General features: G+C 70.5%; 55 protein-coding genes and 2 tRNA genes (1 of these 57 only partly in view). 41 read left to right on the forward strand and 16 right to left on the reverse strand.

Annotated features, from left to right (window positions below; genetic code table 11):
* Positions 1–456, reverse strand: partial view of a 5-formyltetrahydrofolate cyclo-ligase gene (locus KV102_RS10785; protein ID WP_220346174.1) — the 5' portion only. Its footprint begins 114 nt before the window's first position; the window shows 456 of its 570 coding nt (coding positions 1–456); its start codon is at positions 454–456; its stop codon lies off the left edge, out of view.
* A 30-nt stretch (positions 457–486) separates the two neighbouring features.
* Between KV102_RS10785 and KV102_RS10790 the strand changes: the two genes are divergently transcribed.
* The 7 genes from KV102_RS10790 (at position 487) to KV102_RS10820 (ending at position 5,775) form a co-directional block, all read left to right on the forward strand.
* Positions 487–1,872, forward strand: coding sequence for a UTP--glucose-1-phosphate uridylyltransferase (locus tag KV102_RS10790; RefSeq protein ID WP_220346175.1), 1,386 nt, complete (start codon positions 487–489; stop codon positions 1,870–1,872).
* 10 nt (positions 1,873–1,882) lie between these two features.
* Positions 1,883–3,103: a gephyrin-like molybdotransferase Glp gene (glp, locus tag KV102_RS10795; RefSeq protein ID WP_220343582.1), complete on the forward strand. Its 1,221-nt coding sequence runs from the start codon at positions 1,883–1,885 to the stop codon at positions 3,101–3,103.
* A complete protein-coding gene (moaC, locus tag KV102_RS10800; protein ID WP_220346176.1) occupies positions 3,103–3,576 on the forward strand; it encodes a cyclic pyranopterin monophosphate synthase MoaC in 474 nt (157 codons plus the stop codon). The genes glp and moaC overlap by 1 nt, the downstream gene beginning before the upstream one ends.
* Positions 3,573–4,067 (forward strand): molybdenum cofactor biosynthesis protein B, encoded by a 495-nt coding sequence (locus KV102_RS10805; RefSeq protein ID WP_220343584.1) that lies wholly within the window; start codon positions 3,573–3,575, stop codon positions 4,065–4,067. The genes moaC and KV102_RS10805 overlap by 4 nt, the downstream gene beginning before the upstream one ends.
* A 41-nt stretch (positions 4,068–4,108) precedes the next feature.
* Positions 4,109–4,675: a GNAT family N-acetyltransferase gene (locus KV102_RS10810; protein ID WP_255560885.1), complete on the forward strand. Its 567-nt coding sequence runs from the start codon at positions 4,109–4,111 to the stop codon at positions 4,673–4,675.
* A 75-nt stretch (positions 4,676–4,750) separates the two neighbouring features.
* A complete protein-coding gene (locus tag KV102_RS10815) occupies positions 4,751–5,638 on the forward strand; it encodes a hypothetical protein (protein WP_220346177.1) in 888 nt (295 codons plus the stop codon).
* 61 nt (positions 5,639–5,699) lie between these two features.
* A tRNA-Ala gene (locus tag KV102_RS10820) sits at positions 5,700–5,775 on the forward strand.
* A 52-nt stretch (positions 5,776–5,827) separates the two neighbouring features.
* On the opposite strand, the gene KV102_RS10825 is transcribed toward KV102_RS10820, so the two are convergent.
* The gene (locus KV102_RS10825) at positions 5,828–6,268 is read right to left on the reverse strand and encodes a DUF2867 domain-containing protein (RefSeq protein WP_220343586.1); all 441 of its coding nucleotides are present in this window, start codon (positions 6,266–6,268) and stop codon (positions 5,828–5,830) included.
* A gap of 92 nt (positions 6,269–6,360) precedes the next feature.
* Here KV102_RS10825 and KV102_RS10830 point away from each other — a divergent pair, with 92 nt between their 5' ends.
* Positions 6,361–6,990, forward strand: a complete 630-nt coding sequence (locus KV102_RS10830) for a TetR/AcrR family transcriptional regulator (protein WP_220346178.1) — start codon at positions 6,361–6,363, stop codon at positions 6,988–6,990.
* Between the two features lie 39 nt (positions 6,991–7,029).
* On the opposite strand, the gene KV102_RS10835 is transcribed toward KV102_RS10830, so the two are convergent.
* Positions 7,030–7,461 (reverse strand): VOC family protein, encoded by a 432-nt coding sequence (locus KV102_RS10835; RefSeq protein WP_220346179.1) that lies wholly within the window; start codon positions 7,459–7,461, stop codon positions 7,030–7,032.
* 75 nt (positions 7,462–7,536) lie between these two features.
* Between KV102_RS10835 and KV102_RS10840 the strand changes: the two genes are divergently transcribed.
* The 4 genes from KV102_RS10840 (at position 7,537) to KV102_RS10855 (ending at position 10,701) form a co-directional block, all read left to right on the forward strand.
* Positions 7,537–8,121: a TetR/AcrR family transcriptional regulator gene (locus KV102_RS10840; protein ID WP_220343589.1), complete on the forward strand. Its 585-nt coding sequence runs from the start codon at positions 7,537–7,539 to the stop codon at positions 8,119–8,121.
* A 46-nt stretch (positions 8,122–8,167) separates the two neighbouring features.
* Entirely contained in the window at positions 8,168–8,995 is an 828-nt protein-coding gene (locus KV102_RS10845) for an aldo/keto reductase (RefSeq protein WP_220346180.1), read from the forward strand.
* 87 nt (positions 8,996–9,082) lie between these two features.
* Complete coding sequence (locus KV102_RS10850) at positions 9,083–9,460, forward strand: YciI family protein (protein ID WP_220346181.1); 378 nt, start codon at positions 9,083–9,085, stop codon at positions 9,458–9,460.
* Complete coding sequence (locus tag KV102_RS10855) at positions 9,445–10,701, forward strand: RNA polymerase sigma factor (RefSeq protein WP_220346182.1); 1,257 nt, start codon at positions 9,445–9,447, stop codon at positions 10,699–10,701. The genes KV102_RS10850 and KV102_RS10855 overlap by 16 nt, the downstream gene beginning before the upstream one ends.
* A gap of 4 nt (positions 10,702–10,705) precedes the next feature.
* On the opposite strand, the gene KV102_RS10860 is transcribed toward KV102_RS10855, so the two are convergent.
* Positions 10,706–12,379 carry a dolichyl-phosphate-mannose--protein mannosyltransferase gene (locus KV102_RS10860; protein ID WP_220343593.1) on the reverse strand — a complete coding sequence of 558 codons (1,674 nt, stop codon included), beginning with the start codon at positions 12,377–12,379 and terminating at the stop codon, positions 10,706–10,708.
* A 67-nt stretch (positions 12,380–12,446) separates the two neighbouring features.
* On the opposite strand from KV102_RS10860, the gene rsmI reads away from it, so the two are divergent.
* The 11 genes from rsmI to KV102_RS10915 all read left to right on the forward strand — a co-directional run bounded on the left by rsmI (position 12,447) and on the right by KV102_RS10915 (position 26,602).
* Complete coding sequence (gene rsmI, locus KV102_RS10865) at positions 12,447–13,274, forward strand: 16S rRNA (cytidine(1402)-2'-O)-methyltransferase (RefSeq protein ID WP_220346183.1); 828 nt, start codon at positions 12,447–12,449, stop codon at positions 13,272–13,274.
* Between the two features lie 65 nt (positions 13,275–13,339).
* On the forward strand, positions 13,340–14,530 hold the full coding sequence (locus KV102_RS10870; RefSeq protein ID WP_220346184.1) for a hypothetical protein: 1,191 nt from the start codon (positions 13,340–13,342) through the stop codon (positions 14,528–14,530).
* A gap of 38 nt (positions 14,531–14,568) precedes the next feature.
* Positions 14,569–15,738, forward strand: coding sequence for a hypothetical protein (locus tag KV102_RS10875; RefSeq protein WP_220346185.1), 1,170 nt, complete (start codon positions 14,569–14,571; stop codon positions 15,736–15,738).
* A 2-nt stretch (positions 15,739–15,740) separates the two neighbouring features.
* Positions 15,741–16,862 (forward strand): hypothetical protein, encoded by a 1,122-nt coding sequence (locus KV102_RS10880; protein ID WP_220343598.1) that lies wholly within the window; start codon positions 15,741–15,743, stop codon positions 16,860–16,862.
* Between the two features lie 29 nt (positions 16,863–16,891).
* Positions 16,892–18,730 (forward strand): methionine--tRNA ligase, encoded by a 1,839-nt coding sequence (gene metG / locus KV102_RS10885; protein ID WP_220346186.1) that lies wholly within the window; start codon positions 16,892–16,894, stop codon positions 18,728–18,730.
* Positions 18,727–19,572 (forward strand): TatD family hydrolase, encoded by an 846-nt coding sequence (locus tag KV102_RS10890; protein ID WP_308290301.1) that lies wholly within the window; start codon positions 18,727–18,729, stop codon positions 19,570–19,572. Before metG ends, KV102_RS10890 begins: the two co-directional genes overlap by 4 nt.
* 162 nt (positions 19,573–19,734) lie before the next feature.
* Positions 19,735–20,814, forward strand: a complete 1,080-nt coding sequence (locus tag KV102_RS10895) for a resuscitation-promoting factor (RefSeq protein WP_220346187.1) — start codon at positions 19,735–19,737, stop codon at positions 20,812–20,814.
* Positions 20,775–21,689 (forward strand): 16S rRNA (adenine(1518)-N(6)/adenine(1519)-N(6))-dimethyltransferase RsmA, encoded by a 915-nt coding sequence (gene rsmA, locus KV102_RS10900; protein WP_255559636.1) that lies wholly within the window; start codon positions 20,775–20,777, stop codon positions 21,687–21,689. Before KV102_RS10895 ends, rsmA begins: the two co-directional genes overlap by 40 nt.
* Before the next feature lie 9 nt (positions 21,690–21,698).
* Positions 21,699–22,616 carry a 4-(cytidine 5'-diphospho)-2-C-methyl-D-erythritol kinase gene (locus KV102_RS10905; protein ID WP_220346188.1) on the forward strand — a complete coding sequence of 306 codons (918 nt, stop codon included), beginning with the start codon at positions 21,699–21,701 and terminating at the stop codon, positions 22,614–22,616.
* Between the two features lie 81 nt (positions 22,617–22,697).
* Positions 22,698–24,461: an ABC-F family ATP-binding cassette domain-containing protein gene (locus KV102_RS10910; protein ID WP_220346189.1), complete on the forward strand. Its 1,764-nt coding sequence runs from the start codon at positions 22,698–22,700 to the stop codon at positions 24,459–24,461.
* 89 nt (positions 24,462–24,550) lie between these two features.
* Positions 24,551–26,602, forward strand: coding sequence for an MMPL family transporter (locus tag KV102_RS10915; protein ID WP_308290303.1), 2,052 nt, complete (start codon positions 24,551–24,553; stop codon positions 26,600–26,602).
* A gap of 43 nt (positions 26,603–26,645) precedes the next feature.
* Here the strand turns inward: KV102_RS10915 and KV102_RS10920 are convergent, their stop codons facing one another.
* Positions 26,646–27,140 (reverse strand): MarR family winged helix-turn-helix transcriptional regulator, encoded by a 495-nt coding sequence (locus KV102_RS10920; RefSeq protein ID WP_220346190.1) that lies wholly within the window; start codon positions 27,138–27,140, stop codon positions 26,646–26,648.
* A gap of 119 nt (positions 27,141–27,259) precedes the next feature.
* On the opposite strand from KV102_RS10920, the gene KV102_RS10925 reads away from it, so the two are divergent.
* From KV102_RS10925 to KV102_RS10935, 3 genes are read left to right on the forward strand one after another with little or no spacing between them, the layout of a single operon-like run.
* Positions 27,260–27,475: a helix-turn-helix domain-containing protein gene (locus tag KV102_RS10925; protein WP_220343604.1), complete on the forward strand. Its 216-nt coding sequence runs from the start codon at positions 27,260–27,262 to the stop codon at positions 27,473–27,475.
* A 1-nt stretch (position 27,476) separates the two neighbouring features.
* Complete coding sequence (locus KV102_RS10930; RefSeq protein WP_220343605.1) at positions 27,477–28,010, forward strand: Clp protease N-terminal domain-containing protein; 534 nt, start codon at positions 27,477–27,479, stop codon at positions 28,008–28,010.
* Position 28,011: 1 nt separating this feature from the next.
* On the forward strand, positions 28,012–28,779 hold the full coding sequence (locus KV102_RS10935; protein ID WP_220346191.1) for a methyltransferase domain-containing protein: 768 nt from the start codon (positions 28,012–28,014) through the stop codon (positions 28,777–28,779).
* Here KV102_RS10935 and KV102_RS10940 read toward each other — a convergent pair.
* Entirely contained in the window at positions 28,776–29,438 is a 663-nt protein-coding gene (locus tag KV102_RS10940) for a TetR/AcrR family transcriptional regulator (RefSeq protein ID WP_220343607.1), read from the reverse strand. The genes KV102_RS10935 and KV102_RS10940 overlap by 4 nt on opposite strands.
* A 270-nt stretch (positions 29,439–29,708) precedes the next feature.
* Between KV102_RS10940 and KV102_RS10945 the strand changes: the two genes are divergently transcribed.
* Both KV102_RS10945 and KV102_RS10950 read left to right on the forward strand, forming a co-directional pair.
* Positions 29,709–30,575 (forward strand): serine aminopeptidase domain-containing protein, encoded by an 867-nt coding sequence (locus tag KV102_RS10945; protein WP_255559635.1) that lies wholly within the window; start codon positions 29,709–29,711, stop codon positions 30,573–30,575.
* 179 nt (positions 30,576–30,754) lie between these two features.
* Positions 30,755–30,979 (forward strand): hypothetical protein, encoded by a 225-nt coding sequence (locus KV102_RS10950; RefSeq protein WP_220343609.1) that lies wholly within the window; start codon positions 30,755–30,757, stop codon positions 30,977–30,979.
* A 37-nt stretch (positions 30,980–31,016) separates the two neighbouring features.
* Here the strand turns inward: KV102_RS10950 and KV102_RS10955 are convergent, their stop codons facing one another.
* Positions 31,017–31,982 carry an acyl-CoA desaturase gene (locus KV102_RS10955; RefSeq protein ID WP_220343610.1) on the reverse strand — a complete coding sequence of 322 codons (966 nt, stop codon included), beginning with the start codon at positions 31,980–31,982 and terminating at the stop codon, positions 31,017–31,019.
* Between the two features lie 67 nt (positions 31,983–32,049).
* A complete protein-coding gene (locus KV102_RS10960) occupies positions 32,050–32,505 on the reverse strand; it encodes a helix-turn-helix domain-containing protein (protein ID WP_220346192.1) in 456 nt (151 codons plus the stop codon).
* 62 nt (positions 32,506–32,567) lie between these two features.
* Here KV102_RS10960 and KV102_RS10965 point away from each other — a divergent pair, with 62 nt between their 5' ends.
* From KV102_RS10965 to pth, 6 genes are all read left to right on the forward strand, one after another.
* Positions 32,568–34,064 carry an MFS transporter gene (locus KV102_RS10965; RefSeq protein WP_255560607.1) on the forward strand — a complete coding sequence of 499 codons (1,497 nt, stop codon included), beginning with the start codon at positions 32,568–32,570 and terminating at the stop codon, positions 34,062–34,064.
* A tRNA-Gln gene (locus KV102_RS10970) sits at positions 34,065–34,144 on the forward strand. It begins immediately after the preceding gene.
* Positions 34,145–34,179: 35 nt separating this feature from the next.
* A complete protein-coding gene (gene glmU / locus KV102_RS10975; RefSeq protein ID WP_220346193.1) occupies positions 34,180–35,643 on the forward strand; it encodes a bifunctional UDP-N-acetylglucosamine diphosphorylase/glucosamine-1-phosphate N-acetyltransferase GlmU in 1,464 nt (487 codons plus the stop codon).
* Positions 35,640–36,620: a ribose-phosphate diphosphokinase gene (locus KV102_RS10980; RefSeq protein ID WP_220343614.1), complete on the forward strand. Its 981-nt coding sequence runs from the start codon at positions 35,640–35,642 to the stop codon at positions 36,618–36,620. Before glmU ends, KV102_RS10980 begins: the two co-directional genes overlap by 4 nt.
* A gap of 208 nt (positions 36,621–36,828) precedes the next feature.
* Entirely contained in the window at positions 36,829–37,500 is a 672-nt protein-coding gene (locus tag KV102_RS10985; protein ID WP_220346194.1) for a 50S ribosomal protein L25/general stress protein Ctc, read from the forward strand.
* A 59-nt stretch (positions 37,501–37,559) separates the two neighbouring features.
* The gene (gene pth / locus KV102_RS10990) at positions 37,560–38,144 is read left to right on the forward strand and encodes an aminoacyl-tRNA hydrolase (protein WP_220343616.1); all 585 of its coding nucleotides are present in this window, start codon (positions 37,560–37,562) and stop codon (positions 38,142–38,144) included.
* On the opposite strand, the gene KV102_RS10995 is transcribed toward pth, so the two are convergent.
* Both KV102_RS10995 and KV102_RS11000 read right to left on the reverse strand, forming a co-directional pair.
* Positions 38,134–39,276: a glycosyltransferase family 4 protein gene (locus tag KV102_RS10995; RefSeq protein WP_220346195.1), complete on the reverse strand. Its 1,143-nt coding sequence runs from the start codon at positions 39,274–39,276 to the stop codon at positions 38,134–38,136. The genes pth and KV102_RS10995 overlap by 11 nt on opposite strands.
* A gap of 77 nt (positions 39,277–39,353) precedes the next feature.
* The gene (locus KV102_RS11000) at positions 39,354–39,851 is read right to left on the reverse strand and encodes a GtrA family protein (protein ID WP_220346196.1); all 498 of its coding nucleotides are present in this window, start codon (positions 39,849–39,851) and stop codon (positions 39,354–39,356) included.
* 163 nt (positions 39,852–40,014) lie between these two features.
* Here KV102_RS11000 and KV102_RS11005 point away from each other — a divergent pair, with 163 nt between their 5' ends.
* Genes KV102_RS11005 through KV102_RS11015 form a run of 3 tightly spaced genes read left to right on the forward strand, consistent with a single transcriptional unit; the run spans position 40,015 to position 42,697 of the window.
* Complete coding sequence (locus KV102_RS11005) at positions 40,015–40,812, forward strand: polyprenol monophosphomannose synthase (RefSeq protein ID WP_220346197.1); 798 nt, start codon at positions 40,015–40,017, stop codon at positions 40,810–40,812.
* Complete coding sequence (locus tag KV102_RS11010; RefSeq protein WP_220346198.1) at positions 40,809–41,561, forward strand: CDP-alcohol phosphatidyltransferase family protein; 753 nt, start codon at positions 40,809–40,811, stop codon at positions 41,559–41,561. Before KV102_RS11005 ends, KV102_RS11010 begins: the two co-directional genes overlap by 4 nt.
* Positions 41,558–42,697 carry a DUF1972 domain-containing protein gene (locus KV102_RS11015; protein WP_220346199.1) on the forward strand — a complete coding sequence of 380 codons (1,140 nt, stop codon included), beginning with the start codon at positions 41,558–41,560 and terminating at the stop codon, positions 42,695–42,697. Before KV102_RS11010 ends, KV102_RS11015 begins: the two co-directional genes overlap by 4 nt.
* 13 nt (positions 42,698–42,710) lie before the next feature.
* Here KV102_RS11015 and KV102_RS11020 read toward each other — a convergent pair whose 3' ends face one another.
* The gene (locus KV102_RS11020) at positions 42,711–43,598 is read right to left on the reverse strand and encodes a glycosyltransferase family 2 protein (protein ID WP_220346200.1); all 888 of its coding nucleotides are present in this window, start codon (positions 43,596–43,598) and stop codon (positions 42,711–42,713) included.
* Positions 43,599–43,749: 151 nt separating this feature from the next.
* On the opposite strand from KV102_RS11020, the gene KV102_RS11025 reads away from it, so the two are divergent.
* The 3 genes from KV102_RS11025 to KV102_RS11035 all read left to right on the forward strand — a co-directional run bounded on the left by KV102_RS11025 (position 43,750) and on the right by KV102_RS11035 (position 50,118).
* On the forward strand, positions 43,750–44,451 hold the full coding sequence (locus tag KV102_RS11025; RefSeq protein ID WP_220346201.1) for a hypothetical protein: 702 nt from the start codon (positions 43,750–43,752) through the stop codon (positions 44,449–44,451).
* Positions 44,452–44,558: 107 nt separating this feature from the next.
* Positions 44,559–48,062 carry a PKD domain-containing protein gene (locus KV102_RS11030; RefSeq protein WP_220346202.1) on the forward strand — a complete coding sequence of 1,168 codons (3,504 nt, stop codon included), beginning with the start codon at positions 44,559–44,561 and terminating at the stop codon, positions 48,060–48,062.
* Between the two features lies 1 nt (position 48,063).
* Complete coding sequence (locus tag KV102_RS11035) at positions 48,064–50,118, forward strand: glycosyltransferase (protein ID WP_220346203.1); 2,055 nt, start codon at positions 48,064–48,066, stop codon at positions 50,116–50,118.
* A gap of 20 nt (positions 50,119–50,138) precedes the next feature.
* Here the strand turns inward: KV102_RS11035 and KV102_RS11040 are convergent, their stop codons facing one another.
* The 4 genes from KV102_RS11040 to KV102_RS11055 are packed head-to-tail and all read right to left on the reverse strand — an operon-like array spanning position 50,139 to position 55,240.
* Positions 50,139–51,446, reverse strand: coding sequence for a hypothetical protein (locus tag KV102_RS11040; protein WP_220346204.1), 1,308 nt, complete (start codon positions 51,444–51,446; stop codon positions 50,139–50,141).
* Positions 51,443–52,486, reverse strand: a complete 1,044-nt coding sequence (locus KV102_RS11045; protein ID WP_220346205.1) for a glycosyl transferase — start codon at positions 52,484–52,486, stop codon at positions 51,443–51,445. Before KV102_RS11045 ends, KV102_RS11040 begins: the two co-directional genes overlap by 4 nt.
* Positions 52,464–53,816, reverse strand: coding sequence for a hypothetical protein (locus KV102_RS11050; RefSeq protein WP_220346206.1), 1,353 nt, complete (start codon positions 53,814–53,816; stop codon positions 52,464–52,466). Before KV102_RS11050 ends, KV102_RS11045 begins: the two co-directional genes overlap by 23 nt.
* A gap of 5 nt (positions 53,817–53,821) precedes the next feature.
* The gene (locus tag KV102_RS11055; RefSeq protein WP_220346207.1) at positions 53,822–55,240 is read right to left on the reverse strand and encodes a polysaccharide biosynthesis tyrosine autokinase; all 1,419 of its coding nucleotides are present in this window, start codon (positions 55,238–55,240) and stop codon (positions 53,822–53,824) included.
* Between the two features lie 136 nt (positions 55,241–55,376).
* Here KV102_RS11055 and KV102_RS11060 point away from each other — a divergent pair, with 136 nt between their 5' ends.
* Positions 55,377–55,955 (forward strand): hypothetical protein, encoded by a 579-nt coding sequence (locus KV102_RS11060; protein ID WP_220346208.1) that lies wholly within the window; start codon positions 55,377–55,379, stop codon positions 55,953–55,955.
* A gap of 13 nt (positions 55,956–55,968) precedes the next feature.
* Here KV102_RS11060 and KV102_RS11065 read toward each other — a convergent pair.
* Positions 55,969–56,277: hypothetical protein (locus KV102_RS11065; RefSeq protein WP_220346209.1), on the reverse strand; the 309-nt coding region annotated here is incomplete at its 5' end.

The raw sequence follows: 56,277 nt of genomic DNA on the forward strand, positions 1-56,277 counted from the left end.
CCGCAGGGGACGCTCGCACGACGCGAGCGCCTCGTCGTAGTAGCCGCCGCCGCGGCCGAGACGGAACCCGGCGGCGTCGACCGCGAGCGCGGGCACGATCGCGACGTCGGTGCCCGCCAGGGCGTCGGGGACTGCCTCGCCACGAGGCTCGGGGATGCCGAACCGACCGATGACCAGCGCGTCCCGGCCGGCGTACCGGACCCAGCTCAGCTGCCTGCGGGGGAGCGCCCGGGGGACGACGACCTCGACGTCCTCGGCGAGCAGCGCGTCGAGCAGCGGCCAGGTGGGCGGCTCCCGACCGACCGACAGGTACGCCGCCACCGAACGTCCGGCGTGCTCGCGGACGAGAGCGTGGGCGCGACGGCCCAGGGCCGTGCCGGCGGCTGCGACCGCGGCCTCGTCGAGGTCGGCGCGGGCCTCGAGCAGCTGCTCGCGCAGCAGTCTCTTGTCCGTCACACGACGACGGTAGTGCCTACGATGAGCGGCATGAGTGAACAGGGACTGACCGCGGCTCGGGAGACGATGGTGGCGGCGGGAGTCCCTCCTCGGGCGATCGAGGTCTTCGCCCACCACTACGCCGAGCTTGAGGCCGGCGCGACCGGCATGATCCACGAGTCCGACATCGACCCGCTCGACCCGCCGCCGAGGCTGGCCGACGCCCAGGTGGACGAGAGCCAGATGCGCGACGCTCTGGCGCGCACGGTCGTCATCAAGCTCAACGGCGGGCTCGGGACCTCGATGGGCATGGACAAGGCCAAGTCGCTGCTGCCGGTCCGTGGCGAGCGGACGTTCCTCGACATCGTGGTGGAGCAGGTACGGCGCGTGCGCAGCGTCTACGACACCGACCTCCCGCTGATCCTGATGGACAGCTTCCGGACCCGCGAGGACACGCTGGACGCGCTGACCCAGCACCCGGACGTCCCGGTCGAGGGCCTTCCGTTGGACTTCCTCCAGAACAAGGAGCCCAAGCTGCGTGCCGACGACCTCACGCCGGTGTCGTGGCCGAAGGACCCGACCCTGGAGTGGACTCCGCCCGGCCACGGAGACCTCTACACCGCGCTCGACGCGTCCGGCACGCTCGCGGCTCTGATCGAGGCCGGGTACCGCTACGCCTCCGTCTCGAACTCCGACAACCTCGGCAGCTATCCCAGCCCGCGGATGGCCGGGTGGTTCGCGCAGTCCTCCGCGCCGTACGCCGCCGAGGTGTGCCGCCGCACTCCGGCCGACGTCAAGGGCGGCTACCTCGTCCGTCGCAAGTCCGACGGTCGGCTCGTGCTGCGCGAGACGGCACAGACGCCGAAGGAGGACCAGGAGCTCGCCGACGACACCACCCGCCACCGCTGGTTCCACACCAACAACCTCTGGTTCGACCTCGAGGCGCTCGCGGCCGTCATCGAGGCGCGCGACGGCGTCCTGGGGCTCCCGCTGATCAAGAACGTCAAGACCGTCGACCCGACGGACCCGACCTCGCCGGAGGTGATCCAGGTCGAGTCCGCGATGGGTGCGGCGGTCGAGGTCTTCGACGGTGCCGTCGCCATCGAGGTGGAGCGCGAACGCTTCCTGCCGGTCAAGACGACCGACGACCTGTTGCTGGTCCGGTCGGACTTCTACGACCTCGACGAGGACTTCCACCTCGTCGCGCGCCGCGAGGACGCGCCGCTGGTGAGGCTCGACAAGGAGCACTACAAGCTGGTCCGCGACTTCGACGCGCGGTTCCCCCGTGGACCTGTCTCGCTGGCCGACGCCACGGGGTTCACGGTGCAGGGGGACTGGACCTTCGGGGCCGGTGTCCGTGTCGTCGGCGAGGTCACGGTGCCCGCCGAGGGCTCACCGGGGACGATCGACGACGGAACGGTGCTCGAAGGGTCTTAGGCTGTCGCTCATGCGTACCGTCGACGAGCACCTCGCGAAGCTGCTCGACCTGATCGGCCCGCTCCAGCCGTACGAGCAGCCGCTGCTGGAGTCCATGGGCCTGCCGCTCGTGGACGACGTCGTGAGCCCGATCGACCTCCCGCGGTTCACGAACTCCGCGATGGACGGCTACGCCGTCCGTGCGGTCGACGTGCACGGTGCCAACCGGGAGTTCCCGGTGCGGCTGCCCGTCGTGGGCGAGCAGGCCGCCGGCTCCAGCACGCCGATGGCGCTGACCTCCAAGACCGCGGTCAAGATCATGACCGGTGCACCGCTGCCGTCCGGGGCCGACACGGTGGTGCCGATCGAGCTGACCGACGGCGGCGACGCCGAGGTGCAGGTCTACCAGGCCCGTCGGGCCGGCGAGAACGTCCGCCCCTCCGGCGAGGACGTGGCCGCGGGTGAGCTGGTCGCGGAGGCCGGCACCGTGCTCGGCCCGCGCGAGGTGGGGCTCCTCGCCTCGCTCGGTTTCGCCCGGCTCAAGGCGCGTCCGCGCCCGCGCGTCGTGGTCCTGTCGACCGGGACCGAGCTGCGTGAGCCTGGTGCCCGCCTGGACTACGACTCCATCTACGACGGCAACTCCTACATGCTCGCCGCGTGCGCGAGGGCGGCCGGTGCGATCGCCTACCGGGTCGGCATCACCTCCGACGACCCCCGTGAGTTCGCCGACGTGCTCTCCGACCAGCTCGTCCGCGCCGACCTTGTCATCACCAGCGGCGGGATCAGCAAGGGTTCGTACGACGTCGTGAAGGCCGCGTTGTCCGACCTCGGGACCGTCGAGTTCTGCGAGGTCGCGATGCAGCCCGGCAAGCCACAGGGCTTCGGGACCGTCGGTGACGACCGGACGCCGATCGTCACGCTGCCGGGCAACCCGGTGTCGTCGTACGTGTCGTTCGAGGTCTTCGTCCTCCCGATGCTCCGGCGGATGATGGGCAGGCTCCCGTACCGCCGGCCGCTCATCCAGGCGACCATGACCGAGGAGATCCGCTCGCCTGCCGGTCGCCGCCAGTACCTTCGCGGCTGGTTCGAGGTCTCACCCCGCGGCGCCCGTGTGACGCCCGTGAGCGGCCCCGGATCCCACCTGATCGCCGGCCTGGCGCGGGCCAACTGCCTGATCTCCGTCGACGAGGACGAGACGGCGCTGCACGTCGGCGACACGGCGAAGGTCCTCGTCCTGGACAGGGACTTCTGATGGGCGAGCCGCGTCTGACCCACGTCGACGACCAGGGTGCCGCACGGATGGTGGACGTTTCCGCCAAGGACGAGAGCCGTCGCGAGGCCCGCGCCACCGGGATGGTCCGGACGACCCCCGAGGTCGTGGCGCTCCTGCGGTCCGGTGACGTGCCGAAGGGCGACGCGCTCGGGGTCGCGCGGGTCGCCGGCATCATGGCGGCCAAGCGCACGCCCGACCTCGTGCCGTTGTGCCACCCGCTCGCCATCACCGGGGTCGAGGTCGACCTGGACGTCGTCGACGACGGTGTCGAGATCGCAGCGACCGTGCGGACGACGGGACGGACGGGTGTCGAGATGGAGGCGTTGACCTCGGTCAGCGTCGCGGCCCTCACCGTCGTCGACATGATCAAGGCGGTCGACAAGCACGCCGTGATCGCCGAGATCCGGGTCCGCGCCAAGTCGGGCGGCAAGAGCGGAGACTGGTCGACGTGAAGGCGCTCGTGATCACCTGCTCCAACCGCGCCGCGGCCGGAGTCTACGAGGACACCACCGGGCCGATGATCGTGCAGGCCCTGCGCGAGTGGGGGTTCGACGTCGACGAGCCGCTCGTCGTGCCCGACGGACCACCTGTCGAGGAGGCGCTCCGGGAAGCGGTCGACCTGCGTCACGCGGCCGTCGTCACCACCGGCGGGACGGGGATCAGTCCCACGGACGCCACGCCCGAGGCGACCGCGAACGTGCTCGACCGCGAGCTTCCGGGCGTGGCCGAGGCGATTCGCGCGTACGGCGTCGCCCACGGGGTGCCGACAGCCATGCTGTCGCGCGGCCGGGCCGGGGTCGCCGACCAGACGGTCGTCGTGAACCTCCCGGGCTCGCGCGGTGGTGTGCGCGACGGGCTGGCCGTGCTGGCCGACGTCCTCGTCCATGCCGTCGAGCAGGTGGCCGGGGTCGACCACGTCCGTGACGCCGGAGGTGCGTCCTGAGCGCGGGCTGGCCGGCGACGCTTCAGCACGGCGACGTCGGCCTGCGCCCCATCCGCCGCGGTGACGCACGGGTGTGGGCGCGGCTGCGGCAGGAGTCGTCCGACTGGCTGGGCCGGTGGGAGGCGACGCTGCCGCGATCGGCGCCGTCCGGGACGCGTTCGTACGGCGCGGCGGTCCGTTCGCTCCGGCAGCAGGCGTCCCAGGGTCGGGCGCTCCCGTTCGTGACGACGTATGGCGGCGGCGACGAGATGATCGGCCAGGTCACGGTGTCCGGGATGACCTGGGGCTCGGCGCGCTGGGCGCAGATCGGCTACTGGATCGCGCGGCCGTACGCCGGTCGCGGCATCACGACCACGGCGGTGGCTCTCGCCACCGACCACTGCTTCGAGGCGCTCGGACTGCACCGCATCGAGATCGCGATCCGTCCGGAGAACCGTTCGAGCCTGCGCATCGTCGACAAGCTCGGTTTCGACCGGGTGGGGCTGGCGCCGCGCTACCTGCACATCGACGGGGCGTGGCGCGACCACCTGCTGTTCGCGATCACCGCCGAGCAGGTTCTGCCCGGCGGGCTCATCGCGAGGGCCGACGCGGCCGGCGTCGATCGCTGACACCGCAAGAACCGCCGCGCGACACACCGGGCGAGGTCCGCAGGGGTGACCGTCCGCAGCACGTACGGTTCATCTGTGGGTACCGGTCTGATCTTCGCAGCCGTGATCGCCATCTGGGTGGCGTACGGCGTTCCTCTGGCGCTCCGGCGCCACGAGGAGGCGACGCGCGCCGGGTCGGTGACCAGCTTCTCCGGGGCGCTGCGGGTGCTCACCCACCGCAAGGACGACACCGACCAGGCGACTCCGGACGCCTCGCCCGCCCCGGCCGACGAGACCGAGGCCGTGCCCGACACGGCGTCTGAGTCTCGTCCCGCACCGCGCCGTCACAACCGTCGGGCCGCTCGTCTCGCGGCCCGCCGCCGTCGTCGGGTGCTGTCGACTCTCCTCACGGCGTGCGCCGTCGTCGGCGGCCTGTCCGTGGCCGGCGTCCTGCTGCCGTGGGCCGCCGCGATCCCCGGTGGTCTGGTCGTCGCGTGGCTGGTGCTGTGCCGTGTCATGGTGCGCCGAGAGATCGGCCGACCGGTGCGGCTGCCGAGGGTGAGTGACCCGGAGGCCCGCGCCGCCCGTGCCCGCCGTCGCGAGGCCCGTCGTGACGAGCGACGCGCTGCGCGTGAGGCGGAGGGCGACGTCGAGCTCCAGGTCGATCCCGACACCGAGATGACCGTGATCCTCTCCGGCCAGATCGAGGACCACGAGCCGGCTCGACGCAACGTGATGGTCCGCGGTCCGCTGCCCGAGGGTGCGCTCGACCAGCAGGTGCACGACGCGATCGCGTCGGCCACCACCTCGGGCACGACGCTCTGGGACCCGGTGCCGGTCACCCTTCCGACCTACGTCACCAAGCCCGCCGTCGCGCGGACGGTCCGGACGATCGACTTCGGTGACGGCCCTGCCGCCGGTGCGGCCGGGACGGGCGTCCCCGAGAGCGACTCCGACGTCGGCCGTCGCGCCGTCGGTGACTGACGGGCCGTCGCGCCCCGGGTTCGGGACCCATCTGATCGCGTGGTAATCTCGATCTCGCTTTGGGGCTATGGCGCAGTTGGTAGCGCGTCTCGTTCGCAATGAGAAGGTCCGGGGTTCGAATCCCCGTAGCTCCACCAGCCGAAGGCCGGGTTCGCAGTCGCGGACCCGGCCTTCGTCGTTCTGCCGCGGTCACCGGTTCTTCTGCGCGATGGCGGTCGCGGCGTCGCGCAGCAGCCCCGGCGCCACGCGGCGGTGGACGACGGCGATCGCCGGCCAGACGATCGCCGCGAGGCGCCGGTCGTAGCGCATGGAGGTCACGAGCGTGACGGAGCCCGCAGCGGCCAGCACGACCAGCTCGCCGGTGAGGAACCATGAGCGGGCCTCCAGGCGGACTGCCTCGTCGGTGCGCGCCGCGACGCGCCAGCCTCCGATGGTGTCGCGCGAGCGGCGGTGGGTGATCCGGAGGCCCAGTAGCCCACGGAAGAGCAGCGTCCCGAGCAGGCCCGGGGTGTTCCCGAACATGACTCGGGCCCAGTGCTCGGCGGTCGTGTCGACGTCGGACCTGTGGGAGAAGACGTCGGCGTAGTCGGGTGCGTCCAGCGCGCTCCAGCTGGTGGTGGGTAGCTGCATGATGCCTCCTGCATCGTTTATACGGCACCGAATAATGTACGGTACCGTATAACGCCGTCCGGCGGAATGGTCCTCGATCCAGGAGTCGTCGCATGCCCGCTTCCCCTCGCGTCACCCGTGAGCGGTGGATCACCGCTGGACTTGAGGCGCTCGTCGACGGTGGGCCCGGTGCTGTCCGTGTCGAGACCCTCGCTGCCAGGCTGGGAGTGACCAAGGGCGGCTTCTACGGATACTTCGCCAATCGCGACGCGCTCCTGGAGCAGATGCTCGCCGAGTGGGAGCGCCGCAGCACCGACGAGGCGATCGCCATCGCCGAGGAGGAGGGACGGAGTGCGCGCGAGACGATGCAGCTCGCCGGTGCGCTGACCTTCTCCGACGCCCTGCTGCCGATCGACCTCGCCGTCCGGTCGTGGGCGCGGCACGACCACGGCGTGGCCGAGCGTCTGCGCCGGGTCGACAACATTCGCATCGAGTTCCTGCGGGCGATGTTCAGGACCTACATCACCGACGAGTCCGAGATCGAGGCCCGCAGCACCCTGGCGTTCGCCACGGCCATCGGGCAGTACTTCATGGCGGCCGACCATGGCGCGTACACCAAGGACGAGGCCGTCGACCTCGCCGCGGCCCTCGTCCTGCGACCGGCGGCGATGGCGTCACGTCCGACGAGGAGCAGCCCCGACGGCAGACACCACCCGCCACGACGGCCTCGACGCCATCCGTGAGGTCGAAGCGTGGTGATCGTCATGACCCGACCCTCGAGCTCAACTCGACGTGAGCTCAGCGCGCTGCTCGGAGTCGAACGCCTCGGCGTACGCGGAGCTCGGTGGGATCGGCGTGATGACGTCGACGAGGATGCCGCCGGGTGCGTCCAGGATGAAGTGGCGCTGCCCGAACGGTTCCGACCGGAGCTCCAGCACGGGGGTGAGTCCTCCGTCGGTGACCAGTCGTGCGTACTCGGTGTCGACGTCGTCGACCTCCACGTTCAGGATCGTGCCGCGTGCCGGGACCCCGTACCCGCCCGGGACTGTGGGGTGGTCGGGATCGAGCAGCGCAAGCTCGTAGCCGTCGCGTTCGAGGCTGACGTACCAGTCGGACGTGAAGGTGCGGCGGAAGCCGAACCACTGCTCGTAGTACGTCGCCGCCTCGGCGACGTCGTGCGTCCCGAGCACGGGGTAGAAGCTCGTGAGAGTCATGGCTCCTCCAAATACGTGCGAAGTGTAGGTATCAGGTAACATACACTGCGCATGTATCTGTGGAAAGGGTTCCCGATGGGTCGCTCGTCGAAGGCGCAGAGCGAGGTGAACCGCGCCCACCTCGTGCATCTCGCCTGCGCACTGTTCGCCGAGCACGGGTACGACGCGGTCGGGCTGGAAGAGGTCGCTGTCGCGGCTGGCCAGACGCGCGGTGCCGTCTACCACCACTTCGGGAGCAAGCGTGGGCTGTTCTCCGCGGCGCTGGCGAAGGTGCAGGCGTCGGTCGGCGACGCCGTCCAGGCGGCGGCCCTCGCGGAGTCCGATCCGTGGGAAGGCCTGGTCGCGGGCTGCCATGCCTTCCTCGACGCTGCTGCCTCCGACGGTGCGCGCCGTGTGATGCTGGTCGACGGTCCCGCCGTCCTCGGATGGCAGGAGTGGCGTGACGGGGACGCGGCCAGCTCGCGCCGCCTCCTCGAGGAAGGGCTGCACCAGCTCGGGACGCGCGGTGACGTCGCGCCCGACGAGGTCGCCGCACTCGCGACCTTGCTGTCGGGGGCGATGAACGAGACCGCGCTGTGGCTCGCTCAGGAGGGCGAGCCCGTCCGCGACGCGGCCCACGCCGGGCTCGACCGGGTGTTGACCGGTCTTCGTCGGCGGTAGCCGCTTCCGCTCTGCGTCCGTGCCGGGGCAGTGCCAGGCTCGGGTCATGAAGGCACCCACGACGACCATGGCCGACGGGCTCGAGCTGCCGACGATCGGCCTCGGAACCTATCCGATGGACGACGCCGAAGCCGCCGACGCCGTCCGCAGCGCCCTCGACATCGGCTACCGCCTGGTCGACACCGCCGCCTCGTACGGCAACGAGGCGGGAGTGGGGCAGGGCGTCGTGATGAGCGAGGTGCCTCGTGACGAGGTGGTCGTCACCACCAAGCTGCGTGGAGAGGATCAGGGCTACGAGCCCACGCTGCGCGCGTTCGGTGAGTCGCGCGAACGGCTCGGGCTCGACTACGTCGATCTCTATCTCATCCACTGGCCTCTCCCGCGGCTCGACCGGTACGTCGACTCGTGGCGGGCGATGATCCGGCTGCGCGACGACGGGCTCGTCAACAGCCTCGGCGTCTCCAACTTCACGCCCGACCAGATCGACCGCCTCGTCGCCGAGACCGGCGTCGCTCCCGTCGTGAACCAGATCGAGCTCCACCCCTACTTCGTGCAGGACGAGCTGCGGGCGTACGACGCCGACCACGGGATCGTCACCGAGGCGTGGCAGCCGCTCGCCCGCAAGACCGACCTTCTCACCGAGGCGACGATCGTCGAGATCGCGGAGCGGCACGGGGTCACCCCGGCCCAGGTCACGCTGCGCTGGCACGTCCAGCGTGGCGTGGTGCCGATCCCGAAGTCGAGCGACCCGCGACGGCAGCGGGACAACCTCGACGTCTTCGGGTTCTCACTGAGCGAGGAGGAGATGGTGGCGATCGGCGACCGTCCGCAGACGCGCAGCGGCGGGGATCCGGACACGCACGAGGAGCTCTGAGCTCCGGCAACCTGCACCAGGTGTCGATCGACCGGTGGCTCGTCCGTCATCACGGTGTCAGGATCGACACCGACGGAAGGACCTCCGATGTTGTACACGCTCTTCATCCACAACGCCGACCCGCGTGACGCGGGCATCAGCGAGGACGACATGGCGCCTGTCAAGGCCGCGTTCGAGACGTACGTGAAGGACCTCGACGAGGCGGGCGCCTTCGTCACGACCCAGATCCTCGGCATGCCGGAGGTGGCGACGACCGTGACCGCGGTCGACGGTGAGCCGAAGATCCAGGACGGGCCGTTCGCCGACACGAAGGAGTACGTCGGCGGGATCGTCGTCATCGACGTGCCCGACCTCGACGCTGCGCTCGCCTGGGCGCAGAAGTGCCCCGGGGCGACCTACGGGACCGTCGAGGTCCGGCCGACGGCGCTCACGTGGAGTCGTGAGCGGCAGTGGTACCAGCCCTGAGGGCGTACGGGGAGGCGGAGCGGGCGGCCCGTGCCTCGTACGGCCGCCTGCTCGCGCTCCTCGCGGCCGCTGACGGAGACATCGCCACCGCGGAGGACGCTCTGGCCGACGCGTTCGAGAGGGCGCTCGTGACCTGGCCCGACCGTGGCGTGCCGGACAACCCGGACGCATGGCTGCTCACCGCAGGGCGCAACCGGCTCCGCGACCTCTTTCGCTCGGCGGCACGTCGGACGTCCTCGCCGATGCCTGACGAGGCGATCGCGGTCGTGGACGCAGACCAGTCGGCCGCCGGCCGCATCCCCGACGAGCGGCTCGCGCTCCTCTTCGTGTGCGCCCACCCGGCGATCGATGCGTCGGTCCGCACGCCGTTGATGCTCCAGACCGTCCTCGGGCTGGACTCCCAACGGATCGCGGAGGCCTACGTCGTGCCGACCACCGCGATGGCGCAGCGTCTCGTGCGTGCGAAGCGCCGGATCCGTGAAGCCCGGATCCCCTTCGTCGTCCCCGACCGTGACGTCATGCCGCAGCGGCTTCCTGCCGTGCTCGAGGCGGTCTACGGCGCGTACGCGATCGACTGGTCCGCGGTTCCGAGCACCGCCCTTAGGACCTCGACAGCCGGGGAGGCCCACTACCTCGCGGTGCTCCTCGCCGCCCTCCTGCCTGACGAGCCCGAGGCGCTCGGCCTCGCGGCGCTGGTCTCCCTCTCGCTGGCACGCGCAGGAGCACGCACGGACGAGGTCGGCGCGTACGTGCCGCTCGACGTCCAGGACCCGGCTCGATGGGACGACGAGCTCATCGCGCACGGAGAGCGCCTCCTGCACGCGGCAGCCCACCGTGGCAGACCTGGGCGGTTCCAGCTCGAGGCAGCGATCCAGTCGGCGCACTGCGACCGCGCTCGCACCGGCCGTACGGACCACGCCGCCCTGTTGCGGCTGCACCGGGCCCTCGTCGCGACCGCGCCGACCCTGGGAGCGCAGGTCGCACTCGCCGCGGCGACAGCGCGTGTGGAGGGGGCACGAGCCGGGCTCGCCGTCCTCGACGGTGTCACGGCGGAGGGAGACTCCGACGCCGCACGCCGGTTCCAGCCGGCGTGGGCGCTGCGCGCCCACCTGCTCGCCGAGCTGGGGGAGCAGTGCGAGGACGAGGCGAGGGCGGCGTACGCCAAGGCGATCTCGCTGACCACCGATCCCAGGAGTCGCGCGTTCCTGCAGGAGAGCCACGACCGACTCGGTCGGCGCTAGGGGATCAGACCCAGCGGGAGAACCACATCCGCTGGAGCCACTCCTCGTGGGTGATCAGGATGTCGGTCCAGATCGGGAAGAAGAACGCGGCGAGTGCCAGGGCCACGGCCACGTAGGTGCCGAGGGCCGCGGGCGCCCACCACCGCAGACGGCTTCCGCGGGACCCTCGGAGCAGCCGACCGGCGACGAGCGCGATCGCGGCGCACGTGAACGGGACGAAGGCGGTCGCGTAGAAGAGGAAGATCGGCCGGTCGTCGTAGGCGAACCACGGCAACCAGGACGACACGACCACGAGCACGACGAGACCGAACCGCCAGTCGCGGTCGCGCAGCCAGAACCAGACGGACGCGACGAGTGCCGCCAGCCCGCCCCACCAGACGGCGGGGTTGCCGAGGATGAGCACCTGACGGATGCACGTCTCGGTCCCGCTCGCCGCACATCCCGGCGTCGAGGCGGCGAGGTCGGTCTGGGCGTCGACGCCGACCGGGCGGTTGAGGACCAGCCACCCCCACGGGTCCGACTGGTACGGGTGAGACTTGCCGGCGAGGTAGTCGCCGGTGTGGAACGAGTAGACCATCTGGTGGTAGTGCCACAGCGACTCCAGCGGTCGCAGCAGCTCTCCGATCAGCCCTCTGTCGGTCTTGTCGATGGCTGACCCCCACGGTTGCGCGTCCCCGTAGCCGAGCCCGAACCGGCCCTCGAAGACCTCGTGGTTCACCAGGAACCCCGTCCAGGTCACGACGTACACGACGAGGGCCACGATCACCAGCGACACGAACGCGGGAAGTCCGTCGACGATCATCGAGCGCCACCACGCACCGCGTACGCCGATCGCCCGACGGTCGATCACGTCGAGCACCCAGACGAAGACGCCGACGGCGGCGAGGACGTACAGGGCGCTCCACTTGGTGCCGACGGCCAGCCCGAAGCACACCCCGGCGGCGAGGCGCCACGGGCGCAGCAGGAGCATCCGGACCGGACCGAAGCCCGAAACGGTCTCGGTGGTGGCGTAGCGCCGGGCGATCCGGGTGCGACCCCACTCTCGGTCGGCGACGACGCACGCGACCGCGCACACCAGCCAGAACGCGAGGAACACGTCGAGGAGCGCGAGCCGGGACATCACCAGGTGCACGCCGTCGACGGCGAGGAGCAGGCCCGCGAGGCAGCCGAGCACCGTGGAGCCGCTGAGGCGGCGGACCATCCGGGCGAGGACCAGCACGGTCAACGCACCGACGACGGCCGCCGAGATGCGCCAGCCGAACGCGTTCATCCCGAACAGCTGCTCGCCGATCGCGATCATCCACTTGCCGACCTCGGGGTGGACGACCTGTGTCGGCTCTCCGGTCCACAGACCGGTCGTCTGCCCGGCCTCGACCTTCGCGTTGGCGTCCTCGACCCAGTCCTGCGCGTAGCCGAACCGCAGCAGCGACCAGGCGTCCTTGGCGTAGTAGGTCTCGTCGAAGAGGAGGCGCGGTGGATACTCCAGGCGCCAGACACGCGCGGCGAACGCCAGCAGCGTGACGGCGATCGGACCCAGCCAGCCGAGCAGCCGGGGGGAGTCGGCGATCCGCGAGCGGAACCGGTCGCGCAGCGGCGGGAGCGGCGCACCCTCGGGCGTGCGGCCCAGCGGCGCGAACCTCTCGCTGCTCCCGTTGCGCTCGTCGACGGTCACGGACACGCGGCAACCCTAGCGGCCGCCACGTGGCGGCGAAGCCGGTCGCGGACGGCGACCGTAGGCTAGGCCCGTGCTGGTCCTCGCCGCGACACCCATCGGGAACCCCGCCGACGCGTCGCAGCGGCTGCGCGATCTGCTGGGGAGCGCCGATGTCGTGGCGGCCGAGGACACCCGTCGGCTGCACCGCCTCGCCTCCGACCTGGACGTACGGATCAGCGGGCGCATCGTGTCGTACTTCGAGGGCAACGAGTCCCGGCGCACACCGGAGCTGGTTGCCGACCTCGAGGCCGGCCGTACGGTCCTGCTCGTCACCGACGCCGGGATGCCGAGCGTGTCGGATCCCGGCTACCGCCTCGTCGCCGCCGCGGTCGAGGGCGGGCTCGAGGTCACGGTTGCCCCGGGCCCCTCGGCGGCGCTCGCCGCGCTCGCCGTGTCCGGGCTGCCCGTGGACCGCTTCACCTTCGAGGGATTCCTGCCGCGCAAGACCGGTGAGCGTGACCGCGGGCTCGCGGCCCTCGCCGACGAGCCGCGCACGATGGTCTTCTTCGAGTCGCCGCACCGTACGGCCGACACGCTCGACGCGATGGTGGCGGCGTTCGGTGGGCAGAGGCGTGGCGCGGTGTGCCGCGAGCTGACCAAGACCTATGAGGAGGTCCGGCGGGGCACCCTCGAGGAGCTGGCGTCCTGGGCGCGCCCGGACGGGGACGATGCCCGGGTCCGTGGCGAGATCACGATCGTGGTCGACGGTGCGCCGGCGCGCGAGTACGACGAGGCGACCTTGCTCGAGATGGTCGCGGCCGGCGAGCGTGCGGGCATGTCGCGCAAGGACGCCATCGCCGACGTCGCCCGCCAGACCGGCGTGCGTCGGCGTGTAGTGTTTGATCTCGTCCACCGCTAGCAGACGGCGGTTCTGCGTGCCACGGGGCGGTGCGCCCGCCGAGGTGCCACAAGGAGCGCAACACCATGTCCGCGAGTGACCTGCTGGTCCCCGAAGGCGCACGACTGGTCCATATCGGCCCCTACAAGACGGGCAGCACGGCCCTTCAGTCGGCTCTCCACCAGGCCCGTCCCGTGCTCGCCGACCACGGTGTGCGGCGCGCGGGCGACCTGCGGCAGGAGACGCTGGCGGTGCTGCACGCGGTCGACCGCATCCGTCCGTACCACGACGCTGAGCGTGCTCGACGTCGCTGGGAGCGGCTCGCCGACGAGATCCGGACCGCGGACGAGGCGCGGGTGGTGGTCAGCAGCGAGGTGTTCTCGCACGCGCTGCCGACCCACATCGACCGGGTGGTCGACGCCCTCGGCCCCGGTGTCCACGTCGCCGTGACGTTGCGCCCGCTCGTGTCGATCCTCCCGTCCCAGTGGCAGCAGTACGTCCTGCGGACGGCGCGTCTGCCGTACGAGGAGTGGCTGCGCGCCATGTTCGACGCCGACGCTCGCGGTCACTATCCCCGCGGTTCGTTCTGGGTGCCGCACCGCCATGACCACCTGGTCGCGCGGTGGGCTGCCGCCGTCGGGCCGGAGCGGGTGACCGTCGTGGTCCTCGACTCCTCCGACCGGAGGCTGCTGCCGCGGTCCTTCGAGCAGATGCTCGGTCTCCCCGACGGCTCGCTCGTCCCGGAGGAGGACCAGGAGAACCGCTCGCTCACCGCCGCCGAGGCCGACCTCATGCAGGCCTACCACCGGGCACTCGCGCAGATGGGGATCGAGCCTCGCGTCCACTACCGGCTGCTGAACGCCGGCGCCGACGTCTATCTCAAGCAACGCCGGCCGGCGCCGGACGAGCCGAAGCCCTACACCCCGCAGTGGGCGCTCGACGCCGCAGCCACCGTCGGGACCGAGATGGCCCGTTCCATCGCCGGCTCCGGCGTACGGGTGGTGGGTGACCTCGGCATCCTGGGAGAGCGCCGCACGGCGTCTCCGCCACCGGAGGTACGGCTCAGCCCCGAGGCGGGCGCTCAACTCGCTGCCGCGCTCGCCGCGGCGTCGCACAACCTCCTCCAGTCCGCGAACCGACGCAGCTCGGCCGAGATCAAGCTCCTACGCGGCGCTCCGGTGACGACCGCGAGCCTGACCGCGACCACCAGCGGCGTCCTCGTCCGTGAGCTTGCGCGACGCGCTCGCAGGCGTGCGGCGGCCGTCTTCGGGCGGTGACTGACGGCGTCACCGCGCGTGTAGGCTTTCGCTCACCGATGACTGAAAGGCGCGTGATGACCGACCTGCTCCTTCCCGAGGGCACGCGGCTGGTGCATATCGGGCCGCACAAGACGGGCAGCACCGCCTTGCAGGGAGCGTTCGACAACGCGCGCGAGGCCGTGCTCGCGCAGGGCGTCCGCTACGCCGGCCGCACCCGGCACGAGTCCGTGGCGGTGCGCTGGGTGACCGAGCGGGTCCTGCCTCAGCAGGACTCCGTAGCCGCGGAGAAGCGTTGGCGAGCGCTGGTCGAGGAGATGACCACGTCGTCTGAGCCTCGCCTCGTCGTCTCGAGCGAGTTCTTCTCCGACGCCAAGGAGCAGCACGTCGAGGCCATCGCCCGTGACCTGGGCCGCGACAAGCTCACCGTGGCGATCACGCTGCGTCCGCTGGCCAAGATCCTCCCGTCGCAGTGGCAGCAGTATCTCCAGCGCGGTCTGACCCAGTCCTACGACGAGTGGCTCGACAAGACCTTCAACGGGACGTCGCCGACCCCGTCGTTCTGGCAGCGCCACCGTCACGACGCGCTGGTACGCCGCTGGGGTGACGTGGTCGGCTACGACAACGTGGTCGTGATCATGCTCGACGGGTCCGACTACGGCTTCCTGCCGCGCACCTTCGAGCAGCTCCTCGGACTACGGCCCGACACCCTCGAGCTCCTCGACGACCTCCAGAACCGCTCGCTGACCTTCCACGAGGCAGAGATGCTGCGCGCCTTCAACGTGCAGTACAAGTCGGAGAAGCTGGCGATGCCGCTGTACGACCGCCTCGTCAACACGCGCGCCGGCCACTACCTCAAGCACCGACGGCCCGAGCGCGACGAGCGCAAGATCGAGACCCCCGCCTGGGGCGTCGAGGCTGCACAGCGGGTCGGGGCCGAGATGGCCGAGGCCATCGTCGCCTCCGGTGCCCGCGTGATCGGTGACCCGGCCACGCTGGCCCTCGGGGCACGGCCCCGCGCTGAGGACCTGGGGCCTGTCCAGCTCGACCCCGAGCTCAGCGCCCGCCTCGCGGTGGGTCTCGTGCTCGCGGGTCAGGAGGTGCAGGATATCGAGGTCCGAGCCGCCCGACGAGCCGCCGCACGTGGGGTCCGGCCGAGGTCCTCTCGCGAGTTGATCGGCGCCGCGCGACGTCGGCTCCTGCCGGACTGGGTGTCGCGGAGGCGCTGACGTTGAGCTCTCTGCTGCTGCCCGAGGATGCCCTTCTGCTTCACGTGGGGCCGCACAAGACGGGCACCACAGCGGTGCAGAGCGCATTCTTCGCGGCATCCTCCACCCTTCGTGAGCACGGCGTCCGCTACCCCGGCCGCAGTCGTACGCCGATCCAGGCGGTCGTCGCCGTCACCGGTCACGGGCCGATGCTCGGGGAGCCGCCGCTCGACATCAGCGACTGGGAGCGCTTCGTCGCGTCGATCCCGGGGCGGGGCCGCGTGGTGGTCTCGAGCGAGTTCTTCGCCGACGCCGTGGGTGACGCCGTCGACCGCGTCGTGACCGACCTGGGTCGAGATCGCGTCCACGTGGTGGTGACGCTGCGACCACTCGACAAGATCGCGCCGTCGCAGTGGCAGCAGTACGTCCAGAACGGTTCGGTGTCGTCCTTGCGCCGGTGGCTGAAGAAGACGCTGCGCGAGGACGACCCGAACGGGTCGGGCTTCTGGCGACGGCACCGGCACGACGTCCTGGTCCAGCGCTGGGTCGACGTCGTCGGCCCGGACCGCGTGCGGGTGGTCGTCGTCGACGACGACCGCCGCTCGACACTGCTCCGGACGTTCGAGGCCATGGTCGGGCTCCCCGAGGGTGTCCTCGAGCCCGAGCCCGACCGGCTCAACCGCTCGTTGACCCTGCCGGAGGTGGAGCTCGTGCGCTCCCTCAACCGGGAGTTCCGCTCGAGGAGCTGGAGCCCTCGCGACTACCGGCACTTCGTCCGTGTCGGTGTCGCACGTGCGCTCAAGGCTCAGCCCCCCGATCCAGGCGCGCCCGGTCTCGTCCTGCCGCGGTGGGCGGTCGAGCGGCTGCGAGCGATCAGCACCGACGTCGTCGCCAACATCCGGGCGAGCGGCGTCGAGGTCGTCGGCGACCTCGACGCCCTGCGCGTGCCGCGCCCCGGCCGGGACAGTCCCGACCGGATCCCCAAGACCGTCCCGGTCCCGAGCGACGTGGCCGCTCGGGCGGTCGCCGGTGCCGTCGAGGCCGCGATGCAGGAGCGCTCCGGGGTCGGACTCCTGCGGCGCGCAGGGGTGCCGTCGCCCGCCGAGGTCGTCGACCGCGTCCTGCCCCGCGGGCTCCGCCGCTGAGCCCGAGCCGGGCTCCGTAGGATGAGGGCATGTCGAAGACGGTCCTCACCGCGGTCGCCTGGCCCTACGCCAACGGTCCGCGCCACATCGGTCACGTGTCGGGGTTCGGAGTTCCTTCCGACATCTTCTCGCGCTACCACCGGATGATGGGTGACCGGGTCTTGATGGTCTCGGGCACCGACGAGCACGGGACCCCGATCCTCGTCCAGGCCGACGCCGAGGGTGTCACCGCACGCGAGCTGGCCGACCGCTACAACCGCGTGATCGTCGACGACCTCGTCGGGCTGGGGGTCTCGTACGACCTGTTCACCCGCACGACGACCCGCAACCACTACGCGATCGCGCAGGAGGTCTTCGCCGGCCTCTACCGCAACGGCTACGTCGTTTCCCGGCTGACGACCGGGGCGATCTCCCCGTCGACCGGCCGGACGCTCCCCGACCGCTACATCGAGGGCACGTGCCCGATCTGCGGGTACGACAGTGCGCGCGGCGACCAGTGCGACAACTGCGGCAACCAGCTCGATGCCGCCGACCTCATCGACCCGCGCAGCCGGGTCAACGGCGAGACGCCGGAGTTCGTCGAGACCGAGCACTTCTTCCTGGACCTGCCCGCGCTCGCCTCCGCGCTCGCCGACTGGTTGAAGTCGCGCTCCGACTGGCGCCCCAACGTCCTGCGGTTCAGCCTGAACCTCGTCGACGACCTGCGTCCGCGGGCCGTCACGCGAGACATCGACTGGGGCGTGCCTGTCCCGCTGGAAGGCTGGTCGGACCGCAACGACAAAAAGCTGTACGTCTGGTTCGACGCGGTCATCGGCTACCTGTCGGCCTCGGTCGAGTGGGCGGTGCGCTCCGGTGACCCGGAGGCGTGGCGCGAGTGGTGGACGAACCCAGACGCCGAGTCGGCGTACTTCATGGGCAAGGACAACATCACGTTCCACGCCCAGATCTGGCCGGCGCTGCTGCTGGGCTACCGCGGTCTCGGCGACAAGGGTGGGGAGGCTGGTCCGCTCGGCGAGCTCCAGCTGCCGAGCGAGGTCGTCTCCTCGGAGTACCTGACGATGAGCGGCTCCAAGTTCTCGACGAGCCGCGGCACAGTCATCTATGTCCGCGACTTCCTTCGCGACTTCGGCCCCGACGCGCTGCGCTACTTCATCGCCGTCGCCGGGCCGGAGAACCAGGACGCCGACTTCACGTGGGAGGAGTTCGTCCGACGGACCAACTTCGAGCTCGCCAACGAATGGGGCAACCTCGTCAACCGCTCGGTCTCGATGGCCCACAAGAACTTCGGAGAGATCCCGACGCCAGGCGCACTGACCGACGTCGACCAGGCTCTCCTCGACGCGGCCGCGGCCGCCTTCGACACCGTCGGTGACCACCTGGCGCGGAGCCGCTTCAAGCAGGCCGTCGCCGAGGCGATGCGCGTGGTGACCCTCGCCAACCGCTATCTCTCGGACATGGAGCCGTGGAAGCTCAAGCAGGACCGTGAGCGTCAGGCGACCGTGCTGCACACCGCCCTCCAGATCGTGGCCGACGCCAACACGCTGCTGACCCCGTTCCTCCCGCACGCGGCGCAGCGGGTGTTCGAGACGCTGGGCGGCACCGGAGTGTGGGCGGCACAGCCCGAGGTCCGCGAGGTGCGAGACGACCTGCCTGCCGACCCGATCGGGGTGGGCGTGCCCGAGATGGGCGTCAGCTATCCCGTCATCACCGGTGACTACACCGCCGAGCAGGCGGTGTGGCGCCGGACCGAGATCGTCGCGGGGACGCCCTTGGTCAAGCCGACGCCGCTGTTCGCCAAGCTCGACCCCTCGCTGGCGGAGACCGGCCCGGAGTGGGCGCCCATCGTCCGAGAGGAAGCACCCGCGTGAGCCGTGACGGAGAGCGGCCGCCGCTGCCGGAGCCGCTCCCGCGCCCGGTGGCCGACAGCCACTGCCACCTCGACATGGACGACTCCGCCGAGCAGCTCGCGGTCGTCGACGCGGTCGACCGTGCCCGCCAGGTGAATGTGACACGGATCGTCCAGATCGGGTGCGACCTGCCCGGTGCTCGGTGGGCGGTGAAGGCAGCCGAGTCCCACGACTCCGTCGTCGCGGGTGTCGCGCTCCACCCCAACGAAGCGCCTCGGCTGGCGGCCGAAGGGCGGCTCGACGACGCCCTCGCCGAGATCGAGTCGCTGGTCGTCTCGAGTCCGCGGGTGCGCGCCGTGGGGGAGACCGGGCTGGACTACTACCGGACCGGTGAGGACGGCCGTACGGCGCAGCACGCGTCGTTCCGGGCTCACATCGCGATGGCCAAGGAGCACGACAGAACCCTCGTCATCCACGACCGCGACGCCCATGCCGACGTGCTCGCGGTGCTCGACGAGGTGGGGGCTCCCGAGCGGACCGTCATGCACTGCTTCTCGGGGCACGCCGACTTCGCTCGGGCGTGCGTCGAGCGGGGCTACTGGCTGTCGTACTCCGGGACGCTCACGTTCAAGAACGCGCAGCCGGTCCGCGACGCGCTCGCCGTCACCCCGATGGACCGCGTCCTGGTCGAGACCGACGCTCCGTTCCTCACTCCGACGCCCTACCGGGGCCGTCCGAACGCCTCCTATCTGGTGCCGACGACGGTGCGCGCGATGGCCGCCGTCCTCGGAGCCGAGCTCGAGGAGCTGTGTGAGGCGATCGACACCAACACCGATGCTGCGTTCGGCGGCACCTGGGGCTGAGGCGCTCTCGCGAGACGAAACCACAACAAGGTAAGTTCCCTGGTGGACTGTGACTCAGGCCACGGGGGGTTGGGTTTCACGTCACGATCTGGTTACTCTGCCGAGAGTTTGTGTCCCGACCCCCGAGGGAGCTTCGTGCGTACCCGCCTTGCACTCACCACCGTGAGCGCTGTCGTCGTCGCCGCTATCGTGGCCGGCGTTCTCGCCTTCACCGTGCTCAACAAGACCGTCACGCTCAGCGTGGACGGCAAGGAGACCACGGTCCGCACCTTCGGTGGCACCGTCGCCGACGTCCTGGACGCCGAGGGCATCGACCTCGGAGAGCGTGACGTGGTCCTCCCCGCGGCCGACGCCGACATCGAGGACGGCACCAAGGTCGCCGTCCGCTACGCGCGCAAGCTCGTGCTCACCGTCGACGGAGCGGCCAAGACCTACTGGACGACCGCTCTCCGCGTCGACGAGGCGCTCGACCAGCTCGGCATCCGGCCGCACGCGGCCGCGGAGCTGTCGACCAGCCGCTCGGCCGTGGTGCCCCGCGACGGTCTCGCGCTGACGATCACCAGCCCCACCAAGATCCGGCTCGTCGCCGACGGCACCCGCCGCGCGGCCTTCACGAGCGGCGCGACCGTCAAGGACGCCCTCGCCGGACTCGGCATCACGCTCGGCGAGCTCGACGAGGTGACCCCGCGTCTCGCGGCGAAGGTCACCGACAGCATGCGGGTGCGTGTCGTGCGTGTCGCGAAGGTCGTCCGCACCAAGACCGAGAAGGTCGCGTTCACCACCAAGGTCCGCGAGGACGACTCGATGGCCGCCGGCAAGACCAAGGTCGTCCGCGAGGGCAAGCCCGGCACCGCCAAGGTGACGTACGAGATCGTCCGCGCCGACGGCAAGGTCCGCAGTCGCAAGGAGGTCAAGCGGGTCGTCGTGACTGCGGCCCGTGCACAGGTCGAGCGCCACGGCACCAAGCCGTCGACGCCGTCCATCGACCCCGGCAGCGGCTCGGTCTGGGACCGTCTGGCCAAGTGCGAGTCGGGCGGCAACTGGAGCATCAACACCGGCAACGGCTACTACGGCGGCCTCCAGTTCAACCTCGGCACCTGGCGTGCGTACGGCGGCCAGGGCTACCCGCACGAGAACTCGCGCGAGCAGCAGATCGCCGTCGCTACCAAGCTGCGCGACGCCAACGGCGGCAGCTACGGCAGTTGGCCGCACTGCGCGGCGCAGCTCGGGCTCCCGACCTGAGCGGCGACGTACGCCTCCTCGGCCAGGGTGACGTCCGCGCCCTCGCCGAGGAGCTCGACGTCGTGCCGACGAAGCGTCGAGGCCAGAACTTCGTCATCGACGCCAATACGGTCCGCCGGATCGTGCGGGTCGCGGGCGTGGGGCCCGACGACGTGGTGCTCGAGGTGGGGCCTGGTCTGGGATCGCTGACGCTGGCGCTCCTCGAGGCGGCGCGGCGCGTCGTCGCGGTCGAGATCGACGAGCGCCTGGCTGAGGCGTTGCCGTCGACGATCGCCACCTACGCGCCGAGCCGCTCGGCCGACGTCGACGTGGTGCACGCCGACGCCCTTCGGGTGCACGAGCTCCCTGGTCCCGCGCCGACGGCGCTGGTCGCGAACCTGCCCTACAACGTCTCCGTCCCGGTGCTGCTGCACTTCTTCGAGCACGTGCCGTCGATCGAGCGCGGTCTGGTGATGGTCCAGGCCGAGGTGGCCGACCGGCTGACCGCCGGCCCCGGCTCCAAGACGTACGGCGTGCCGAGCCTCAAGGCGTCGTGGTACGCCGACGTCCGCCCTGCGGGTCGGGTCGGTCGCACGGTGTTCTGGCCGGCGCCCAACGTCGACTCGGGTCTCGTCGCGTGGACCCGCCGCGAGCCGCCCCGAGACGCCGACCGACGGCAGGTGTTTGCCGTGGTCGACGCCGCCTTCGCCCAGCGCCGCAAGACGTTGCGGGCCGCGCTCGCGGGGATCGCCGGCGGTGCCGACCGCGCCGAGGCTGCGCTGCTGGCCGCCGGAGTGCCGCCGCAGGAGCGGGGAGAGCAGCTCGACCTCGCGGCGTTCGTCCGCATCGCGGCCGCCCTGGAAGCAGCCCCCGAGGCCCCGGCAGCCGGACGGTAGGTTGATCCGGTGCGAACGACGACCGTCCGGGTTCCGGCGAAGATCAACCTGTGCCTCGGCGTGGGACCGCGGCGTGATGACGGCTACCACCCGCTCGCGACGGTCTACCAGGCCGTGGACCTGTGCGACGAGGTGCGGGCCACGGAGGTCGAGGACGGCGCGGTGACCGTGAGCGTGCAGTTCGCCGGCGACGAGCGTCGCGAGCAGGCCCCCGTGCCGACGGGACCCGACAACCTCGCGGTGAAGGCCGCCTGCGCCCTGCGTGACGCCTTCGGCGTCGAGGCCGGGGCCGGTCTCGCCATCCGCAAGGCCATCCCGGTCATGGGAGGAATGGCAGGCGGGTCGGCGGACGCGGCGGCCGCCCTGGTCGCGTGTGACGCGTTGTGGGGTACGAAGGCGACCCGTGGCGAGCTCGAGGAGATCGCGGCGACGCTCGGCTCGGACGTCCCCTTCCTGCTGCACGGTGGGACCGCGCTCGGCGCAGGGCGCGGCGAGGAGGTCAGCCCAGTCCTCGCGCGCGGCCGCTTCCACTGGGTCTTCGCGATCGCCGACCGGGGCCTCTCCACGGCCGAGGTCTATGCCCGGTACGACGAGATGCACGCCGAGTCCCCGCCGCCGGCGCCTCACGTTCCGCAGGCCCTGCTCACCGCGCTGGCAGCCGGTGATGCGGCCGCGCTCGGCAACGCTCTCTCGAACGATCTCCAGAAGGCCTCCCTCGACCTGCGACCTGAGCTGTCGCGTGTGCTCGAGGTCGCCGGGGAGGCCGACGCTCTCGGCGCGCTGGTGTCCGGGTCGGGCCCGACCGTGATGGTCCTGGCCGAGGACCCCTCCCACTCGGAGGAGCTCGCGGGCCTGCTGCTCCGCAGCGGTGCCTGCGCCGACGCGGTCCAGGCGAGCGGCCCCGAGCCGGGCGCCCACCTGATTTGACCGCGCGACGAGGGCGACCGCCGTGCCCGGAGACTCCGCGCGGTTCTCGGAGCCCGAGAGCCGCCCCGTAGTCTTGCTCGAGTGACGCCGCCGCCAAATCTCGTGAATCTCGACGGGGTCGACAAGTCCCACGGCACCCGCACCCTGCTGGACTCGGTCAGCCTCGGGATCGCCGCCACCGACCGGATCGGTGTGGTCGGCCGCAACGGTGGCGGCAAGACGACCCTGCTCCGTGTCCTCTCTCGGATCGAGCCGCCCGATGCAGGCCGGGTCACCCATACGCGCGGGCTCGAGGTCGGCTTCCTCAACCAGCGTGACGACCTCCACGAGGCGCACACGCTCCGGGAGGCCGTGCTCGGGGGCAAGGCCGACCACGAGTGGGCCGCCGACGCGACGACGCGAGAGATCGTGACGGTGCTGCTGGCCGGGATCCCGCTGGACCGCATCGTCGAGGGCATGTCCGGCGGCGAGCGACGCCGCGCCTCCCTGGCCCGGCTCCTGCTCGGTCAGCACGATCTCCTCGTCCTCGACGAGCCCACCAACCACCTGGACATCGACGCCATCGCCTGGCTGGCCCGTCACGTGCGCCGGCGCGAGTGCGCCCTCGTGGTCGTCACCCACGACCGCTGGTTCCTCGACGAGGTCGCCACCCGCACGTGGGAGGTGCACGACGGCGTCGTCGACCAGTACGACGGCGGCTACGCGGCGTACGTCCTCGCGCGGGCCGAGCGTGACCGCCAGGCGGCGGCGACCGAGTCCCGCCGGCGCAACCTCGTCCGCAAGGAGCTCGCGTGGCTCCGGCGAGGTCCGCCAGCCCGCACGTCGAAGCCGAAGTTCCGCATCGAGGCCGCCAACACCCTGATCGCGGACGAGCCGCCGCCACGTGACCGCCTCGAGCTCGAGCGGTTCGCGACCCAGCGTCTCGGCAAGGACGTGTTTGATCTCGAGGACGTCTCGCTGGTGCGCGGAGACGCGCTGATCCTCGACCGTGCGACCTGGCGGCTCGGTCCCGGTGACCGGGTGGGGCTGGTCGGGCCGAACGGCACCGGCAAGACCTCGATCATGCGGCTCCTCACCGGCGAGGTCGCGCCTGACTCCGGCCGCGTGAAGCGCGGCAAGACCGTCACCGTGGCCTATCTCTCGCAGGCTCTCGACGAGATGGACCCCACTCAGCGCGTGCTCGACGCGGTGAAGGGACCGGAGCTCCAGTCCAGCACCCTCCTCGAGGGGTTCGGGTTCACCGGGGACCTCCTCACGGCGCGCATCGGCGACCTGTCGGGTGGCGAGCGACGGCGGCTCCAGGTGATGCGGATCCTCCAGGCTGAGCCCAACGTCCTGCTTCTCGACGAGCCGACCAACGACCTGGACATCGACACCTTGACCGTGATCGAGGACTACCTCGACCGGTGGCCGGGCACGCTGGTGGCCGTCTCGCACGACCGCTACTTCCTCGAGCGCGTCACCGACACGGTGTTCGAGCTGCCGGGTGACGGATCGATCCGCATGCTGGTGGGAGGAGTGGAGGAGTACCACCCGGGAGCGCCGGGGGCTCGGCGTACGTCGGGCGCCGACGCTGCGGCGTCGGTCTCCGCGGGCGCACCGTCTACCTCCCCACAGGCGGGCATGTCGGGAGCCGAGGAGCGCGCGGCGCACAAGGAGATGGCACGCATCGACCGCCGGTTGGCCCGGCTGAGCGAGCAGGCGTCAGCGATTGAGAACGAGATGGCGGCGAACGCGACGGATGTCGGAAGGCTGACCGAGCTCCAGAAGCGGCTGTCGGAGATCGCTGGCGAGCGCGAGGAGCTGGAGTCGATCTGGCTTCAGCTCGCGGAGATGTTAGATTGAGGACTCCTTGAAAGATAGATTATCTACCTAATGGAGTGACAGTGTCTCAGCGCGAATCCGGCGAACGGTCGCATTCTCGGATCCGGTGGGTGCTGCCGATCGCGCTCGTGCTCCTGTGGCTGGTTCTCGGAGGGCTCGCCGGGCCCTTCGCCGGAAAGCTGTCGGAGGTCTCGGAGAACGACAACGCCGCCTTCCTGCCCGAGAGTGCGGAGTCGACCGAGGTCGCGGCGATCGAGGAGAAGTTCGCTCCCGAGTCCGTGCCGATCGTCATCATCTGGGAGTCGGACGGCCCGATCTCCGCCGAGGGTCGAGCGGCCGCCGCGCAGCAGCTCGACGCCGTGTCGAAGGTCGAGGGCATCGAGGGGCAGATCAGTCCACCGGTTCCCTCGGAGGACGGTGATGCCCTGTCGGGGTTCGTGCAGGTGGGTGCGTCGTACGAGGGTGACATCGAGACCGTCGTCGACGACATCCGCGGCGTTGTCGAAGAGGTGGACGGAGCCACGCCGTACGTGACCGGGCCCGGCGGGTTCGCCGCCGATCTCGGAGCGGCGTTCGGCGGCATCGACGGGATCCTGCTCGGAGTCGCGCTCGCCGTCGTCCTCGTCATCCTGCTGATCGTCTACCGAAGTCCGCTGCTGCCCTTCGCCGTGCTCCTCACGTCCGTCCTGGGGCTCGGTCTCGCCGCCTTCGTGGTCTACCAGCTCGCCGACGGCGGCGTGCTCGACCTCAACGGCCAGAGCCAGGGGATCATGTCGATCCTGGTAGTGGGTGCGGCGACCGACTACGCCCTGCTGCTCGTCGCGCGATATCGAGAGGAGCTGCGCGTCCACGACGACCGGTTCTCCGCGATGCTCGTCGCGTGGCGCCGTGCGCTGCGTCCGATCATCGCCTCCGGGAGCACGGTCATCCTGGGCTTGCTCTGCCTCCTGCTGTCCGACCTCACCTCCAACCGGAGTCTGGGGCCGGTGGCTGCCCTCGGCATCGCCGCGGCGATGCTGTCGGCGCTCACCTTCCTGCCTGCCGCCCTCGTCCTCCTGGGCAGGGTCGCGTTCTGGCCGTTCAAGCCGCACGTGGGCACGGCCAAGCCGGAGGAATCAGGCGTCTGGGGCAAGGTCGCGGGCCAGGTCGAGCGACGGCCGCGCCGCCTCTGGGTCGGTGCGACCCTCGCACTCGTGGCCGCGGCGGCGTTCGTCCCGACCTTCAACGCGTCGGGCGTCTCGCAGAGCGACCTGTTCCTCGGTGAGGTCGAGGCGGTGCAGGGCCAGGAGGCGCTGGCGCGTCACTTCCCGGGCGGTTCGGGTTCGCCGGCTGTCGTGGTGGCTCCGGAGGACGACCTCGAGGAGGTCGTCAAGGTCGTCGAGGGCACCGACGGCGTGGCTTCCGCCATGCCGATGGCCGAGCGTACGAGCGGACCGCCGACGGGCGACGCCCCGCCTCCCATGGTGGTCGACGGGCGTGTCGTCGTCGAGGTCACGCTCGAGGACGCGGCGGACAGCCACGCCGCCGAGGAGACGGTCCGGACCTTGCGCGACGAGCTTCACGAGCTGGGCGACGACGTCCTGGTCGGCGGCTCCACGGCACAGCAGGTCGACGGCAACGACGTCGCGGAGCGCGACCGGACGGTCATCATCCCGGTCGTCCTCGCGGTCATCCTGCTGGTCCTGATCGTGCTGCTGCGGTCGGTGCTCGCCCCCGTGCTGCTGGTCGCGACGACGGTTCTCAGCTTCTTCTCGACGCTGGGAGTGGCCGGACTCGTGTTCACCCACGTGTTCGGGTGGGAGGGCGCCGACCCGTCCGTCCCTCTCTACGCGTTCGTGTTCCTCGTCGCGCTCGGGATCGACTACAACATCTTCCTCATGACACGAGTGCGGGAGGAGTCTGCCCGACGGGGCACGCGCCAGGGGATCCTCCATGGGTTGGTGGTCACCGGTGGCGTGATCACGTCGGCCGGGATCGTGCTTGCCGCGACGTTCTCCGCACTGGCGGTGATCCCGATCCTGTTCCTCGCGCAGCTGGCGTTCCTGGTCGCCTTCGGGGTCCTGCTCGATGCGCTCGTCGTACGTTCGCTGCTCGTTCCGGCGCTGTCGTACGACATCGGCTCGCGGATCTGGTGGCCGAGCGCGCTGCAGCGCCGCCGGTGACGCCGTCGGCCGGGGTGCGCGGGCAGCGCCCCGGCCGACGGGCTCACCTGCTGACGTCGAAGGGAAGCAGCAGTCCCCTCAGCAGGGCCACCAGGTGTCCCGTGTCATCGCCTCCGAGAGACGCGAGCAGCTGACGCTCGCGCTCCAGCAGTGCCTCCAGCGCCGCGTCGACGGCGGCTCTGCCCGTGCTGGTCAACCTGACCTGCACCCCGCGGCGGTCGACGGGGTCGGGGAGGCGCTCGACGAAGCCACGAGCCGCCAGCCGGTCGATACGGTTGGTCATGGTGCCGCTGGTCACGAGGGTCTCGCGCAGGAGCTGACCGGGAGACAGCTGGTACGGCTCGCCGGAGCGTCGCAGTGCAGACAGCACGTCGAACTCCCACGTCTCGAGGTCGTGGTCCGCGAAGGCCTCACGCCGGGCGAGATCGAGGTGCCGGGAGAGCCGGGACACCCGGCTCAGCACCTCCATGGGGTCGACGTCGAGGTCGGGGCGCTCGCGTCGCCACGCAGCGACCAGCCGATCCACCTCATCGTCCACCTCTCCAGCGTACCGTCGAGATTCTCGACATCGAGAGTTCGCGCACGCCGACGCGCCGGGGTGACCCACATGTCAATAAGGGTTGACGCCTGCCAACTGCGTCAATTACGGTTGACAGCATGTTCGACGCCGACCCGCTGACCGACTCTGATCCCGCCGTGGGCCTCCGTGCGGTCCGTGCGCTCCGCGAGCTCGCCGACCGTCTCGAGCGCCTCCAGGTGGAGCGCGCGCGAGCCCTCGGGTGGTCGTGGCAGCAGATCGCCGACGCCCTGGGTGTCTCGAGGCAGGCGGCGCACAAGAAGCACGGCGGCGAGGACCGAGAGGGGAAGGGCTGACATGTTCGAAAGATTCGCGGCAGAGGCGCGCTCGGCGGTGGTCGATGCGCAGGAGGAGGCACGCGAGGCAGGGGACCGCCGCATCGAGCCGGTCCACATCCTCGGGGCGCTGGTGAGGCGGGGTGCGGACGACGGGCTGCTGGCACGCCACGGGGTGACCCACGAGGCAGTGCGCCGAGAGATCGTGCGAGGGGGTGGCGGTGCGCTCGACGCGGAGGCGCTGGCGGCCGTGGGTGTCGATCTCGACGCCGTCCGCGCCCAGGCCGACACGACGTTCGGTGAGGGTGCGCTCGAGCGTGCCGGAGGGCGGAGCCGAGGACATCTCCGGTTCACCCGTGCCGGCAAGAAGGTGCTCGAGCGTGCGCTGAGAGCGACGGTCGCGGGCCCCGGACGTGAGATCGGGACCGTGCAGCTGCTGGCGGGTGTCCTCTCGGTCGACGACGCGCGGCTCGCGGCGGTGGTCTCGGCGGTGTGCGACGATCCTGACGCCCTCCGGGCCGACGTCGACCGCGCCGTGGCGGGCTGGGCGGCCTGACGTGGCGCAGTGGGACCCCGCGCTGTACCTCGCGTACGAGTCCGAGCGCGCGCGGCCGTTCGTCGACCTGGTCTCCCGGATCCCGACCGAGCCCCGCGCGATCGTCGACCTCGGGTGCGGACCAGGCCACCTGACCGCCGTGCTGAGGGGCCGGTGGCCGGCCGCGACCATCCTGGGGGTCGACTCCTCTCCCGAGATGGTCGAACAGGCGCGGCATGAGAACGCCGATCCCGCAGTGGGCTACGAGCTGGGCGACATCGCGGCATGGTCTCCCGCGGACCCCGTCGACCTGGTCGTCTCCAACGCCGCGTTTCAGTGGGTGCCTGACCAGCTCGAGGTCGTGCCACGACTGCGTGAGCACGTCGCCCCCGGTGGGGTGCTGGCCTTCCAGGTCCCCGACAACCACCAGGAGCCGAGCCACGTCCTGCTTCGAGAGCTCGCCTCGCAGGACCCCTACGCGGAGCATGCCGCTGGGCTGGCGGAGGCGCGCGGTGTCTCACCCCGCACCTACCTCGAGCTGCTCGTCGACGACGCCTGGGAGCTCGACGTCTGGGGCACCACCTACCTCCACCTGCTCCCGGGGGAGGACCCGGTGTTCCGGTGGATCTCCGGGACCGGCGCGCGTCCGGTGCTCGAGGCGCTCCCGGAGGGCCTGCGCGGTCGCTTCGTGGAGGACTACAAGGCGGCGTTGCGCTCGGCGTACCCGAGGGAGGGGTACGGGACGGTGCTTCCGTTCCCGAGGACCTTCGTCGTCGCGAAGCGGCGCTAGGGCTTCGGTGCGTCGCGGAAGAGGGTCGGCTCGGCCTCGAGGTTGGAGAGCCCGTTCCAGGCGAGGTTGACGACGTGGGCGGCGACGATGTCCTTCGTCGGCCGGCGCGCATGGAGCCACCACTGGCCTGTCGTGGAGACCATGCCGACGAGCATCTGGGCGTACATCGGCGCCAGCCTGGCCTCGTACCCGCGTCGTTTGAACTCTCCGACGAGGATGTCCTCGACGCGGCTGGCGACGTCACCGATGATGCTCACGTAGGACCCGGTCGGCGAGCCGACCGGCGCGTCTCGCACCAGGATCCGAAACCCGTCCGAGCTGGTCTCGATGTAGGTGAGCAGGGCGACCGCCGCCGCCTGGAGGAGCTCGCGGGGCCCGCCTGTGGTGAGAGCGGCGCGCATCATGTCGAGGAGCGTGCGGACCTCGCGGTCGACGACCACCGCGTACAGCCCTTCCTTGCCGCCGAAGTGCTCGTACACGACCGGCTTGGACACCGACGCCCGTGAGGCGATCTCCTCGACCGTCGTCCCGTCGACCCCACGGTCGGCGAAGAGCGTCCGAGCGATCGCGATCAGCTGCTCGCGCCGCTCGGCAGCCGTCATCCGTCTGCTGCCCTTGCGCTTGGCGTCCGGGGCGGGGTTCTTGGCCACTCTCGGCATTGTGCCCTACGTGACGTCAGCGCAACCTCGGCGCGCTCCTCGAGGGCGATGCCCGGAATCTCAACGTCCGGTGCATCTCCCGAATGGCGCGAGATTCTCCACTATCCAGGGCCTAAGCAAGCGCTTAGTCACCACCGACATAGCACGTCACAGAACTTCTTCTAGTGCTCTTGTCCAGGTTGTGATCGGGCGTTAACGTCCCGTTCACCTCGCGGTCTCCCCGGTCGTTCCGGGGCATCCCTGGGCCGCGGAACCGATGGGAGACCGATGATGTTCAGACCACTTGTGCTCCGGCTCGTGACCTTGTTCGCGGCCGTGGCCCTGCCCTTGGTGGGCGCGACGGCTCCGACCGCGACCGCCGCCGACAACCCGTACGAGCGGGGCCCTGCCCCGACGGCTTCGAGCGTGCTCGGCAACGGGTCGTTCGCGGTCAGCACCACCTCGGTGTCGCGGCTGAGTGCCTCCGGTTTCGGGGGCGGCACGATCTACTACCCCACGTCCACCAGCGCCGGGACGTTCGGCGGAGTGGTTCTCGCTCCGGGCTTCACGGCGACGTCCGGGTCGTACGCCGGGCTCGCGCGCAGGGTCGCGTCGCACGGCTTCGTCGTGTTCGCGATCGACACGAGCTCGACGCTCGACCAGCCCGCCAGCCGGGGGCGCCAGATCCTCACGGCACTCGACTACCTCACCGAGCGCAGCTCGGTGAGGTCGCGCGTCGACGCCACCCGGCTCGCGGCCTCCGGCCACTCCATGGGCGGCGGCGGCACGTTGGAGGCAGCGAACTCGCGGCCCACCCTCAAGGCGGCCGTCGCGCTCCAGCCGTGGAACACCGACAAGACCTGGCAGGGGATCCGGGTCCCGACGATGATCATCGGTGCCCAGAACGACTCGATCGCCGCCAACAGCTCCCACTCGATCCCGTTCTACAACAGCCTGACCGGGGCACCTGAGCGGGCGTACGGCGAGCTGCGCGGGGAGAGCCACCTCGCCGCCAACACCAACCCCGACTGGCAGGGCCGCCTGATGGTGACCTGGCTCAAGCGCTACGTCGACTCCGACACGCGGTACTCGCAGTTCCTGTGCCCCGCGCCTACCTCGACGGCGCTGTCGGACTATCGGAACTCCTGCCCCGACTGACCTCACGGCGGATCGCAGGAGGAGGCGGCCGGGCATGGTGGACGAAGCACCGTGCCCGGCCGCCTCACATCATGCCCGGGTCGGCGTCACGACCTCGGCCGCGCGGGCTCTGCTTGCGGCATCGCCGCGGCAGGTCGACTCTGGAGGAGACATCCAATCCTCTGAGGAGGTCGCGTCGCATGCATCTCAGCACCCTGGCCAAGTGGAGTCTCGTGGTCGCCGTGGTGGCGGCGTTCGTGATCACCGGGGCCACCATCCTGCTGCTCGTCCGGGGCGGCACCCTCAACAGCAACCCGTGGGAGCCGATCGGGACGGCTCTCGCCATCTTCGGCGCCATCTCGGCACTCGTGATCGGGATCGCCGAGGCCGACATCGGCACCCACCAGACCAAGCGGGACAGCTAACCGCGGACGCGGCGACGCGTCCGCGGCGCTCGAGAGGTCAGGCCGCGGCTCTCGCGGTGGCCTCGACGCGCTTGGCCTCGATCCGGGACGGGACGGGCCACCGCACGTCGCGCACCCAGCCCGCCTTCTCGAGGAGCCAGATGACGCGGGCCGAGATGTCGATCTGACCGGGCAGCACGCCGTGGCGCGCGCAGGTCGGGTCGGCGTGGTGCAGGTTGTGCCAGCTCTCGCCCATCGACGGGATCGCCAGCCACCACACGTTGCCGGAGTGGTCGCGTGACTTGAACGGCGACTCGCCGACCGTGTGGCAGATGGAGTTGATGGACCACGTCACGTGGTGGACGAGGAAGAGCCGGACGAGGGAGCCCCAGAAGAACGCGGTCGCCGCGCCCTGCCAGGACCATGTCGCCAGGCCACCGATCACGGGCGGCAGGGCGAGGGAGATCAGCACCCACATCGGAAAGAGCTTCGACAGCCGGACGATGTCGCGGTCCTTCAGGAGGTCGGGCGCGTACTGGCGCTGAGGAGTCTGCTCGGCGTTGAACATCCATCCCAGGTGCGCGTAGGCCAAGCCCTTGGTGAGCGCGGGCACCGTCTCGCCGTAGCGCCACGGGGAGTGCGGGTCGCCCTCACGGTCGGAGAACTTGTGGTGCTTGCGGTGGTCGGCGACCCAGCGCGTGATCGGTCCCTGGATCGCCAGGCTGGCGGCCACGCCCAGCGCGATCTTGACCCCGCGATTGGGCTTGAACGCCTTGTGGGTGAAGAGGCGGTGCATGCCGACGGTGACGCCGAGGGTGGAGATCACGTAGAAGACCGCCAGCAGGACGAGGTCGAGCGGTCCGAGCCAGCCGCCCCAGGCGACAGGCACCGCGGCCAGGATGGCGAGGATCGGGAGCACGACGAAGATCCCGAGCATGATCTGCTCAGGCTTGCCGGGGGGTGCGCCCTCGGCGCCGAAGCCGGCCTCGTTGTGTAGCGGGGGGGTCTCGGTGCGTACTGACATGTGGAGGTCCTCGTGTTCGACGGCAGTCTCGCGCGAGCGCGGGCGTTTCAACCTACGCGCGCGTAGGTTAAGTCTTGCTGGCGGTACCCGCCTGAGCAACTTTTACGCCCGCTCGGGCGCGGTCGTACGACATTCGAGCCCTCGCCACCTCGCTCTGGTGCTCCTCGGTCCACCGGACCAGCGACTGGATCGTCTCGAGCAGGGTGCACCCCAGCGGCGTCAGCGTGTAGTCCACGCGCGGTGGCACCACCGGGTGGACCGTCCGCTCGACCAGCCCGTCGCGCTCGAGGTGCCGGAGCGTCACCGTGAGCATCCGCTGGCTGATGCCGTCGATGGCCCGCCGGAGCTCGGTGAACCGCATGGTCTGGTTGCCGACCAGGGAGATCACGAGAAGAGACCACTTGTCGGCCACCCGGTCCAGGATCTGGCGGACCTCGCAGTCCTCGCGCGAGTCCCACTGGAAGGCGTCGTACGGGACGGTGTCGTCGCAGTGCGTCGGTTCTTCTGAAGTGCCTTCTTCCATAAGTCCTCATGGTTCCTCACGATGGGCTCAGTGACAAGAAGTAACCACACGAGGAGCACGTCATGCACGAACGCGTCCCCACCGAGCACACCGCCGCGCAACCCTCTCGATCGCGGGCGCGCGCCCGCGACGCGCCGATGCTGGCCGTCCTGTGCGGCGCCATCTTCCTCGAGGGGATCGACCTGTCGATGACGGCTGTCGCCCTGCCGTCCATCCGGGCAGACCTCGACATGTCGACCACCGGGCTGCAGTGGGTCGTCAGCGCGTACGCCCTCGGCTACGGCGGTTTCGTCCTGCTCGGGGGGCGCGCGAGCGACGTCCTCGGGCGCCGGCGGACCTTCCTCACCTGGTTGGTCGTCTTCCTTCTCTTCTCCGGATTGGGAGGTGTGGCGGTCGACGGGTGGATGCTTGTGGTCTCCCGCTTCGTGACCGGAGTCGCGGCCGGCTTCCTCACCCCGGCCGGTCTGGCGCTCGTGACCACGACCTTCGCTGAGGGGCCGCGTCGTGACCGCGCCCTCTTGATCTACTCCGGGGCCGCCGCCGGCGGCTTCTCCCTCGGGATGATGGTGGGTGGCCTGCTCACCGCGATCGACTGGCGGTGGGTCTTCTTCGCGCCGGTCATCATGTCGGCCGTGCTGTTCGCCGGTGCCGTCGCGCTCGTCCCACGCGACGAGCGCGGCGACGGGTCTGCGCGGGAGCGGTTCGACGTGAGGGGGACTCTCGCCCTCACCTCGGCGATGCTGCTCGTCGTGCTGGCGCTGGTGCAGTCGCCGCAGGCGCCTGCGCTCAGGACGGTGGTGGTCGGCGTGCTGGGCCTCGCGCTGCTCGGTCTCTTCGTCGCCCTCGAACGGCGGGCGCCGGCGCCGGTCGTACGGCTCGGCATCCTCCGGTCCGGGCGCCTGGTCCGCGCCAACCTCGCGGCGCTGCTGCTCGTCGGCGCGTTCGTCGGGTTCCAGTTCGTGATGGTGCTGTACCTGCAGGAGCTGCGGGGATGGTCGGAGGTCAAGACCGGGATGGCGATGGCGGTGCTCGGCCTCGACGCCGTGCTGGCCCCGACCATCACGCCGCTGCTCGTGGCGCGTTGGGGCAACACGGTGGTCTTCCTCAGCGGGTTCGTGGTCGCCGCCGTCGCCTACGCGTCGCTGCTCCGGCTCGGGGCGGACTTGGTCATACGCGGCACTGCTGCCCTCCTTCGTCCTGGTGAGCATCGCGTTCGCGCTGACGTACGGGCCGCTCACGATCGAGGCGACGAACGGGGTCGCTGCGCACGAGCAGGGCCTTGCCGGCGGGTTGCTGTCGACGTCCTTCCAGTTCGGGTCGGCGTTGGGGCTCGCCGCGGTCGCGGTGGTCCTGGCTGCCGTGTCCGGTCCCGCGGCGACGATCGGGCTCGACGGCTTCCGGGCCGCGCTGCTCGTCCCGGTGGTGACCGCGCTCCTCGGGGTCGCGGTGAGCGCGGTGACCCTGCGTCGGGAGTCGGCCCTGCGACGGGACTGAGGAGGTCCGGCGTCCGGCTCGGTGTGTGCAGGGGCCCGTTGGTTCCGTACGCTGGGGGCGGATGATCCCCGGTTGGTCTGTCGGCAGGGCCCGCCGCACTTTGAATGCGGATCAAGCGACGTAGGTTCGACTCCTACCCGGGGAGCTCATCCGCCCGAGTCGTCGGTACGAGAGGAACCCGTGAGCGAGCAGGCTCCGACCATCGTGATGGTGCTGGCCGCCGGTGGCGGCACCCGGATGCGGTCCAAGACCATGAAGGTCCTCCACCCCCTCGCCGGGCGAACGTTGCTCGGTCATGCGCTCCACGCCGCCCGAGGGATCTCCCCGGAGCATGTGGTCGCGGTGATCGGCAACCAGCGTGAACAGGTCGCGGAGCACCTCGCCCAGGTCGATCCCGACGTGATCCAGGCCGTGCAGGAGGAGCAGCTCGGCACGGGCCACGCCGTCGCGGTCGGGCTGGCCTCCCTCGGCGACGAGGCGGTCGGCAGCGTGGTCGTGCTGTACGGCGACGTGCCGTTGCTGGAGCCCGAGACGCTCGAGCGCTTCGTGGAGGACCACCGGCAGCACGGCCGTACCCTCAGCGTCCTCACGGCGAAGGTCGCGAACCCCCACGGCTACGGTCGCGTCGTCCGCGGCGCCGACGGCGGCGTCGTCGAGATCGTCGAGGAGCGCGACGCCACCGACGAGCAGCGCAGGATCGACGAGATCAACTCCGGCATCCTCGCCTTCGATCTCGCATGGGCGCGCGAGGCGCTGCGGACGCTCGGCAACGACAACGCCCAGGGCGAGTACTACCTCACCGACCTCATCGGTCTCGCCGTCGCCGAAGGCCGCGAGGTCGGCGCGTACGAGATCGCCGACGCCGTGCAGACCGAGGGTGTGAACACCCGCGTCCAGCTCGCCCGTCTCGCCGCCGAGGCCAACCGCCGCATCGTCGAGCGCCACATGCTCGCCGGGGTGAGCGTGGTCGACCCGGCGACGACTTGGATCGACGTCGACGTCTCGATCGGGCCCGACACCACGATCCTGCCCGGCACCCAGATCCTCGGCGCGACGAGCATCGGCGAAGACGCCCTGATCGGCCCCGACTGCACGCTTCAGGACATGGAGATCGGTGACGGCGCCAGCGTGGTCCGCACCCACGCCTCGCTGTCGGTGATCGAGGCCGAGGCGACCGTGGGTCCGTTCAGCTACCTCCGCCCGGGCACGACGGTGGGCGCCGGCGGCAAGCTCGGTGCGTTCGTCGAGGCCAAGAACACCCGACTGGCTCCCGGCGCGAAGGTCCCTCACCTCTCGTACGTCGGTGACGGCGACATCGGAGAGGGCGCGAACATCGGCGCGGGCTCGATCTTTGCCAACTACGACGGCGTCAAGAAGAACCGCACGACCATCGGCGCTCACGCCCGCATCTCGTGCAACAACACGTTCGTCGCCCCGGTGAGCGTCGGTGAGGGCGCCTTCACCGGTGCGGGAGCGACGATCCGCGAGGACGTTCCGCCAGGGGCACTTGCGGTGTCGGCTGGATCACAGAGGACGATAGAAGGGTGGGTCGCGAGGAAACGCCCCGGGACCCCAGCCGCCGAGGCGGCCGCCCGTGCGGCCGCCGGCGACCAGAGCGACGACGCCCAGGAGAGTCCCACGTGACCGGCATCAAGCGCACCACCGAGAAGAACCTCATGCTCTTCTCGGGTCGAGCCCACCCCGCTCTCGCCGAGGAGGTCGCCAAGGAGGTCGGCACCTCGCTCGTCCCGACGTCGGTGTACGACTTCGCCAACGGCGAGATCTACGTGCGATACCAGGAATCCGTACGCGGCTCGGACGCGTTCGTGATCCAGAGCCACTCCGCGCCGATCAACGAGGCGATCATGGAGCAGCTCATCATGGTCGACGCCCTGAAGCGGGCCTCGGCCAAGCGGATCACGGTCATCCAGCCGTTCTACGGATACGCCCGACAGGACAAGAAGCACCGCGGTCGCGAGCCCATCTCCGCGCGCCTCATGGCCGACCTGTTCCTCACCGCCGGCGCCGACCGTCTGATGGTCGTCGACCTCCACACCGCTCAGATCCAGGGCTTCTTCGACGGCCCGGTCGACCACCTGATGGCGATGCCGATCCTCACCGAGTACGTCCTCGAGCGCTACGGCGACAAGCGGCTCGCCGTCGTGTCGCCGGATGCGGGCCGCATCAAGGTGGCCGAGAACTGGGCCGAGAAGCTCGGCGGCGTGCCGCTGGCGTTCATCCACAAGACGCGCGACATCGACCGTCCGAACGCGTCGATCGCCAACCGCGTCGTCGGTGAGGTCGAGGGTCGCACCTGCGTCCTGGTCGACGACCTCATCGACACCGGCGGCACCATCGTCCAGGCGTGCGAGGCGCTGATGAACGCCGGAGCCGCCGACGTCGTCATCGCGGCGACCCACGCCGTATTCTCGGGGCCGGCGGTCGAGCGACTCGCAAGCTGTTCGGCAGCCGAGGTGATCATCACCGACACGCTGCCGCTGTCCGAGGACAAGCGGTTCGACAAGCTGACCGAGCTCTCCATCGCGCCGCTGCTCGGGAAGGCCATCCGTGAGGTCTTCGAGGACGGGTCCGTCACGAGCCTGTTCGACGGCAAGGCCTGAGCCTCCGCCGTACCCGTCTCGAAGCCCGCTTCGACAGCCTTGCCTCCGCCCTTGTATGATGGGGAAGTTGCCTCGGCGAGGGTTGGCTTTCCGTCAGCCGTGATCGACTTGGTGTCTTGGACTCAGTGCGCGATGCGGCCGTCCGAAAGACCACCGTCGCCGAGGCGCGACCCGCACGAAGACCCCGCTTTTAAGGAGCAGTTCCGCCGTGTCCGAGATCAAGATCAAGGCTGAGACGCGTACCGAGTTCGGCAAGGGCGCCGCTCGCCGTATCCGTCGCGACAACAAGGTTCCTGCCGTCCTCTACGGCCACGGCATCGATCCGATCCACGTGATGCTGCCAGGCCACGACCTCATGCTGGCGCTCAAGCAGCCCAACGCGCTGCTGTCGGTCGACGTCGACGGGGACGCCCAGCTGGTCCTCCCCAAGCAGGTCCAGCGCGACCCGATCAAGGGCTTCATCGAGCACGCCGACCTCCTGGTCGTCCGCAAGGGCGAGAAGGTCACCGTCGACATCCCGATCGTCGTCACCGGCGAGTCGGTGAGCGGTTCGATGGTCGTCACCGAGAACTCCTCGGTCCCCATCGAGGCCGAGGCGACGCACCTGCCCGAGCAGATCGAGGTCTCGGTCGAGGGCCTCGACGCCGGTGCTCAGATCCACGCGTCCGACCTGGATCTGGCCAAGGGCTCGTCGCTGGCCGTCGACGGCGATCTGCTGATCGTCAACATCGTGGCCGAGCCCACCGCGGCGCAGGTCGAGGCCGAGCTGGAGGAGGCCGAGGCCGAGGCCGGCATCGAGCGTGACGAGTCGCAGGCCGAGGCCGCCGAGGCCGCCGAGGCCGCCGAGGCCGAGCAGACCGAGGCCGCACCCGCCGAGTGATCCTGGGACGGATCTTCCGAGCCCCGGCTCACCGACGCGAGCAGGAGAACGACGACGCCATGACGGAATCGCCATGGCTCGTCGTCGGCCTGGGCAACCCCGGACCCGGGTACGCCCAGACGCGTCACAACATCGGCTACATGGTCGCCGACGCCCTCGCTGAGAGAGCGGGTGGCCGCTGGAAGTCGCACAAGCCCACGCGCGCGGACGTCGTGGAGGGTCGCCTCGGCGGCCCTTCCGGCGTCCGCGTCGTGCTCGGCCGCTCACGCGGCTACATGAACGAGAGCGGCGGTGCCGTCAAGGCGTTGGCGACGTTCTACAAGGTGCCGCCCGAGCAGCTCGTCGTGGTCTACGACGAGCTCGACCTCCCGTACGAGACCATGCGCGTCAAGCTGGGCGGCGGGGACAACGGCCACAACGGGCTGAAGTCCATCCGCGCGTCGCTGGGCACCGGCGACTACTACAAGGTGCGGGTGGGCATCGGTCGTCCGCCCGGTCGCCAGAGCCCTGCCGACTACGTGCTCAAGCCGTTCTCGAGCACGGAGCGCAAGGAGCTGCCGCTGGTCGTCGAGACCGCGGCGGACGCCGTCGAGACACTGCTCACCTCGGGCCTCGAGGTCGCACAGCGCGAGTTCAACAGCTGATCGTCGCGGGCGAGGCGACTCCCAGCGCCGCGGCGATCCTCTCGCGATAGGCCGCGACGGAGAACCGCGCCCGTGCCTCGGCCTCACCCGCCTCGGCCACCTCGGCGGCCCACGTCGGATCAGCCAGGAAGCGTTCGACCGCGTCGGCGAGGTCCTCGGCATCGCCAGGCTCCGCCAGCAGGCCGGTCTCCCCGTCCTCGACGATCTCCATCAGGCCCTGGACACCGGACGCGACGAGCGGCCGCCGGGCACGCAGCGCCTCGACGGCGGTGTTGCCGAAGGGCTCGACGCGCGACGGCACGAGGACGACGTCTGCCGCCGCCAGCACGGGCCAGGTCGGGGACACGTATCCGTGCAGCGTCACGGCACCCTCCAACGGCGTCTGTGCGGCCCGGGCCCGGAGCTCGCGCTCGAACCACTCGTAGCCAGGGAACACCGAGCCGCAGACGTCGAGCGTCACGTCGTGGCCGCGCTGCCGCAGCAGCGCCGTGGCATCGAGAGCGACATCGACCCCCTTGCGAGGGGACACCCGTGCGACGACGACGAGCCTGGCCGGATCTCCCGGTCGACGGGCCCGGGGAGGCTCGGGCCTCGTGTCAGGCCCGGGAACACCGTTGTGCACCACCACGATCCGGCGACGCAGCAGGCCCGCACGGCGCGTCAGCGCAGCGGCCGACGCGTTGCTGTTGACGACGATCGACCCGGCGAGCAGGTTCGGTGCGGCGAGAGCGGCGAGCACGACGGCGTTGCCCTCGTCCTCGGCCTCGTGGACGTGGCAGACCGTCCGGACGCCGCGCAGACGGGCCGCGAGCAACCACCAGGGGATGGTGAGGGTGTTGACGAGGACGACGTCGACCTGTGACGGGTCGCACGCCCGGAGGAGTCGGGGAAACGCCCGGAGGAGGGACAGCAGGAGCCCGAGCAGTCCGACCGGCGACAACAGACTCTTGCGGAGCACCGGGAACGACACGACGTCGACGGTGGCACCTCGCTCTCGCAACCGTTCGACGAGCGGCCCGTCCTCCGGAACCACCGTGCGGACCTGGCCGCCACGCTCCACGATCGCCGACACGCTCTCCAGGAGCTGGAGATCCGATCCGTAGACGTCGGCGGACGGGTGGGCAACAAGCACGGATCGGTGGGTGCGCAACGATTCCTCCTGGCCGGCTGGGCTCCGAGACGATCGTAGGGCGGCGTGCAGAGGGACCTTCACCGGCCCGGGGCGGTGATCTCGGCCATCTCCGGGGCAGACTCCGGCGGCGTACGGACCTGGTTGAAGACGAACGTGCGGTAGGCCCAGAAGCGGAACGCGGTGCCGAGCGCCAGGCCGACGACATTCGCGGAGATGTTGTCGGCCAGCGGGCTCGTCAGGTCGAGGAGGTAGTGCGACACAGCGAGACAGCCCAGGGCGATCGCCATGCCGATCCCGTTGAAGACGAAGAACAGGCTGTACTCACGGAGTCGGCTGGCCCGAGCGCGGTGCCGCCACGTGAGCGTGCGGTTGCCGAAGTAGGTCACGAGCGTGGCGACGAACACGGAGATCGCTTTGGCGGTCAACGGCTTGTCCTCAAGCAGCCCAGGACCCGCGTACCGCAGGAGGTTGAACACCGAGACGTCGACGACGTACCCGGTCAGGCCGACAGCGCCGAACGTCGCCAGCTCGTGAGCGAGACGTCGGGCGCGCGAGCGCTCGAGAACCGAAGTCATCCGTCCACCGTAGGCCGAGGAGAGGTCGCGTCTGACCGGGTTGTCCCAAGACGAGATGCGACGCGCACCACTGGCCGGGATCGTGCGATCGTCCGCCCGCCCGCCGCTCAGTTGATAGCGTCGCAACCTCGTACACGCCTCAGCCAGACGGGGATCATCCATCATGTCCACGGACACCTCGCGAGCTCCGCGCACGCTCGTCATCGTCCCGACCTACAACGAGGCGGACAACGTCGTGGGTGCGGTCAGCGGTATCCGGCGCTGCGTGCCGACCGCGGACGTCCTCGTCGCCGACGACGCCTCGCCCGACGGCACTGGTGAGATCGCTGACCGTCTCGCCGGCGAGGACACCCAGGTGTTCGTGCTCCACCGAGCCGGCAAGGAGGGGCTCGGCGCCGCTTACCTGGCCGGGTTCGCGTGGGCGTTCGAGCGCGACTACGACGTGGTCGTGGAGATGGATGCCGACGGCTCGCACCGGCCGCAGGACCTCCCCGGGTTGCTTGCCGGGCTGCGGTCCGCGGACGTGGCGCTCGGCTCACGCTGGGTGCCGGGGGGTGGTGTCGTCAACTGGCCGTGGCACCGACGGCTGCTCTCGCGCGGAGGCAGCCTCTATGCCCGTCTTGCGCTCGGTCTCCCCGTCCGCGACGCGACCGGCGGGTTCCGCGCGTACGACGCGAAAGTGCTGGAGAGGCTGGTCGCCGAGCCCGTCGACAGCCAGGGCTACTGCTTCCAGATCGATCTCGCCTGGCGCGCGGTGCGAGGCGGCTTCACTCTGCAGGAGATTCCGATCACCTTCGTGGAGCGCGAACGGGGTGAGTCCAAGATGAACGGCGGCATCGTGGTGGAGGCCGTACGGAAGGTCACCCGCTGGGGCGTCGAGTCTCGCGTGCAGCGGCTGCGTTCGCGGTCAACCGGCAGCGACGGGCAAGCCTCGGCTCCCAGCGCGGGACGGACTTCGTGACCACCGCGACCAGGACGGTCAAGGAGGCTCTCGACGCGCTCCGGCGGGCGCAGAAGCCGGCCAAGGGCACCGCCGCCTACTCGCGGCACGTCAACAGACCTCTCGGTCGGCAGGTGGCCGCGGTCGTCAGCACGGTCGGGATGACGCCCAACCAGGCGACGGCGATCAGCGCCTCCCTGTCCACCGCCGCGATCGCCCTGCTGGCGCTGACCGAGCCCACCGTGGTGACCGCCTGCGCGATCGCGGTCCTCCTGGCCCTCGGCTACGTCATGGACTCCGTCGACGGACAGCTGGCCCGGTTGGCGGGGGCCGGCTCGCGCAGCGGCGAGTGGCTCGACCACATGATCGACTGCATCAAGACGAGCACGCTCCACCTGGCGGTCCTGATCTCCTGGTTCCGGTGGCCGACGTACGACGAGGCCGGCTGGCTGTTGGTCCCGGTGGCGTACGAGGTCGTGGCGGTCGTCACCTTCTTCGGCCTGATCTTGGTCCCGACCCTCCGGCCGGCAGGGTCACGTGGGTCGACGATCGACGTCGACCGCGAGGAGCACCCGGCGCGCCGCTGGTTGCTGCTCCCGACCGACTACGGGGTCCTCTGTCTCGTCTTCGTGCTGCTCGCCTGGGGGCCGGCGTTCACCGCCGTCTACACCGCGCTCATGCTCGCCAACGCGGCAGCGCTCGCGGCAGCGCTCGTCAAGTGGTGGCGCGAGCTCCGCGCGCTGGACCGGGCCTCCGGGGGCCCACGATGAGGATCGCCCTGTTGGGCACCCGCGGCGTCCCGGCGCAGTACGGAGGGTTCGAGACCGCCGTGGAGGAGGTCGGCCGACGTCTCGTCGACCGAGGACACGAGGTCACGGTCTACTGCCGGGGGAGCGGAGGCGCGGACAGCTACCGCGGTATGACCCTGGTGCACCTGCCCGCGGCCCGGCGCAAGGCGTTGGAGACCTTGTCGCACACCGCGCTCTCGGTCGGCCACGTCTCGCTCGGCCGTGCACGCTACGACGCCGCGGTGGTCTTCAACGCCGCCAACGCCCCGTTCCTGCCCGCTCTGCGCCTCCGGGGCATCCCCACCGCGCTCCATGCCGACGGGTTGGAGTGGAAGCGCGCCAAGTGGGGCGGCGCCGGCAAGCGCTACTACCGTGCGGCGGAGGCGCTGTCGGTGCGCTGGGCCGACGCTGTGATCGCGGACGCGCAGGGAATCGCCGACTACTACGAGGACGAGTTCGGTCTGCCGACCGAGCTGCTGGCGTACGGCGCACCCATCCTTCGAGACCCGCCCGCGGACAGGCTCGCCGACCTCGGGCTGGAGCCCGGGGGATACCACCTCGTCGTGGCTCGGTTCGAGCCGGAGAACCATGTCTCCGAGATCGTCGACGGTGCCGTGAGATCCGGTGCCAGGTTGCCGGTGGTCGTCGTGGGGTCAGCGCCGTACGCCGACGACTACACGGCTCGGGTCGAGGGTCTCGCGGCGCGCGAGCGCAGCCGGGTGAGCCTGATCGGCGGCGTGTGGGACCAGGAGCTGCTCGACCAGCTCTATGCGCACGCCCTGCTCTACGTCCACGGTCACTCGGTCGGCGGGACCAATCCGTCGCTCCTGCGTGCGATGGGCGCCGGCACGGCCGTCGCGGCCTACGACGTGTCCTTCAACGCCGGCGTGCTCGGTGGTGACGGTCTCGTGTTCCGCGATGCCGGGGACGTCGCCTCCTGCCTCGAGCGCGCGGAGGCCGACCCGGCAGAGATGAGGGCGGCGGGCCGGCGCCTCCAGGACCGCGCAGCGGAGCTCTACCGCTGGGACGACGTCGCCGAGGGCTACGAGAAGCTCCTCGAGAAGATCGCGGGCGGGCACTCGACCCGGGGCGTCGCCTCGGGACGCCGCCGAGGATGACGCGGCGGGTCGCTCAGCGCAACGCGCGCCGGGCGCGGAGGTAGCCCTCCCACGATCCGCGCGCAGCGGACACGAGCGGTCCCGGGCCACGCTCGAGGAACTGACGTCGCCCGCCGCGCAGGACCACGTCGCGCGCGTACGAGGGCGCCGTGGAGATCCACCCGCGGATCTCGTCGGCGGTCAGGTGCTTCGACGCGAACAGCAACCGGTTGCGGCAGTTGTAGCGGTAGTAGAGGTCGGACTTCGCGCGTCCGCCCCCCTGGGTGCCGCCGACGTCGTGGACGACCTCGAGGTCACGCCTGACCACGACGCGGCCGCCCCCCGTCACGCAGCGATAGCTCAGATCGACGTCCTCCCAGTACATGAAGTAGTCGTCGTCGAACCCCCCGAGCCGCTCCCACAGTGGCCGCGACACGGCAAGGCACGCGCCGCTCAGCCAGGGATGCGACGCCTGTTCGATCCGTACGCCCGCGGTGCGGGTGGTGCCCTCGGCGACGAGGATGTCGCCGCCTTCCGACCACGTCGACCCGTCAGGGCGCACGATGCGCGGCGCGACGATCGCGGCCTGGTCGGCTCGGACGGCGTCGGCCAGGTGAGACAGGGTGCGGGCGGGGGCGGACGCGTCCGGGTTGAGCAGGACCAGCGTGGCGACTGTTTCGTCGAGGGCGGCGACCGCGGCGTTGACGGCGCTGCCGAAGCCGGGATTGCCGGCGAGGGGGACCAGCTGCCAGCCCCGGTCGGCGCAGAGAGCGGCCACCGCGTCGCGGTTGCCGGCCGACGAGTAGCTGTCGGCGACGACGACGTGCAGGCCCTCGTCCTGAGCCTGCCGCAGCGCCTCGTTCGTCGCGAGGAGGCGGTGCGACGCGTAGTTCACCGTCACGATGGCGGTCGTCGCGGTCACGCTCCTCCTCGAGTCTCGAGACCGGTCGGGTCCGCGTCATCGTAGACGTGACGGTAGCCTCGGTGCTCCGAAACGGCGGACATCGCTCCGCGGCCACGTTAGCCTCGAGAGGCTCAGAGCATCGGGGCGACGAGGAGCGAGGGACGGTTCGGTGAGCGAGAACGCGGAGGGACGGCGGCGCCTGGTCGTGGTCGTCGGAGTGGGCGTCGTCACGGCTGTCGTTCTCCTGGTCGTGGCGGTGCTCGTGCTCGGCGACGACGGGCCGGAGGCCGGGACACGGGGCGAGAAGGCCGAGCCGACGGCGACCGCCGGAGCAGCGTCGACGCCTGGGGCCGAGGAGTCGTCGGGCGACACACCGGCGCCCGACGACGGCGGCTCCGCGCCCTCGACGGACGAGCCCGGCTCCGATCCCGGCACGTCCGTGTCCGACGGCTCGGACGGGCTCTATCCGGGGACCTTGAAGCCGGTTCCGATGAGCGAGTCTGCCGACATGGGAGACGGAGTCACGGCGACGGTCGTTCGTCTGAAGGACGTCCGTGCTTCGGCCCAAGGGGCTGGTGAGGTGGAGGGACCCGGCGTCGTGGTGGTCGTCCGCGTGACGAACGACAGCCGCAAGCCGGTCCAGCTCGGCGACGCGGTCGTGAACCTGAACGTGGGCCGCCAGAACCAGCCGGCCTCGCCGGTGCTCGGTGACAAGCGGACCCGACCCTTCGACGGGAGCCTCGCGGTCGGCGGGTCGGCGACCGGTCGCTACGTCTTCCAGCTCCCGAAGCCCGACGCGCGACGCGCGGTCGTGAGCGTCAGCTACTCCGGCGACGCCGACATCGTGGCGTTCAGAGGTGTCATGCCCTGACCTCGGCGATGTCCCGAACGCGACATCGCAAAACGAACAACCTGCTGATCGTGACTCCTGCTCGGACTAGGTTGTCACCGTTCGACCACCCTTTCTCGGAGGCCTTCATGCGTCGCCAGTCCACCCTTCGCCGGTTCGGTGCCGTCGGTGCTGCCACCGCGCTCACCGTGGCGCTCCTCGGCGCGGTCACCGCGCCAGCGCCGGCCGACTCCGCACCGTCCGATCCCGCGACGCCGGTCACCGTCACCGCGGACGGGCTGCCCACCGTCCAGATCAACGGGGTGGTGTGGGACCAGGAGGTCGTCGGCAACACGGTCTACGCCGTCGGCAACTTCACGCAGGCGCGGCCTGCGGGGTCGCCCGCAGGCCAGAACGTCGTGACTCGCAACTACATGCTGGCCTTCGACATCAGGACGGGTGCGCTGATCTCCAGCTTCAACCCCAACCTGAACGGACAGGCGCTGGCCGTCACGGCCTCGCCCGATGGCTCTCGTCTCTACATCGGCGGTTCGTTCACCCAGGTGAGCGGGCAGAACCGCTACCGGATCGCCGCGTTCGACACGGCCACCGGCGCTCTTGTCCCGGGTTTCAACACCGGCACGGACTCGCAGGTGCGCGCTCTCGTCGCGACCAACGACACCGTCTACGCGGGTGGCATCTTCTCCCGCGCCGGAAACGAGAGCCGCACCCGGCTCGCAGCCTTCGCCGCCTCGAACGCGGCGGTGCGGCCATGGGCGCCCGCGGCAGACCATCGCGTCAACGCCCTGACGATCACGCCCGACGGGTCCCGAGTCGTGATCGGCGGGCACTTCGGCAACGTCAACGGTGCCCAGGCCCGCGGCCTTGCCGCCGTCGACCCGACGTCCGGCGCGACTCTCGGGTGGCCGATGAACCAGGTCGTGAAGAACACCGGCGACGGCGCCGCGATCCTCAGCCTCGCCACCGACGAGGACGGCGTCTACGGCAGCGGCTACGACTACTACGGGAGTGGCGGGTTCGAGGGCACGTTCCGAGCCAGCTCGACCGGCCAGATCACGTGGCTCGACGACTGCCACGGTGACACGTACTCGGTGTACCCGGCGAAGGAGGCGGTGTACGCCGCCGGCCACAAGCACTACTGCGGCAACATCGGTGGATTCGCCCAGACGGAGCCGTGGGACTTCTACCAGGCGACGGCGCTCTCGAAGCAGGCCACGGGCGTCGTGTCGCGCGACACGATGGGCTACCCGAGCTTCCACAACAACCCGTCCCCGACACTGCTCGACTGGTTCCCGACGATCGACGTCGGCTCGTTCACAGGACAGAGCCAGGCGGCCTGGAGCGTGACCGGCAACGACGACTACATGGTCTACGGCGGGGAGTTCCCGAAGGTCAACAACGTCGCGCAGCAGGGCCTCGTACGCTTCGCCAAGCGGTCGCTCGCGCCGAACAACGTCGGACCCAGCGCGTCGCCCAGCCTGACCCCGACGGTGACCTCGAAGGCGCCGGGCACCGCGCAGGTCTCCTGGCAGGCCGCGACCGATCCCGACAGCGGAAGCCTCACCTACCGCGTCTATCGCAACGGCAACACGACCACCCCGGTGTACGAGGTGACGCAGGGCTCCAACTTCTACCACCGGCCGACCCTCACCTTCGTGGACACCGGACTCACGGCCGGCCAGACCTCCACCTACCGCGTGCGGGTCACCGACCCTGACAACAACGTCAGCTGGAGCGGCAACGGGTCCACCTCGGTGCTCGGCAGCGGCGGTACCCCGTACGGCCCCTACGCCCGAGCCGTCCTCGGCAGCAAGCCCACCTTGTACTACCGGCTCGACGAGGCCTCGGGCACCAGCGTCCAGGACTGGGGCGGCACGGACAACGGGACTGCGGGCTCGGGCGTGACCCGCGGCGTCTCGGGTGCGGTGTCTCCGGGTACCGCGTCGAGCCTCAACGGAAGCACCAGCGGGCGCATCAACTCCAACGAGCTGAGGTTCGCGCCCAACGCCTTCACGATCGAGGGCTGGTTCCGTACCAGCTCGATCTTGGGTGGCAGGATCGCCGGCTTCGGCAGCTCAAAGACCGGCAACTCCTCGACGCACGACCGTCTTCTCTACATCAACGGCAGCGGTCGAGTGACGTTCGGTGTCAACCCCGGCGAGATCCGGACGGTGCAGTCGGGCAACGGCTACAACGACGACACGTGGCACCACTTCGCGGCGAGCCTGGACAAGTCGGGCATGAAGCTCTATCTCGACGGCACGATGGTCGGGCAGCGCACGGACACGCAGTGGGGCCAGGCCTACCTCGGCTACTGGCGCATCGGGAGCGACCAGCTCTCGAGCAGCTGGCCGAACCGCGGCACGTCCAACAACCTGAGCGGGCGCATCGACGAGGTCGCTGTCTATCCGCGGGCCCTGCCGGCCGGAGAGATCGCGGCTCACCACCTCACCGGGACGACGGGCGAGGCGCAGAACCTTCCGCCGACCGCGTCGTTCACGTCGTCGACCGACAACCTGTCGGCGTCGTTCGACGCGTCCGGGTCGTCCGATCCGGACGGGGCGATCGCGTCCTACGCGTGGACCTTCGGTGACGGGACGACGGCCACCGGTGCGTCGCCGCAGAAGACGTACGCCTCGGCGGGGACCTACGCGGTCAAGCTGACGGTGACCGACGACGACGGAGCGACGGCGTCGGTCACGCAGAGCGTCACGGTGACTGCACCACCGGTCAACCAGGCTCCCACCGCGTCGTTCACGTCGTCGACCGACAACCTGTCGGCGTCGTTCGACGCGTCGGGGTCGTCCGATCCGGACGGGGAGATCGCGTCCTACGCGTGGACCTTCGGTGACGGGACGACGGCCACCGGTGCGTCGCCGCAGAAGACGTACGCCTCGGCGGGGACCTATGCGGTCAAGCTGACGGTGACCGACGACGACGGTGCGACGGGATCGGTCACCCGCAACGTGACCGTCAGCCTCCCGCCGCCCGATGCGGTCATCGCGCAGGACGCCTTCGGGCGCACCGCGACCAACGGATTCGGGACGGCAGACGTCGGTGGTTCCTGGTCGACCACCTGGCTGGCCAGCAACTACTCGGTCGCCGACGGGGTCGGCCGCCTCCAGATGCACGTTGCCGGAGGCACGTCGACTGCATGGCTGAGCTCCGTCAGCGGGACGTCGACGGAGCTGACGGCCGAGGTCCGCGCCGAGAAGGTCCTCACCGGCTCGGGGATCTTCGCCTGGTTCGGGGTCCGTGGTTCGGTCAACGACGGCTACCGGGTGCGCCTGAGACTTCAGCCCGATGGGCAGGTCGTCGTTTCGCCGAGCCGTTTCGTCGGCGGAGCCGAGTCGCTGCTCGCGAGCACCGTGGCCCCCGGTCTCTCCTACCAGCTCGGCGACGTCCTGAAGGTCAAGGTGCAGGCGGTCGGCACCTCACCGACGACGGTCCGCGCCAAGGTGTGGAAGACCGGGGAGGCGGAGCCGGCATCGTGGACGGCCTCGGCGACGGACTCCACCGCTGCGCTGCAGGCAGCGGGTGGAGTCGGCGTCTCCGGATACCTGGGAGGCTCGGCGACGAACGCGCCTCAGGCGCTCGTCTACGACAACCTGCTCGCCAAGGTCATCGACTGACGTGCCGTCTCGGCCTACGGTAGCCATCGCCGTACTCACGTTCCGGCGCCCTGAGGACATCGAGGCGAGCCTGCCGCGGCTGGTCGCCCAGGCCGCCTCGTACCCGGGGCACGCCTACGTGCAGGTCATCGACAACGACCCGTCGGCGAGTGCTCGCGACGTCGTAGGTTCCTTCCCGGGCGACGACGTCCGCTACGCGCACGAGCCGACGCCGGGCATCGCCGCCGCGCGGAACCGGGCGCTCGCCGAGGTCGACGACGCCGACCTGCTCGTCTTCATCGACGACGACGAGCGCCCCGGCGACGGTTGGTTGGACGCGCTCGTGCGGACGTACGAAGACCATCCTGGTGTCCTGGGCGTGGTCGGACCGGTCGTCTCAGAGTTCGCGCACGCGCCGGAGCCATGGATCCTCGCAGGCCGCTTCTTCACGCGCCGCCGTCTTCCGACGGGAACCGTCGTCGACGTGGTGGCCACCAACAACCTCCTGCTCGACCTCCGCCTCCTACGGTCCCTCGGCCTGGCGTTCGACAACCGGTTCGGGCTCACCGGCGGCTCGGACACCCTCTTCAGTCACGACGCGCGCCTACAGGGCGGGCGATTCGTCTGGTGCGACGAGGCACTGGTGACCGACGTCGTACCGCCGGAGCGTCTGACCCGCGACTGGGTCGTGCGACGCTCCTATCGCAGCGGCAACTCGTGGAGCCGGACCAACCTCGCCGTCTGCGTCGGACCGGGGGCCCGCCTCCGTCAGCGCGCCAGCCTGCTCGCTCAGGGCACGGTGCGCGTCGCTGGAGGGGCGTTGCGCTGGACGGCCGGTCGTCTGACCGGCTCCTTGTCGCAGCGCGCGCAGGGCACCCGCAACATCGCTCGTGGCTCCGGGATGGTGGCAGGCATCCTCGGCCACCGCTACTCGGAGTACGCGCGGGAGGTGCCGCAGGTGAGCGAGCCCTCTCTTGCACGGCCGCGGGTGGCGGTCGTCCTCGGCCACGCGCAGGATCCCGAGGAATGGCGTCGCCGTCACGAGGCCGGCCTCGCGTGGGACGTCACGCCGTACGGGTACGAGAAGGCCCAGCGTTGGTTCGACATGGCGTGGGCACGGTCCCACCCGGAGGGCAGGCTTGGCAGACGTCTCCGCGAGGCCTTCCGTCAACGCCTCGGGTTCGACCTGGTTCATGCATTCCGCAACCGGCGACTCGTCGCCGACTCAGACGTGGTGTGGACGCACACCGAGCGCGAGCACCTGGCCGTGCTGGCGGTCCAGAGGCTCGAGCGCAAGAGCCGCCGTACCCCGGTGATCGCGCAGACGGTGTGGCTCTGGGACGAGTGGGCGGACCTCCCGGCGTGGCGGCGGCGGCTGTACGCGTCGCTGCTTCGCGGTGCCGAGGTGGAGCTGGTCCACAGCCGGTGCAACCGAGAGATCTCGCGTCGGCGCGTCACTGGGCGGGAGGTCCTGCTGGTGCCGTTCGGCTCGGCATCGGTCGCGGGGGAGACGGGTGCCGAGGTCGCGCCGAGCGGGCGCTCCTTGGTCTTGTCGATCGGCAACGACCGACACCGTGACTGGGAGGCCTTGCGCGAGGCCGCCCGCAGCCTCCCCGAGGTGGACTTCGCCGTGGCCACCCGGTCACCGCGCGCGACCGGGCTCGACTGGCCTGCGAACGCCACCGTCGCGCCGGTCACGAACGTGCGGGACCTGGCGGCGCTCTACTCGTCCGCGGCCGTGGTGGCGGTCCCTCTGCTCGACAACGCCCACGCGTCCGGTGCCACGGTGTGCATCGAGGCCCTCAGCGCCGGACGGCCCCTGGTGGTGAGCGACGCAGGCGGCATCGCCGACTACGTCGAGGGAGAAGCCACGCTGGTTCCTGTGGGCGAGCCCGACGCGCTGACCAAGGCGATCATCGACGCGGTGTCAGAGCAGTCCGACGCGGCCGGGGACCGATCGGCTGACCGCGGCCTGACTCAGGACGACTACGTCGGGCGGTACGTGCTGGTGACCCGATGTCTCCTCGAGGGCGCACCGTGGGACCCGCGGATCAGTGCGTTCGCGCCTGTGGGGTGAGGTCTGAGCCAGACGGAGCGCTAGTGGTTCAGAGCGAGTCGGCGCCGCGCGAGATCGCGACGTACCCACCAGACGGCGGGCAGGACCTGGCAGACGAACAGTGCTCCTGCAGATGCGAGAACTGGGCCGGCGGCTCCGAGCGGCTCGACGAGCACCCAGGTCAGCGGAATGTTTACCAGGACGGTCGAGACCACTGGCACGACCTGGAACTGGAAGCCCTTGGGGTCCGTCATGTACATCCCGAGCGGATAGTTTGCCGCCTGGGTGAGGACGAGGGCGACGAAGCCGACAACGAGGAGCGGATCGAGGTCGAGCTTGCCGTCGGTGATGACCTGCGTGAGGAACGGCAGAGCCAGACACAAGACGCCGGCGAGGACCCCCGCAGCGACGACGAATGCGGCCATGATCCCGAACGGGCTCTCGACCGACGACGTCGCTCGCGCACGAGCGAAGTACGGCCACAAGGTGATCCCTGCGGCGATGATCGTCTGGAGCACGAGGCCGAAGATCTGTGAGGCGAAGTTGTAGTTGGCGAGCTCGCGGGTCGTGCTGAGGTGCGAGATGAACAACCGGTCCGTCTGCATCGCGATCGGCACCGCCATCGCCATCACGAGTGCTGGCCACGCGGTATGCCCGACCTTGACGTTGCGCACCGAACGCACCCGCGGGGCGTCTCGGAAGGCCTTCCGCACCTGCGGTCGCAGGAAGCGTGCGCCGAGCAGGAGCGTGAGTGCCGACGTCACGGAGCCGGCCACGTACGAGATCAGCGCGACGTAGTTGCCGGCATCGTGGCCCAGGGCGATGAGCGGCAGCAGCCCGATGAGGAACAGCGGCGACGCGAGCCCCAGCACGGCTGTCTGCATCGAGTTCTTGCCGAGCCCGATGAGGATCCGGACACCGAGCCCGAGGGGCAGGGAGAGACCGAACACGGCAAGGCAGAGCATCGCGACGACGTCCCCGCCCGGGAGGAGCGCGCCGCCCAACAGCGTCGGCCACCACCCGAGCGAGAGGAACAGCAGGCTGAGGACGGTAATGACCACGCCGGAGATCGTGAGGTAGCGCAACGCGGTCGTCAGCGTCGCGAGCACCTCGCGGTCCCGCCGTGCGTCTGGTGACTGCGCGATCGCGTTGATGATCACGGCACCGATGCCGAGGTCGGCGAAGGGCAAGAGGAGCCGGACACCGTTGAGCAGCCCGTACTGCGCGTAGGCCTCGACGCCGAAGTACTGAAGGATCAGTCGGCTGGTGACGATGCCGAGGAGTCCGGAGACAGCCATGACTCCGACACGGGTCCCCGCCGTGCTCAGGGTTGCGCGCCACACGCTCATCTGGTGGTGGAGTCCTCTCGGCGGTGGCGGCGACGGGTGAGCGCCGCGCGGAACGCCTCGCGGTGAAGGTGACCCGCGGTCTTCCAGTCCCGCCCGTCGAGCATCGGGCGGTCGGCAGCTCGCGGACGGCGGACGACGTCGACAGCGGCGGTGATCACCTCGCGGGTCAGCGGGCCGTCGTACCGCAGCACCCAGTCCTCGCCGACCTCCGCGGCCAGCGCGTCGTTCTCCGTGCCACGTGGCACGAGCACCGGCCGGTCGAGCGAGAGCGCCAGGAGCGCGGCGCCCGAGTTGCGCATCTCGGTGTAGGGCAGGACTACGAGCTCTGCTTCTGACACGGTCCGCGCCAGGGTGTCGTCGTCGACATAGGCGAGGTCGAGCCTCACGCGCCCGTCACGCGCGGCCGCTCGTGAGAGTGCGGAGGTGAGGTCGTCGGTGCGGGGCTGGCCGGCGACGACCAGCGACAGGCTGTCATCGTCGACCTGGCTGAAGACGGCGAGCAGCGCCGGGACGTTCTTGTACTCGCGGATCATCCCGACGTAAGCGAGCCGCCCCGGCGAACGTGGAGGCCGCGGACATCCGGCGAACCAGCCCCGGTAGTGGCCGTGCAGGATCGTCGTGGCGCGGCCCGGCCGAGGGGCGGCGTCGACGGTGTTGATCAGGATCCACCAGTCCGTCCGCGCCCGGATCGCCCGGAGGAGGACCCGCTCCACGGGGCCGCGGTCCTCGTGAGGGCGATGGTTGTGGAGAGTCTGGACGACGGCTGTGCGGCGCAGCCAGCACCGAAGGAGCAGCACCACCGCCAGAAGACGGTGCGCGTACGTCCGCGGACGCGTCGACCCACGGAGAAGCAGCTCGGGAAAGTGGATGTGCAGGACGTCGTAACGTCCGAGAAGTGCACGTCTCCAGCCGAACGTCAGGATCCGCACGCCGTCGGGCATGTTGCGGGCCAGCTGGGTCATGTACGGGTTCGTCCCGGCTGACGGCTCGAGGAAGGTCTCGAGCACGATGACGTCCTCACCGGTGGACGTGCGCGGCATCATCGCCTCCTTCGAGGCTCGGTGAAGTCTGCGGCGACTCCTGCCACGGCGCGGTGGATCCCGCCCGGACGGTCAGGAGGACTGCGATGGCGAGAGTCAGCCGTACGAGGACCGAGAACGTGGAGGAGAAGCCGAGGTCCCACAGCCCCATCAGTCCCAGGAAGACGACAAGCGCCGACGCCTCGCGGGCCGTGATCCCCCGGACCAGCGAGCCGATCAGCAGGCAGACCACGGCGAGCGCCACGACCAGCCCCACCACGCCGAGGCTCGCCCACATATCGGCGACGACGGAGTGCAAGGTGAACTGCGGGCCGAGCATGTAGTTGTCGACGTATCCCTCGATCGTCGGGATGTTGAGCGGGGCGAGGCCCGTCTTCGCGGTGGCGACGTCGTGGAAGTTGGGTACGGCGCCGAGCCCGAAGCCCTCCGGCTGGTCACGCATGAGCGCGATGGTGGCCGACCACTCGGGACGACCACCGGTCAGGAGGTTGCCGCTCCGCTCGATCTGCGCCTGCGTGCGCTCTCGAGTCTCGTCGCCGAGTGCGCCGCCGAGCAGGAGCGAGGTGACGACGGAGTAGCCGGCGTACGCCATCACCGCGAGGAGGACGAGGGTGCTGCCGCGGCGCGCGAGGGCGTGGGACCCGGCTCCTGGGCGCCGCTGCCAGAGGACCAGGGCCGCCGTCGCCAGACATATCCCCATCAGGCTCCGAGCGTCGCTGGCGGCGCTGAACGCAGCGAGCACGAGGAGCAGCCCCACGGCGGCATGGTGGCTGCGCTTGAGCGCGCACGCCGCGAGAACGATCACGATGACCGGCCACGAGTACGCGAACTTCCAGGGGTTGTCGGTCGCACCTGCCTGGAAGGCGGCGGTCGAGGCGAGCACTCCCAGCGCATAGGCCAGTGCCGTTGCGGGAACGCCCAGCACGCTGCGAGCCCAGAGGAGGAAACCGACACCGAGGAACGCGACGACGTACGCGAGGCCAGTCGCCATCCCCGCCCGCTCGTCGAGCTCATGGTCGATCCCGGTGACGATCCGGATCAGCCAGTAGCCGGACAGCACGGCGAGCAGCCCCCCGAAGACGACCAACGGCCCTCCGCGGTAGCGGCGCACCTGGGGCAACCAGAGCGGTGCCAGGGCGAGGAGGAGCGGGAGCGCCACTGGCAGGAACCCGCCGACCCGGTAGTTGAGGCCCAGCACGAAGGTCGCTATCGCGGCGAGCGCAGCGAGGTACGGGCGGGTCTCGCGCGGGACCGCTTCCGGGACAGCCGGCCGCAGGGGTGCGAACGTCTGGATGCCTCCGGGGACGTCGGACGCCCCGATCGTCGACATCGCGACTACCTGCCCGTGCGATCCAGAGCGGGCGCGCGGTTCTCGTGGGGATCCCGCTCTCTGCGCAGGAAGTCGAAGCGGCGAGGACGTTGGTCGTAGCCGTACTGGCCGGAGCGTCCACCGGTGGTCTTGTTGAGCACGACTCCGACAAGACTCGCGCCCGCGACGCTCAGCACCTGCAACGCCTGCTTGAAGTCGGCGGGCTTGGACGAGCGGCTGTCGACGACGAGCAGCGTGCCGTCGGCCAGCTTGGCGAGCGCGACGGAGTCGGCGACCGGCATCAGCGGCGCGGCGTCCAGCAGGACGATGTCGTAGGTCATCAAGGAGTCGCGCAAGAACCGACGCATGGCTTCGGAACCGAGGACCTGGGCCGGGGTCGAGCGGACGAAGCCACCGGGGAGGACGTGCAGGTTCTCGCTCAGCCACGGCTGGACGACATTCTCGAGCTCGACCTGCTCGGCCAGCACGTTGGTGAGCCCGACGCTCCCCTCGAGCCCGAGGTAGCTCGCCACCCGCGGACGCCGGAGGTCGGCGTCGACCAGGAGCACGCGGTGGCCCGCCTCGGACATCGCGGCGGCGAGGTCCACCGTCGTCGTGGTCTTGCCCTCGCCCGGCCGCGCGGAGGTGACCATCACCGAGCCCGGTGTCAGACCGATGCCGAGCGACTCGAGGTTGATCTGGAGTCGACGCACCGCCTCGCTCCGAGCCATGTCGCGACCGTCGTTGTGGGCGGCAGGGGTGACGCGTCGGGACCGTTGGCGCGGGATGCGTGCGAGCACGGGGGCCTCGGTGTAGGCCTCGACGTCCGCCTCGGTTCGGACCCGGCTCCCGAGACGCTCCAGGATGAGCGCGAGCGCGAGGCCGACGCCCAGGCCGGCCGCCAGGCCGCCGGCGACGTAGAGCTTCTTGTTGGGGGAGAAGGGGAACTCCGGCGTCGTCGCGGTCGAGATCAGCGAGACGTCCAGCGCTGCTCGACCGCTGCGCGTCTTCGGGGCGAGCGCCTCGGACTCGGTGGCCAGGCTGCGAGCGGTGGCGTTGGCGATCTGAGCCGCTTCGACGGGCGACGCGCTCGTCGCCGTGACGTCGATGATCACCTGGTCCAGCGGCGCCGACGCGGTGATCGACCCCGCCAGACGACGCGGGGTCGTGTCGAGGTCGAGATCGTCGATGACCGGAGTCAGCACTCGAGGGGTCCGGGCGACCGAGGCGTACGACTTCACGACCTCGCGGGTGTAGTCCGAACCCTGGACGAGCTCGGACACGGAGTCCGTCCGCGCCAGCGCGTAGAAGAGGGTCGCGGTCGAGCGGTACTGGGGTGTCACCGTCTGGACGTAGGCGGCGGCGAACGCTCCTCCGAGTGCGGCGAGGAGGACGATCGCGAGCCATCGTCGACGGAGCACCTGCAGGTACGCGTTGGAATCCATCTCAGCCTTCGAGCTCGCCGTTCGCACTTCCCAGGGAGATGCGTGTCCGCCCTCCGGTGGCGGCCGATGTGGAGTCTATGTTAAAGGTGTGCGCTTGCTACGTCCTGAGATTGATGCCGAACGGTAGTCTCGTGGGGTGGCGCACCTCCTCTTCGTCTGCTCGGGCAACATCTGCCGTTCCCCAGCGGCTCAGCTTGCCTTGCGCCAGCGCCTGGGAGAGAGCGATCTGACCGTGGCGAGCGCCGGGCTCTACGCCCGCGTGGGCGATCCTGTCGACTCACCCATGGCCAAGCTCCTCGCCCTGCGAGACATCGACACCGAGGGGTTCGAGGGGCGTGCGCTCGATCGGCCGACCCTTTCGTCGACCGACCTGGTGCTCGTCATGACGACGAAGCACCGCAAGGCGGTGGTCCAGATGGAGCCGGCTGCGGTGCAGCGCACCTTCCTCCTCCGCGAGTTCACGCGGATCCTCGAGACGGCGCGCCCCGACGAGCTCGTCGAGGCCGAGGCCTCCCACTCGAAGCGACTCGCCGCCGCGCTGGCCTACGTCCAGCTGCACCGCTCACCGCCTCGGCGTCCGGCGGACGACGAGATCCCGGACCCCTACCGCCACAGCATGCACCGCTACCGTCGAGCGCTCGACATGATCACCGCGTCGGTCGACGAGCTCGCGAAGGTTCTCGTGCGAGACGAGGTCGGTGCTCAGCGCGCCTGAGCCGTCCGGTTCCTCAGGAGCCTCGTCGGATGGTGATGGGGGTGTTGGTGGTGTCCCAGAGGTTGTTGGTGATGGTGGCGATCTGGGTGGTGGTGGGTGGGGCGATGATGGGGCAGTTGGTGATGCGTGAGGTGCCGAAGCGGTTGTCGCGGATGGTGAGGCCGGTGATGGGGCCGCGGGCTTTCTCGGCGATGTTGAGGGTGCAGGATCCGCCGGAGAGCCAGTTGCCGGCGATGGTGATGTTGGTGGAGCGGTAGCGGTCCTGGGTGATCATGATCCCGGTGTGGAAGGCGCCTTCGAGGACGTTGTGGCGGATGGTGAT

Source organism: Mumia sp. zg.B53 (genome assembly GCF_019550935.1).
Lineage (GTDB): Bacteria > Actinomycetota > Actinomycetes > Propionibacteriales > Nocardioidaceae > Mumia.

Excerpts from the sequence above, each read along its gene's own strand:
- KV102_RS10790 (WP_220346175.1), top strand. The coding sequence starts at position 487 with ATGAGTGAACAGGGACTGACCGCGGCTCGGGAGACGATGGTGGCGGCG.
- glp (WP_220343582.1), top strand. The coding sequence starts at position 1,883 with ATGCGTACCGTCGACGAGCACCTCGCGAAGCTGCTCGACCTGATCGGC.
- moaC (WP_220346176.1), top strand. The coding sequence starts at position 3,103 with ATGGGCGAGCCGCGTCTGACCCACGTCGACGACCAGGGTGCCGCACGG.
- KV102_RS10825 (WP_220343586.1), bottom strand. The coding sequence starts at position 6,268 with ATGCAGCTACCCACCACCAGCTGGAGCGCGCTGGACGCACCCGACTAC.
- KV102_RS10830 (WP_220346178.1), top strand. The coding sequence starts at position 6,361 with ATGCCCGCTTCCCCTCGCGTCACCCGTGAGCGGTGGATCACCGCTGGA.
- KV102_RS10835 (WP_220346179.1), bottom strand. The coding sequence starts at position 7,461 with ATGACTCTCACGAGCTTCTACCCCGTGCTCGGGACGCACGACGTCGCC.
- KV102_RS10840 (WP_220343589.1), top strand. The coding sequence starts at position 7,537 with ATGGGTCGCTCGTCGAAGGCGCAGAGCGAGGTGAACCGCGCCCACCTC.
- KV102_RS10845 (WP_220346180.1), top strand. The coding sequence starts at position 8,168 with ATGAAGGCACCCACGACGACCATGGCCGACGGGCTCGAGCTGCCGACG.
- KV102_RS10850 (WP_220346181.1), top strand. The coding sequence starts at position 9,083 with ATGTTGTACACGCTCTTCATCCACAACGCCGACCCGCGTGACGCGGGC.
- KV102_RS10870 (WP_220346184.1), top strand. The coding sequence starts at position 13,340 with ATGTCCGCGAGTGACCTGCTGGTCCCCGAAGGCGCACGACTGGTCCAT.
- KV102_RS10875 (WP_220346185.1), top strand. The coding sequence starts at position 14,569 with ATGACTGAAAGGCGCGTGATGACCGACCTGCTCCTTCCCGAGGGCACG.
- metG (WP_220346186.1), top strand. The coding sequence starts at position 16,892 with ATGTCGAAGACGGTCCTCACCGCGGTCGCCTGGCCCTACGCCAACGGT.
- KV102_RS10925 (WP_220343604.1), top strand. The coding sequence starts at position 27,260 with ATGTTCGACGCCGACCCGCTGACCGACTCTGATCCCGCCGTGGGCCTC.
- KV102_RS10930 (WP_220343605.1), top strand. The coding sequence starts at position 27,477 with ATGTTCGAAAGATTCGCGGCAGAGGCGCGCTCGGCGGTGGTCGATGCG.
- KV102_RS10940 (WP_220343607.1), bottom strand. The coding sequence starts at position 29,438 with ATGCCGAGAGTGGCCAAGAACCCCGCCCCGGACGCCAAGCGCAAGGGC.
- KV102_RS10945 (WP_255559635.1), top strand. The coding sequence starts at position 29,709 with ATGTTCAGACCACTTGTGCTCCGGCTCGTGACCTTGTTCGCGGCCGTG.
- KV102_RS10950 (WP_220343609.1), top strand. The coding sequence starts at position 30,755 with ATGCATCTCAGCACCCTGGCCAAGTGGAGTCTCGTGGTCGCCGTGGTG.
- KV102_RS10955 (WP_220343610.1), bottom strand. The coding sequence starts at position 31,982 with ATGTCAGTACGCACCGAGACCCCCCCGCTACACAACGAGGCCGGCTTC.
- KV102_RS10960 (WP_220346192.1), bottom strand. The coding sequence starts at position 32,505 with ATGGAAGAAGGCACTTCAGAAGAACCGACGCACTGCGACGACACCGTC.
- KV102_RS10965 (WP_255560607.1), top strand. The coding sequence starts at position 32,568 with ATGCACGAACGCGTCCCCACCGAGCACACCGCCGCGCAACCCTCTCGA.
- pth (WP_220343616.1), top strand. The coding sequence starts at position 37,560 with ATGACGGAATCGCCATGGCTCGTCGTCGGCCTGGGCAACCCCGGACCC.
- KV102_RS11000 (WP_220346196.1), bottom strand. The coding sequence starts at position 39,851 with ATGACTTCGGTTCTCGAGCGCTCGCGCGCCCGACGTCTCGCTCACGAG.
- KV102_RS11005 (WP_220346197.1), top strand. The coding sequence starts at position 40,015 with ATGTCCACGGACACCTCGCGAGCTCCGCGCACGCTCGTCATCGTCCCG.
- KV102_RS11015 (WP_220346199.1), top strand. The coding sequence starts at position 41,558 with ATGAGGATCGCCCTGTTGGGCACCCGCGGCGTCCCGGCGCAGTACGGA.
- KV102_RS11030 (WP_220346202.1), top strand. The coding sequence starts at position 44,559 with ATGCGTCGCCAGTCCACCCTTCGCCGGTTCGGTGCCGTCGGTGCTGCC.
- KV102_RS11040 (WP_220346204.1), bottom strand. The coding sequence starts at position 51,446 with ATGAGCGTGTGGCGCGCAACCCTGAGCACGGCGGGGACCCGTGTCGGA.
- KV102_RS11045 (WP_220346205.1), bottom strand. The coding sequence starts at position 52,486 with ATGCCGCGCACGTCCACCGGTGAGGACGTCATCGTGCTCGAGACCTTC.
- KV102_RS11050 (WP_220346206.1), bottom strand. The coding sequence starts at position 53,816 with ATGTCGACGATCGGGGCGTCCGACGTCCCCGGAGGCATCCAGACGTTC.
- KV102_RS11055 (WP_220346207.1), bottom strand. The coding sequence starts at position 55,240 with ATGGATTCCAACGCGTACCTGCAGGTGCTCCGTCGACGATGGCTCGCG.